At 68.7% G+C, this 50,307-nt stretch carries 40 protein-coding genes, 1 rRNA gene and 2 pseudogenes; 20 read left to right on the top strand and 23 right to left on the bottom strand.

Annotated features, from left to right (window positions below; all coding sequences use genetic code 11):
- Positions 1 to 168 precede the first annotated feature (168 nt).
- A complete protein-coding gene (locus tag FGW31_RS08815) occupies positions 169 to 2,031 on the bottom strand; it encodes an ABC transporter substrate-binding protein (protein ID WP_142192821.1) in 1,863 nt (620 codons plus the stop codon).
- Positions 2,032 to 2,330: 299 nt separating this feature from the next.
- Positions 2,331 to 5,300 (bottom strand): MinD/ParA family ATP-binding protein, encoded by a 2,970-nt coding sequence (locus FGW31_RS08810; RefSeq protein ID WP_259396507.1) that lies wholly within the window; start codon positions 5,298 to 5,300, stop codon positions 2,331 to 2,333.
- Here FGW31_RS08810 and FGW31_RS36200 point away from each other — a divergent pair.
- The gene (locus FGW31_RS36200; protein WP_220510994.1) at positions 5,275 to 5,961 is read left to right on the top strand and encodes a hypothetical protein; all 687 of its coding nucleotides are present in this window, start codon (positions 5,275 to 5,277) and stop codon (positions 5,959 to 5,961) included. The two genes, FGW31_RS08810 and FGW31_RS36200, sit on opposite strands and share 26 nt — an antisense overlap.
- Before the next feature lie 23 nt (positions 5,962 to 5,984).
- Here FGW31_RS36200 and FGW31_RS36195 read toward each other — a convergent pair.
- The 3 genes and pseudogenes from FGW31_RS36195 to eccE form a co-directional block, all read right to left on the bottom strand.
- Positions 5,985 to 6,065 (bottom strand): annotated as a pseudogene (locus FGW31_RS36195) (SCO5717 family growth-regulating ATPase); the annotation flags it as partial.
- Between the two features lie 386 nt (positions 6,066 to 6,451).
- Positions 6,452 to 7,249 (bottom strand): hypothetical protein, encoded by a 798-nt coding sequence (locus tag FGW31_RS08805; protein WP_142192819.1) that lies wholly within the window; start codon positions 7,247 to 7,249, stop codon positions 6,452 to 6,454.
- Positions 7,246 to 8,418 (bottom strand): type VII secretion protein EccE, encoded by a 1,173-nt coding sequence (gene eccE / locus FGW31_RS08800; protein WP_259396497.1) that lies wholly within the window; start codon positions 8,416 to 8,418, stop codon positions 7,246 to 7,248. Before eccE ends, FGW31_RS08805 begins: the two co-directional genes overlap by 4 nt.
- 337 nt (positions 8,419 to 8,755) lie before the next feature.
- Here eccE and eccB point away from each other — a divergent pair, with 337 nt between their 5' ends.
- A complete protein-coding gene (eccB, locus tag FGW31_RS08795) occupies positions 8,756 to 10,282 on the top strand; it encodes a type VII secretion protein EccB (protein ID WP_142192818.1) in 1,527 nt (508 codons plus the stop codon).
- 79 nt (positions 10,283 to 10,361) lie between these two features.
- Positions 10,362 to 11,621 carry a type VII secretion-associated serine protease mycosin gene (gene mycP / locus FGW31_RS08790; protein ID WP_142192817.1) on the top strand — a complete coding sequence of 420 codons (1,260 nt, stop codon included), beginning with the start codon at positions 10,362 to 10,364 and terminating at the stop codon, positions 11,619 to 11,621.
- A gap of 25 nt (positions 11,622 to 11,646) precedes the next feature.
- On the opposite strand, the gene FGW31_RS08785 is transcribed toward mycP (FGW31_RS08790), so the two are convergent.
- Positions 11,647 to 11,955: a DUF397 domain-containing protein gene (locus FGW31_RS08785; RefSeq protein ID WP_142192816.1), complete on the bottom strand. Its 309-nt coding sequence runs from the start codon at positions 11,953 to 11,955 to the stop codon at positions 11,647 to 11,649.
- A 342-nt stretch (positions 11,956 to 12,297) separates the two neighbouring features.
- Here FGW31_RS08785 and FGW31_RS08780 point away from each other — a divergent pair, with 342 nt between their 5' ends.
- From FGW31_RS08780 to FGW31_RS08755, 6 genes are all read left to right on the top strand, one after another.
- On the top strand, positions 12,298 to 12,630 hold the full coding sequence (locus FGW31_RS08780; RefSeq protein ID WP_142192815.1) for a WXG100 family type VII secretion target: 333 nt from the start codon (positions 12,298 to 12,300) through the stop codon (positions 12,628 to 12,630).
- A 38-nt stretch (positions 12,631 to 12,668) separates the two neighbouring features.
- The gene (locus FGW31_RS08775; RefSeq protein ID WP_142192814.1) at positions 12,669 to 12,980 is read left to right on the top strand and encodes a WXG100 family type VII secretion target; all 312 of its coding nucleotides are present in this window, start codon (positions 12,669 to 12,671) and stop codon (positions 12,978 to 12,980) included.
- A gap of 165 nt (positions 12,981 to 13,145) precedes the next feature.
- The gene (locus FGW31_RS08770) at positions 13,146 to 13,655 is read left to right on the top strand and encodes an SseB family protein (RefSeq protein WP_182674861.1); all 510 of its coding nucleotides are present in this window, start codon (positions 13,146 to 13,148) and stop codon (positions 13,653 to 13,655) included.
- On the top strand, positions 13,652 to 14,134 hold the full coding sequence (locus FGW31_RS08765) for a hypothetical protein (RefSeq protein WP_142192812.1): 483 nt from the start codon (positions 13,652 to 13,654) through the stop codon (positions 14,132 to 14,134). The genes FGW31_RS08770 and FGW31_RS08765 overlap by 4 nt, the downstream gene beginning before the upstream one ends.
- Positions 14,135 to 14,157: 23 nt before the next feature.
- Complete coding sequence (locus FGW31_RS08760) at positions 14,158 to 18,621, top strand: polymorphic toxin type 28 domain-containing protein (protein WP_142192811.1); 4,464 nt, start codon at positions 14,158 to 14,160, stop codon at positions 18,619 to 18,621.
- Between the two features lie 19 nt (positions 18,622 to 18,640).
- A complete protein-coding gene (locus tag FGW31_RS08755) occupies positions 18,641 to 19,060 on the top strand; it encodes a contact-dependent growth inhibition system immunity protein (RefSeq protein WP_220510996.1) in 420 nt (139 codons plus the stop codon).
- A 105-nt stretch (positions 19,061 to 19,165) separates the two neighbouring features.
- Here the strand turns inward: FGW31_RS08755 and FGW31_RS08750 are convergent, their stop codons facing one another.
- The 6 genes from FGW31_RS08750 to FGW31_RS35575 all read right to left on the bottom strand — a co-directional run bounded on the left by FGW31_RS08750 (position 19,166) and on the right by FGW31_RS35575 (position 21,817).
- The gene (locus tag FGW31_RS08750) at positions 19,166 to 19,864 is read right to left on the bottom strand and encodes a hypothetical protein (RefSeq protein ID WP_142192810.1); all 699 of its coding nucleotides are present in this window, start codon (positions 19,862 to 19,864) and stop codon (positions 19,166 to 19,168) included.
- Positions 19,855 to 20,184, bottom strand: coding sequence for a hypothetical protein (locus FGW31_RS08745; RefSeq protein WP_142192809.1), 330 nt, complete (start codon positions 20,182 to 20,184; stop codon positions 19,855 to 19,857). Before FGW31_RS08745 ends, FGW31_RS08750 begins: the two co-directional genes overlap by 10 nt.
- 150 nt (positions 20,185 to 20,334) lie before the next feature.
- Complete coding sequence (locus FGW31_RS34955; RefSeq protein WP_161173723.1) at positions 20,335 to 20,685, bottom strand: hypothetical protein; 351 nt, start codon at positions 20,683 to 20,685, stop codon at positions 20,335 to 20,337.
- On the bottom strand, positions 20,600 to 21,079 hold the full coding sequence (locus FGW31_RS35585; RefSeq protein ID WP_233452451.1) for a site-specific integrase: 480 nt from the start codon (positions 21,077 to 21,079) through the stop codon (positions 20,600 to 20,602). Before FGW31_RS35585 ends, FGW31_RS34955 begins: the two co-directional genes overlap by 86 nt.
- Before the next feature lie 51 nt (positions 21,080 to 21,130).
- A complete protein-coding gene (locus FGW31_RS35580) occupies positions 21,131 to 21,415 on the bottom strand; it encodes a hypothetical protein (RefSeq protein WP_233452449.1) in 285 nt (94 codons plus the stop codon).
- Between the two features lie 108 nt (positions 21,416 to 21,523).
- A complete protein-coding gene (locus tag FGW31_RS35575) occupies positions 21,524 to 21,817 on the bottom strand; it encodes a hypothetical protein (protein ID WP_233452448.1) in 294 nt (97 codons plus the stop codon).
- Between the two features lie 164 nt (positions 21,818 to 21,981).
- Between FGW31_RS35575 and FGW31_RS08735 the strand changes: the two are divergent.
- Positions 21,982 to 22,301, top strand: a pseudogene (locus tag FGW31_RS08735) (RHS repeat-associated core domain-containing protein); the annotation flags it as partial.
- 553 nt (positions 22,302 to 22,854) lie between these two features.
- On the opposite strand, the gene FGW31_RS08730 reads toward FGW31_RS08735, so the two are convergent.
- From FGW31_RS08730 to eccCa, 9 genes are all read right to left on the bottom strand, one after another.
- Positions 22,855 to 23,094, bottom strand: coding sequence for a hypothetical protein (locus tag FGW31_RS08730; RefSeq protein WP_142192808.1), 240 nt, complete (start codon positions 23,092 to 23,094; stop codon positions 22,855 to 22,857).
- Positions 23,095 to 23,977: 883 nt separating this feature from the next.
- Positions 23,978 to 24,583: a hypothetical protein gene (locus tag FGW31_RS08725; protein WP_142192807.1), complete on the bottom strand. Its 606-nt coding sequence runs from the start codon at positions 24,581 to 24,583 to the stop codon at positions 23,978 to 23,980.
- A 90-nt stretch (positions 24,584 to 24,673) separates the two neighbouring features.
- Positions 24,674 to 25,351: a hypothetical protein gene (locus FGW31_RS08720; protein WP_142192806.1), complete on the bottom strand. Its 678-nt coding sequence runs from the start codon at positions 25,349 to 25,351 to the stop codon at positions 24,674 to 24,676.
- Positions 25,348 to 27,603, bottom strand: a complete 2,256-nt coding sequence (locus tag FGW31_RS08715; protein ID WP_142192805.1) for a hypothetical protein — start codon at positions 27,601 to 27,603, stop codon at positions 25,348 to 25,350. The genes FGW31_RS08720 and FGW31_RS08715 overlap by 4 nt, the downstream gene beginning before the upstream one ends.
- 9 nt (positions 27,604 to 27,612) lie before the next feature.
- On the bottom strand, positions 27,613 to 28,044 hold the full coding sequence (locus tag FGW31_RS08710) for a hypothetical protein (RefSeq protein ID WP_142192804.1): 432 nt from the start codon (positions 28,042 to 28,044) through the stop codon (positions 27,613 to 27,615).
- Positions 28,045 to 28,096: 52 nt separating this feature from the next.
- Positions 28,097 to 29,491: a type VII secretion-associated serine protease mycosin gene (mycP, locus tag FGW31_RS08705; RefSeq protein WP_142192803.1), complete on the bottom strand. Its 1,395-nt coding sequence runs from the start codon at positions 29,489 to 29,491 to the stop codon at positions 28,097 to 28,099.
- Between the two features lie 33 nt (positions 29,492 to 29,524).
- A complete protein-coding gene (locus tag FGW31_RS08700; protein WP_142192802.1) occupies positions 29,525 to 31,084 on the bottom strand; it encodes a hypothetical protein in 1,560 nt (519 codons plus the stop codon).
- A complete protein-coding gene (locus tag FGW31_RS08695) occupies positions 31,084 to 31,590 on the bottom strand; it encodes a hypothetical protein (RefSeq protein WP_142192801.1) in 507 nt (168 codons plus the stop codon). The genes FGW31_RS08700 and FGW31_RS08695 overlap by 1 nt, the downstream gene beginning before the upstream one ends.
- Positions 31,591 to 31,699: 109 nt before the next feature.
- Complete coding sequence (gene eccCa, locus FGW31_RS08690; protein WP_142192800.1) at positions 31,700 to 35,662, bottom strand: type VII secretion protein EccCa; 3,963 nt, start codon at positions 35,660 to 35,662, stop codon at positions 31,700 to 31,702.
- A 165-nt stretch (positions 35,663 to 35,827) separates the two neighbouring features.
- On the opposite strand from eccCa, the gene eccD reads away from it, so the two are divergent.
- The 6 genes from eccD (at position 35,828) to FGW31_RS08660 (ending at position 43,017) form a co-directional block, all read left to right on the top strand.
- Entirely contained in the window at positions 35,828 to 37,297 is a 1,470-nt protein-coding gene (gene eccD / locus FGW31_RS08685) for a type VII secretion integral membrane protein EccD (RefSeq protein ID WP_182674865.1), read from the top strand.
- Positions 37,298 to 37,507: 210 nt separating this feature from the next.
- Positions 37,508 to 37,795 carry a 30S ribosomal protein S15 gene (gene rpsO, locus FGW31_RS08680; protein ID WP_004924725.1) on the top strand — a complete coding sequence of 96 codons (288 nt, stop codon included), beginning with the start codon at positions 37,508 to 37,510 and terminating at the stop codon, positions 37,793 to 37,795.
- Between the two features lie 387 nt (positions 37,796 to 38,182).
- Positions 38,183 to 40,402, top strand: coding sequence for a polyribonucleotide nucleotidyltransferase (locus FGW31_RS08675; protein WP_142192798.1), 2,220 nt, complete (start codon positions 38,183 to 38,185; stop codon positions 40,400 to 40,402).
- Positions 40,399 to 41,778 (top strand): M16 family metallopeptidase, encoded by a 1,380-nt coding sequence (locus FGW31_RS08670; RefSeq protein WP_142192797.1) that lies wholly within the window; start codon positions 40,399 to 40,401, stop codon positions 41,776 to 41,778. The genes FGW31_RS08675 and FGW31_RS08670 overlap by 4 nt, the downstream gene beginning before the upstream one ends.
- Before the next feature lie 25 nt (positions 41,779 to 41,803).
- Positions 41,804 to 42,556: a 4-hydroxy-tetrahydrodipicolinate reductase gene (gene dapB / locus FGW31_RS08665; RefSeq protein ID WP_142192796.1), complete on the top strand. Its 753-nt coding sequence runs from the start codon at positions 41,804 to 41,806 to the stop codon at positions 42,554 to 42,556.
- 17 nt (positions 42,557 to 42,573) lie between these two features.
- The gene (locus tag FGW31_RS08660; protein ID WP_142192795.1) at positions 42,574 to 43,017 is read left to right on the top strand and encodes a tetratricopeptide repeat protein; all 444 of its coding nucleotides are present in this window, start codon (positions 42,574 to 42,576) and stop codon (positions 43,015 to 43,017) included.
- A gap of 118 nt (positions 43,018 to 43,135) precedes the next feature.
- Here the strand turns inward: FGW31_RS08660 and FGW31_RS08655 are convergent, their stop codons facing one another.
- Together FGW31_RS08655 and FGW31_RS08650 are read right to left on the bottom strand one after the other, a co-directional pair.
- On the bottom strand, positions 43,136 to 43,702 hold the full coding sequence (locus FGW31_RS08655; protein ID WP_142192794.1) for a hypothetical protein: 567 nt from the start codon (positions 43,700 to 43,702) through the stop codon (positions 43,136 to 43,138).
- A 112-nt stretch (positions 43,703 to 43,814) separates the two neighbouring features.
- On the bottom strand, positions 43,815 to 44,054 hold the full coding sequence (locus FGW31_RS08650; RefSeq protein ID WP_142192793.1) for a hypothetical protein: 240 nt from the start codon (positions 44,052 to 44,054) through the stop codon (positions 43,815 to 43,817).
- A gap of 231 nt (positions 44,055 to 44,285) precedes the next feature.
- Here FGW31_RS08650 and thyX point away from each other — a divergent pair, with 231 nt between their 5' ends.
- The 4 genes from thyX to FGW31_RS08625 all read left to right on the top strand — a co-directional run bounded on the left by thyX (position 44,286) and on the right by FGW31_RS08625 (position 50,017).
- On the top strand, positions 44,286 to 45,038 hold the full coding sequence (gene thyX / locus FGW31_RS08645; protein WP_182674866.1) for an FAD-dependent thymidylate synthase: 753 nt from the start codon (positions 44,286 to 44,288) through the stop codon (positions 45,036 to 45,038).
- Positions 45,039 to 45,249: 211 nt separating this feature from the next.
- Entirely contained in the window at positions 45,250 to 46,152 is a 903-nt protein-coding gene (dapA, locus tag FGW31_RS08640) for a 4-hydroxy-tetrahydrodipicolinate synthase (RefSeq protein ID WP_142192792.1), read from the top strand.
- Between the two features lie 150 nt (positions 46,153 to 46,302).
- A complete protein-coding gene (locus tag FGW31_RS08635) occupies positions 46,303 to 47,988 on the top strand; it encodes a ribonuclease J (RefSeq protein WP_142192791.1) in 1,686 nt (561 codons plus the stop codon).
- 503 nt (positions 47,989 to 48,491) lie between these two features.
- Positions 48,492 to 50,017, top strand: a 16S ribosomal RNA gene (locus FGW31_RS08625).
- Positions 50,018 to 50,307 lie beyond the last annotated feature (290 nt).

Genomic DNA, 50,307 nt, shown 5'->3' with positions numbered 1-50,307 from the left:
GGGCCCGGGGCCCTGGGCGGACGGGGATGTCGCGTCAGCGGTCATGAGCACCCGTCCACCCGCCGGACCGCGGCCCCCGGCCGTGTCCGCCGACGCGCAGTCGTCGTGCGCGGCCCTGCAAGCGCCGTCCTGGTGCGCCGCTGACGTGCGGTTGTCGTCCGCGGCGCGTCATTCGCGGTCCTCGGCCGTGGCCCGCCGCCGCAGCGCCGCGAACACGGCCAGCCCCGCCAGCACGACGAATCCCGCGACGATCCCGACGACCACGCCCGTCGACGACGCGCCGCCGCCGGTGTCACCGGAGTCCGCCGGCACCGCCGACCACCAGCTCCAGTAGCCGTCCTGGCCGTAGATGTTGCCCGCCTTCGCCGGCATGGTGGTGATCGACGCGATGTGGTCCGTGCGGTACGCCTCGACGGCGTTCGGATACGCCATGACGTTCATGTACCCGAGGTCGTACAGCCGCGACTGCATCTGCTTGACGATGCCGGCCCGCTTCTGCGGGTCGTACTCGGCGAGCTGGCGCGCGTACAGCTCGTCGTACGTCCGGTCGCAGATGAAGTTGTCGGTCGCGCCGGTGTCCTTCGGGGTCGCGGGGAGCGCGGCGCAGGTGTGGATGGACAGCACGAAGTCGGGGTCCGGGTTGACCGACCAGCCGTCGAAGGCCAGGTCGTACTCGCCGGCGAGCCAGGGATCGGTCACGTTGTCCAGGCAGTTGAGGCGGACGCCGATGCCCAGGTCGCCCCACCACTCCTGGAGGTACTGCCCGATCGCCTTGTCGTTGGGGTCGGTGGCGTGGCAGAGCACCCGGTACTCGATCGGCCTGCCGTCCTTGCCGACGCGTTTGCCGTCGTCGTTCCTCTCGTACCCGGCCCGGTCGAGCAGCCGCGCCGCCTCCGCCGGGTCGTACGCCAGTTCCTGCTCGGGCGACGGCTCCCAGAAGTACGGTGCGAAACGCGGCGGGATGTATCCCGCGCCCTCCACGGCGTGACCCTGGAACACCTTGTCGATGACGGTCCTCCGGTCCACCGCCATGAACAGCGCGTGGCGCACCCGTTGGTCGAGCAGCGAGGGATGCCCGTCACCCACCGTCTCGCCGTTTTTCGCCCGCGCGCCGGGGTTGGTGGCCAGGGCGTAGAAACGGCGGCCCGGCGCGTCGTTGACGCGGATGTTCTCCTCGCCCTTCAGGGACGCCGCCTGGGCGGGCGTCAGGGACGGCGACCCGGCGACGAACGACACCTCGCCCTTGCGCAGCGCCGACACCGCGGCGTCCTGGTCCTTGTAGTAGCGGAAGACCAGTTCGTCGAACTTCGGGGCGCCGCGCCAGAAGTCCTTGTTGGCCCTCAGCCGCACATGGCTGTCGGCCTTGTAGTCGGTGAGGACGAAGGGCCCGTTGCCGACGACGGGGAAGTCCTGGTCGTTGTTGAACTCGGAGAAGTCGTCGACCTTCTCCCACACGTGCTTCGGCACGATCGGCACGTCCAGCGCCGTCATCGTCGCCTGCGGCTTCTTCAGCCTGATGACCAGCTCGGTCGGGCTCGGCGCGGTCACCTTCTCGAAGTTGGCGACGAAGCTGCCGTTGGCGGTGGCCGCACCCGGGTCGGTCATCATCGTGTTGAACGTCCAGGCCGCGTCCTCGGCGGTGGCCCGCTCACCGTCCGACCACGTCGAGTTCGAGCGGATGGTGTACGTCCAGGTCAGCTTGTCCGGCGAGGACTTCCACGCGGTGGCCAGACCCGGGACGACGCGGTTGTCCTCGGGGTCGTAGTTGGTGAGGTACTCGTAGGTGAGCCGGTGCAGACTCGTGCTGAGCAGCCGCACCGCCAGGAACGGGCTGAGCGAGTCGACGCTCTGCGCCACCGCGACGGTCAGCACCTTCCTGCCGTCGTCGGCCGCGTGGGCCTGCTGCGGCGCCGGGTTGAGCGGGGTGGTGAGACCGGCGCCGATGGTGAGCGCGACGGCACCGGCCGCCATGACGAGCCGGGTGCGGCCGAAGGAGCGATGGTGGCCGTCGTACTGATCGTTCGTTTCCATGGTCGCTGACCTCGCGTCGTCGCTCGCACGGGAAGGACGGGTTGATCAGATGAGTGATGAGTGTGTATCAGCGGCAACTGCGGCCGTCAACGGCGCACGCACCCCTTGTGGCCTGCGGAAACAAGGAATTGACGCGGACTTTTCGGCCATTGGTCGAGACCGGTGACGCGCTGCTGGCCAGAAGCCGGCGGCGGATGCCGCGTGCGCGCACACGAAAGCGGCCCCTCGACGAGGGACCGCTCACGGTGGTGGGGAGGGCGACGCGCGGGACGTCGGCCCTCATGAACTCCTCGGAGTCCTCACTGCTGGCCGGGCTGGCCCGGATGCCCCGGGTGCCCGGGATGTCCGGGCTGCGGCTGGCCGGGGTGGCCCTGCTGCGGAGGATAGGGCTGCTGGCCCGGGATCTGCGGGTACGCCTGACCGGGCTGGGCCGGGGGCTGCCCCGGCGGGGCGTAGGGCTGCCCGGGCTGCGGCTGCTGGGGGTTCGCGCCGGGCCGGCCGGGAACGGGCTGGCCCGGGACGTGCTGCCCGGGGAGCGGCTGGCCCGGCATCGGTGGGGCGGCGACCGGCGGCGGGTTGCCGTCCGAGGTCCACAGACCGTGCGACTGCTGGTGCCGGACGAAGTCCTCGGCGACCAGCGCGGCGAGGTTGAAGTACGCCTCGCGCACCTTCGGCCGCATCATGTCGAGGTCGACCTCCGCACCGGCGGCCAGATGCTCGTCGAACGGCACGACGAGCACGCCCCGGCAACGGGTCTCGAAGTGCGCCACGATGTCCTCGACCTTGATCATCTTGCCGGTCTCGCGCACACCGGAGATGACGGTGAGGGACCGCGAGACGAGATCCGCGTACCCGTGCGCCGAGAGCCAGTCCAGCGTCGTACTGGCGCTGCTCGCGCCGTCCACGGACGGCGTGGAGATGATGATCAACTGGTCGGCGAGGTCCAGCACCCCGCGCATCGCGCTGTAGAGCAGACCCGTGCCGGAGTCGGTCAGGATGATCGGGTACTGCTTGCCGAGCACGTCGATCGCGCGCCGGTAGTCCTCGTCGTTGAACGTCGTGGACACCGCCGGGTCGACGTCGTTGGCGATGATCTCCAGACCCGACGGCGCCTGCGAGGTGAACCGCCGGATGTCCATGTACGAGTTGAGGTACGGGATCGCCTGGACGAGGTCGCGGATGGTGGCCCCGGTCTCGCGCCGCACCCGGCGGCCGAGCGTACCGGCGTCGGGGTTGGCGTCGATCGCGAGGATCTTGTCCTGCCGCTCGGTGGCGAGCGTGGAGCCGAGCGCGGTCGTCGTGGTCGTCTTGCCGACACCGCCCTTGAGACTGATGACGGCGATGCGGTAGCAGGACAGCACCGGAGTACGGATCAGCTCCAGCTTCCGCTGCCGCTCGGCCTCCTCCTTCTTCCCGCCCAGCTTGAACCGCGACCCGCCGGCCGCCGGGCGGCTGCTCTTCGCCTTCTGCTTCTTGCTGTTGAGCAGCCGGTCCGACGACAGCTCCACCGCCGCCGTGTAACCGAGGGGCGCGGCACCCGGGTTGGTCGGCTGCCGCTGATCGTGCTGCATGGCCTGCGGCCAGGCGGCGCCGGTACGCGGATCGACGGGCTGCTGCGGCGGCACCTGCCCGGCGTGCGGAGGCTGGGCGGCGTGCGGCGGCTGCCCGGCCTGCGGAGGCTGGGTGGCGTGCGGCGGCTGTCCGTGCTGGGGCTGTGGCGGGATGCCCGGCTGCTGCGGGGGCACGCCGGGCTGCTGCGGGGGGAAGCCGTAGCCGCCGGGCTGGGCCGGGGGAGTCGGTGTGGCGGAGGCGGGCCCGGCGGGCGGGAAGCCGTACCCGGCCGGAGGGGCGGGCGGCTGAGGGGCCGCGGCACCCGGGGCGCCCGGCGGCGGGAAGCCGTATCCGGCCTGCGGGCCGGGGACGGGCGGAGTCTCGGGCTGCGGCGCGGGCGGCTGCTGGGCCGCGGCACCGGCCGCACCCTGCGCTCCGGCCGGCGGGAAGCCGTAACCCGCCGGCGGCGCCGGAGGCTGAGGTGCGACGGCACCCGGGGCGCCCGGCGGCGGGAAGCCGTACCCGGCCGGAGGGGCGGGCGGCTGGGGCGCGGGCTGCGCCTGGGGATCCGGTGTCGCGGGGGCGGGCCCGGCGGGCGGGAAGCCGTAGCCGGCCTGCGGAGCGGACGGCTGTTGGGGCGCGGCACCCGGGGCGCCCGGCGGCGGGAAGCCGTAGCCGGCCTGCGGGCCGGGCGCGGGCGAGGTCTCGGACTGCGGCGCGGGCGGCTGCTGGGCCGCCGGGGCAGGTCCGGCGGGCGGGAAACCGTATCCGGCCTGCGGCTGGGCCGGGGCGGGAGGCGGGTTCCACGCGGCGGGCGCGGGCTGCGGCGCCTGCGGCTGGAACGGCGGCTGCGGGGCGGCCGCGGCCGGCTGCTCCTGCGGCTGCCCGGGCACCGGCGGAGCCTGCGGCGGCTGTACGGGCCACTGGCCGACGGGCGCCGGGGCAGCGGGGTACGCCGGCGGAGCCGGGGGCACCTGCGGCGCCGGGGGAGTCCAGGCGGGCGGGACGGCGTCCTGGGGCCCACTGCCGGCGTCGGCGTCCGTGCCGGCGGATGCCGCGCCGGTGGGCACGGCGTCGGCCACCGGCTCGGCGTCCTCGGGCTCGACGGCCGACGGCGCGTCCTCGGCCGGCACTGCATCCTCGGGCTCGGCCGCCCGCTCCTCGGCACCCGCCGAATCGTCCACGCCGTCGCCGGTCACACCGGCAACCGGCGCCCCGGCACCACCGACACCCGAACCACCGACACCCGCGTTACCGACGCCCCCGACGCCCCCCGTGTCCTCGGCGTCCCCGACTCCCTCGAGGTCCTTCGCGCCCTCGGCGTCGTCGACGTCGTCGGTGTTCCCGGTGAATTCGGTGTCTTCGGTGTCTTCGACACCCTCGGCCTCTTCGGCTTCGCCGAACTCCCGGCCCCGGACGGCCCCGGTGTCCCGGAGTTCCGTGCCGGAAGCGACCGCGTCACCGCCGGTCTCCCCGGCCTCCGCCCCGACCTCGCCCTCGTCCTCGGCACCGGCCGTCTCCTGCACGTCACCGAAGTCCTCCGGCCCGTCCGCGACGTTGTCACGGTCGTCGGTGGCGTCCTCGGCGTCGGCCGTCTCCGGCCGGGGCGCCGCCGGGACAGCCGCCGAGGCATCGGCTTCGGCGTCGCGCTCGGCGATCTCCCGCTTCAGCGCGGCGGCGGAGAACCGCATCGTGGCGCCGCTCTCCACGTCGCCCATGCCGGCCCGCTCCTCGCGAGGCCGCTCTTCCGCCTGCTCACCCGCGGGGGCGGCCGCCGGCGCGGACCACGACGACTGGAAACCACCCACCGGGATGTTCGGCACGGCCGCCGGAGAGGCCGAGGCCGAACCGGTGTCCGTGCGCTTCTCCTCCCCTTCCGGTTCCGGCCGCTGCGGCTCGAACCCGCTCCCCACGGGAAGCCGGGGCACGGCCACCGGCCCGCCGGACGGCGGCGCGGGCGGCGAAGGCGGCGCGGGCGGACTGAACGGAGCACCCGGCGCCGGCGGCGCGGGCGGCGTGTACGGAGCCCCCGACGCGGGCGGCGCGGGCGGAGTGAAAGGAGCACCCGGTGCAGGGGAGGGCGCGGGCGGAGTGAAAGGCGCCCCCGGAGCCGGCGAGGGAATGGCCGACGGCCCGGCCGCCCCCACGGCGTGCGGCGGCGGAGTCAGCCCGGGCAGCGGCGGCACGGGCCCGCCGGGCGACGGAACCGAGGACGGCGAGGACGGCGAGGAGGAAGCGGACCCGGTGGACGACGCAGCAGCGGAACCGGACGCACCGGCGGAGGAACCGGACGCACCGGACGCACCGGAGGAAGAGGACGACGCCCCCGACTCCGAACTCCCTGAAGCGTTCTGCGTGTACCAGGCCGGCGGGGCGTAGTCGATGGTGAACTCGCCCGTCGTCTCGATGGCGGACTCCGCGTCGGGCTGGTCATCGCCGGGTGTCGCCCAGCCCCCGCGCGTCCCGTCCCGGTCGCTGCTCACAGTTCCTCCTGGTGTGGTCGTGCACCCTCATGCCGTGCCGGGGCGACCGTGTCTGTCGTCCGACGTGCTTCGCAGTCCCGAAGCCGTTCGAGGTCGTACGGGTCCTCCGGTGCCACCGGTTTCCCCCGTTCTCCCCCGGGACGCCGCCGCCCGGGTCACGGGTTCCGACGTCACGCCCACTCCCAGCCTAATCACCACACGCCCCACATCGGCAGGCCCGTCCGCCCAACGCCCTCCCACGCGAACCTCCCCAACGGAACACAACCGACGCAGATCCGCCCGGAATTGACACACAAACCGGGCAGGAACGTGGTTATGTGGACACGGGGTGAACATCGGGCGGGCAGCACGGGCCGGCCCGTACACGCCTGCGGCCGACGGCCCGCTCAGTCCATCCGCCGCGGCGTACCCAGCAGCCCGGTCTCCGCGTCCGTGGGCACGGTCGTCACGTACTGCCGGTCCCCGTCGGCGCACCAGAGGGTCACTCCGTCGGCGAGCGTGGGCAGGGACTCCACCTCCGTCCGTGACAGTCCCATGGTGCGTCCCAGCTCCGCGGCCTCGTCGGGAGAGACCCGCTGGATGCCCGCCAGCCGCGCCCGTCGAAGGAGCCCGGGAGCGACCGGACTCAGGTACGGCAGCAGCGTCAGCACCGACTGCCAGGGACCCGACACGACCCGTCCCCGGGGCGGCCGCATGCCGCAGTCCCGCACCACCAGCACCGGTGTACCGGCCGAAGCGCCCTGTGGCGGCACCCGCCCCACGTCGTGCACCGCCAGACCGTTCTGCCCGCCCCCCATGGCGTGCACCATCTGCAACCAGGCCTGCGGGCGCCCCGTTTCCACCGCGACGCGCGCACCCGTCGCAGCCGCCCGCAGCGCGAGCACCTGCGCCGTCCACAGCCCGCCGATCAGCACGATGTCGTACGGTGTGGGCCGGTTGACCCCGAGCACCGCGGGCCGGCCCTCGCCGTCCACACCCGCGATGACCCCGTCGTCACCGATCGGCAGCGCGAGTTCGTCCACCTGGTCCGCAGACAGCACGTGCCGCCCGTGCCGGGGCCCGAGCAGTCCGAAACCGCCGCGCAGCCGGCCGGCCGGGACCCGCCGGTCCGCGGACGGCCCTCCTCCGTCGGCAGGACCCTGCGCCGACGGGCCACCGGCCGGACCTGTCGTGGACGTCGTCACCGCGCACCTCCCAGGGGCAGCGTGGCCAGCATGGCGGGAAGCTGCTCCTTGTCCAGGCGCGCCAGGCCCGCGCCGGCCTGCCGCGCGCCGTCCTCCAACGCCCGCCGTGCCGCCACCAGTTCCTCGTCGCTGCGACCGGTCACCCGCAGATGCCCGCGCAGCGACACCTCCCGGCCCTCGCCGGGGGCGAGCGTGAGACTGAAGGTGGTGGCGAGCGCGGGAACCGCGGTGACCCGCGCGACGAACTGGGGCAGTGACGGCCCGCGGCCCCCGCCCGCCGAGGGCCAGCGGCGAATCCAGTACGTCGTGTGCCTGCGGTTGTCGCAGCGCCAGCTGCGGCCGGACTCCTCGGTCCGTCGCTCGCGCGTCCCGGTCCGCCCGGCCTCCGCCGTCACCAGCGGATTCGCACCCGCCGACGTGGCCAGAGCCGCGATCAGCTCCTCCTCGTCCAGGACATGCGCACGGAAACCGGCACCGGTCAGCCGGCTGGCGAGGTGGTGAGCGGCGCGCGCCACGCACTTGTGCGCCCCGACCAGCCCGCCGCCCCGAGCCGCCACGGCCTCCGGACACAGCTCCGGGTCCAGTTTCAGCGCGATCCAGGTGATGCGCACGGCCGGGGCCTCCACCTGCTCCTGCAGCGGCGCGTAGTTGGCCACCGCCACGGACTGCCGCGGCAGATGCAGGGCCGGAGCCGGCTGCGTGTGCAGCACGATCTGCGCCGACTCCAGCCGTATCCCGTCCACCTCCAGCGCGTCCCGCACCAGACCCAGCGGCAGCGGCTGCCGGCTCCGCTCCGCACGGAGCGCGGTCGCGTCGGCCTCCACGTGCACGACCGCGGTGACGAAGGTGCCGTCCCCGACGATCCCCACGGGCCGGCGGTCACGCGTCCCGTGGGAGTACGTCCGCAGCGCCGGATCGCACTCGAGCACCGGCACCAGACCCGGCTCGGTGTCCGGCGGCACCTCCAGAGCCGCGGCCCGCTTCTGTCGCGCCCGCAACGCCCGTGCGGTGGCGAGCCATTCGGGCAGCGCGCGCCCTCGACGGCGGACCAGGGCCAGCGCCACGAGCACGACGGCGACGACCCCGCCCGGCACCAGGCCGACCGGACCGGCCGCCCAGCCCACCAGCACGGCCGCGACGGCGATCTCCAACAGCACCAGTCGTTGCAACCGGAACGAACCACCGTGTCCCGGACGTACTCCGACCTGGAGCGACCCCGCCACGGGCCGTCCGCCCGCCGGGCCGCGTACAGCCCCTTCCGGCCCGCCCGGCGGCAACCCGCCGGCCCTCGCCGGGCCCCGCGCCCGCGTCCCCGTACCCCTCACGCCATCCCCCGCTCCGGTCACAACTTCCCGAGCAACAACGCCACTACGGCTCGGGAAGAGCCCGCGTACCCTACCTGCATCACGCACGCCGGCGATCACCAGGCATAGTAGGGGGCCGGTCCGACAACGGGCGGCCGGGGACAGGGGACCCGGGGCGGTATCGGGGGAGACGCAGTCACTCATGGCATCACGGCGGGACGAACTCAACGCCTACACGTTCGCGAAGCGGCGCATGCTCGCCGCTTTCCTGCAGCCCTCGCCGTCGGGATCCGAGGAGGGCGCCCCCAGACCGCTGCGGGCCGTCGTGCCGAGCCTGGTGGCGGGAGCGCTGGTGCTGGGCGTCTTCGGCGCCTGGGGCATGTTCAAACCCACCGCGCCGCCCGGCTGGGACGAGCCGGGTGCACGGGTGATCGTCGGCAAGCAGTCGACGACCCGCTACGTCGTCCTCAGGACGGACGGCGTCACGCGTCTGCACCCGGTGCTCAACCTCGCCTCCGCCCGCCTGCTGATGAAGGACGCGAGTTACCAGGTCGTCCAGGTCAGCGACAAGATCCTCGACTCGGGCAAGCTGCAGCGCGGACCGATCCTCGGCATCCCCTACGCACCCGACCGCCTGCCCTCCGCCGACGAGGCCGGCAAGGCCAAGCGCTGGGCCGTGTGCGCGCAGCCCGGCGGCAAGGACGGCAACGGCACCGTGCAGGAGGCGGCGTTCGTCCTCGCCGGCGCCGACGAGAAGAAGACCGACGGATCCGGCCGGCTCTCCGCCGGCGAGGCCCTGTACGTGACGACCCGCACCGGTGAGCGCCATCTCGTCGACGCAGGCGGCACCGCGTACGCCGTCACCGGAGCCGAGTCCGACCCGCTGACCGTCGCCCTCGTCGGCTCCCGCAAACCCCAGCTCGTCACGGAGGAATGGCTCGCCACCCTCCACGAGGGCGCCCCCATCCGCTTCCCGCGCCTGCCCGCCGGAGTCGGCGACCCGGCGGGCGTGCCGGGACAACTCTCCGCGGACGAGAACAGGGTCGGCATGGTCCTCAGGACGGAGACCGGCGAAGGGACCCAGTACTACGTCGTCCTGCCCGGGAAGGTGCAGCCGGTCACCGAGTTCACCGCCTGGCTCCTGATCTCCTCGCCGCAGACCGCCGTACTGAACATGAACGGCAAGGCCCGCACCGTGGGCCTGCAGGACTTCACCGCCGACAGCGAACCCTTCGGCGGCCGGCCCACCGACTGGCCCGACCGGCGGGTCCGCCAGGTCAACTCCCCCGACGGCGGGCGCGACACCGTGTGCAGCGTGCTGCGCGACGTCGGCGAGGACAACTCCACGGTCCTCAGCACCTGGGCCGGAAACGACTACCCGGTGCACACCACGGCCGACGGCACCAGCACCTACGTCACCCCGGGAACGGGCCAGCTCTACACCCAGATCCAGGGCACGGCGTCCGGGGCCGGGTCACTCTTCCTCGTGACGGACACGGGACTGCGGTACGCCGTCCAGGCGAACGGCGACAGCGACAGCGAGACCTCCGACATCGGCGCCGACGGCAGCGACGAACGGCGGGACGGCAGCCCCGAACCCAGCGAGGCCCAGGCCAAGCTCGGCTACCAGAACGTCCGGCCGACGAGGATCCCGCTGGCCTGGTCGGAGTTCCTGGCGAGAGGGCCGCGCCTGGACACCAACAGCGCCCGGCAGCCCCAGGGTTCGTGACCCGGCGGGCCGGATCCGCACAGGCCCCGCCCGCCCGCACGGACCATCGACGACGGACACGAAGGGGAAGACCGCACCGGTGTCGCCGACCAAGGCCGCTCTGCCGGCCGCCGTACTCGCCGTACTCCTGACCGCGCCGGGCGCCCGGCCGTCCGCGCCCGCCCACGACGCACCGGAACGTCCCGCGGAGCGGGTCCGGCTCGACGGCAGCGGCGGCTGCACCTATCCCAGTGAGAAGCAGTTCAAGGCCCGCCCCTGGTCACTGCAGCGCGTCCTGCTCGACGAGCTCTGGCAGGGCACCGACAAGGGCAGGGGCGTGCGCGTGGCGGTCATCGACACGGGCGTCGACGACGTCAACCCCCAGCTCGCCGGGGCCGTCGACAAGGCCGCCGGACTGGACCTGCTCACCGAGGGATCGGGCGGCGACCCCACCAACGACGAGGTGGGCCACGGCACCAAGGTCGCCGGCATCATCGCGGCCCGGCCCCGCGAAGGGACCGGGTTCGTCGGCCTGGCCCCGAACGCCACCGTCATCCCCATCCGCCAGAACGACGCCGACAGCAGCGGCGACTCCGACAGCATGGCCCGCGCCATCGACCACGCCGTCGCCCGGGGCGCCGACGTCATCAACATCTCCCAGGACACCACCAAGCCCCTGTCCGCCAACTCCGCGCTGGCCGAGTCGGTCCGCGAGGCCATCGCGCGGAAAGTCGTCGTGGTCGCCTCCGCGGGCAACGACGGGCTCGACGGCAAGGCCCGCGACACCTACCCGGCGGCCTTCGACGGCGTACTGGCCGTGGCCTCCTCCGACCGGAACAACGAACGCGCCGCCTTCTCCCAGGCCGGGGACTTCGTCGGCGTGGCCGCGCCCGGCGTCGACATCGTCTCCACGGTCCCCGGCGGCGGCCAGTGCACGGACAGCGGCACCAGCTTCTCCGCCCCGTTCGTCGCCGGGGTGGCGGCCCTGCTCAAGGAGAAGCACCCCGACTGGACCACGGCCCAGATCGTCACGCAGATCGAGCAGACGGCGGAACGCTCCGTCAACGGCCACGACGACTTCGTCGGCTGGGGCGTCGTCGACCCGGTCCGCGCCGTCCAGGAGTCCGACCTCGCCGAACCCCCCTCGTCCCCGGTTCCCGACCCGGGCGTGACCCGGGCGCAGGCCCCCGACGTGGCGCCCTTCTCGCTGGCGGAGACCCCGGCGGAACGCGACGAGCGCCTCGCCACCTACGCGCTGGGGATCACCGCGGTCCTGATCACCGTCATCGGCGGTACGGCCGTCGCGCTGCGCGACCTGCGGCGCCGCCGGAACGACGGGGGAGCAGGCCGAGGAGCGTAACGCCCCCTGCCGGCCCGCGCCGGTGTCACTCGGAGCCCGCGCCCCCCGGCGACGGCTCCAGGTCGAACTCCCCGTCCCGCGCCCCCAGGACGAAGGCACGCCATTCGGCCTCCGTGTAGCGCAGCACCGTTCCCGGATCGAGCGACGACCGCATGGCCACGGCACCGCCCGGCAGATAGGCGATCTCCACCCGCTCCTCGTGCGTCTCGGTACCCGGAGCGCACTGCCACTCGACGCCGGAGATGTCCAGGGCGTACAGCTCGTCCCGCTCGCGCTCCTTGCGAGCCTTCAGCTCCTCGCGCGTCTCGGATTCCTGGTCCGGCAGATCAGCCATGGCGGAACGTTGTCCTTTCGTCACGTACGAACGATCCACGGTCACAGTACTGGGCGCCCCCACGCGGAGCGCCGTCCCTGACCGGATCACACGGTTCCGGCGGACACTATCCGCCGCGAACTGGCCTGTCTTCGCTTTGCAGTTGGAACCCCCAGGTCAAGTGACTAAAGTGGCTCCGGGTACCACGAGTGTGGTACGGCACGGGGGCGGCGCGACGCTGCGGCCACGCGTCGCGCGGGGCGCAGCGGATCTTGCCCGCCAGGACAGCCTGGATATCCGTCCACGGCGGCCCGTCACGGTGGTGACCAGCCACCGGTGCATCACGAGGAGGGGCAAGAGACCATGAGCGTCAATTACAGCGACTCGGACCTGACGGACCTCGCTGACAAGATCCGTGACTTCCACACGGACGTGAGCAGCAGGGTGACATCCCTCAACAGCGTCGTCGACATGATCCAGGCGGGCTGGCAGGGCGCCGCGGGCAAGGAGTTCGACACCGTCCAGCGCGGCGTCAACCAGCACCTGAAGAAGCTCCAGGACGACCTCGTGGACCTCGAGGAGGTCATGCGGATGAGCGTCAAGGGCTTCACCTCCCACGAGCAGGAGCGCGTCACGGAGATCCGGCGGGTGGACAACTCCTACCAGGTCACCAGCCGCATCACCGACCTCGCCTGACCCGCACCAGCGTCGCCCGCCACCAGGAGAAGAACACCGTGAGCGTCAACTACGACCGCACCGCAGTCAACTACGACACCGTCACCCAGGCCGCCCAGGACGTCCGCAAGACCGCCAAGGAACTGGCCGAACAGCTCGAGATCCTCATGCGCAAGGTCAAGGCCGTCGCCGAGACCTGGGAGGGCGAGGCGAAGACCGCCTACGCCGAGATCCAGCGCAGCAGCAGCTCCGAGATGGACCAGATGTGCCAGAAGCTGGCCCGCATCGCCCAGCTCCTGGACGAGTCGGTCATCGGCTACCAGGACACCGACCACGGCAACGCGGCACGCTTCCGCATGCTGATGGGCTGACACCCACCGCCGGCAGCTGCAGCGCTCCGGCGAAGGAGGCGGCCCGCACCGGGCCGCCTCCCTCCACGTGCACGCGCCAACCACCGCCGCACCCAGCCTCGTTGCGCATCGCGAAGGACGTGTGTGATCTTTGGGCACATGCGTGCGAACGGGGGGAGCGCCGCCATGACAGCGACCAGCGGTGCCGACACGGTGCCGTCGGAGGACCCACGGCAGCCGGACGACACGGCCGGCCTGGCAGAGGCCGTACGGCGGGCGAAGACCGGTGAGGCGTCACCCCAGGACGTCTTCGACACGTTCCTGCGTGCCCGCGTCTACTGCGAACGTCCCGAGGAGCCCGGCTTCCTGACGGTCGCCGCCTCGGCTCTCCCCGCCGCCGACACATCGAGCGGCTCCCGCATCCTCGACCTGGCGACCGGCCCCGACACGCCCGCCGACGTCACGCCGCCCGCCCGCCTGGTTCCGGTGTTCACCTCGCTGGAACAGTTCCAGCAGTTCACGGGCGGCGGAGCCTGGTTCTCGACGACGGGCGCCGACGTCCTCGACCTGATGCCACCGGGGCTCGACGTATGGCTGGACCCGGCCGCCGAGCACGCGGTACGACTCTCGTCGGCCGCCACGAGGACCGAGCCCGTCCTGCACATCTCGTACCGTCCGCGAGGGAGCGGGGCATGAGCGACGGGCAGAGCTGGCTCATCCCACGCGGTGCGGACGGCGGAGAGTTCAAGTGGGAGGTCAAGTTCCTCCAGTCGATCGCGCGGCCCCTCGAGGAATCCACGGACGCGGCCCGCAAGATCGCCAAAGAAAGAGCGCAAGCCGGGTTCGACCTCGCCTCCCTGGCCGGTGAGGACAAGACCGGGGCGAGCGAAGTGACCGGCGCCGTCAACGACTTTCTCGACAAGTGGTGCCACGGCCTGGGCTGCATCGCCGACGACGCCGACGTGATCGTCTCGGCGCTGAGCGCCACCATCAACGACTTCCTGGTCGCCGAGACCAAGGCCCGGTACAAGGTCATGATGCTCGAGCGGCAGGAACAGTACGAGAAGGACCACCCCGTCTCCACCTTCCTGGAGAAGCACGGCATCACCGAGGAACGCACCGAATTCCGTGGGCGCCTGGAGCCCGTCGACCGCGACGGCCAGGACCAGAAGTAGCGGCAGGAGCAGGGACACCAGGCATGACCGACAAGCGGTTCACCTTCCGCCGCATATGGATCGGCCCGGAAGACACCGTCCAGGACTGGATCCCGGGCAAGCCCTCCGAACTCGACCAGCTGGCCAAGAAACTCGCCGCCGCCGCGGCGAACTTCGGCGAGGGCGCGGAACAACTGCGCAAGCTCAACACCGACCCCTGGCAGGGCGAGGCCGCGGAGGAGTTCCGCAAGACGGTCAAGAAGCTGCCCAAGGAACTCGACGGGGCGATGGACGCCTTCGTCGAAGCCGGCGTCGCGGTACTGGCGTACCGGAACGTCCTCGCCGACGCCCAGCGGCTCACCCAGCAGATCCTCGACCACGACGCCCCCGTGGCCCGCGACCTCTCCCGCCAGTACGCCAAGGCCGTGGACGACTACAACGCCGCGGTCAAGGCCGGCGGGACGACACTGCCCACCCGGCCACCCGAGGCCGACCCGGGCAGGACCGCGATGGCCGAACTGATCGGCGTGATCAACGGCGCGCAGGCGGAGGTCGCGGACGCCGCGAGCGCCGCCAAGCGGACGCTGCACAAGGCCGCCGAGAAAGCACCGAAACGGCCGAGCGGCTGGCAGCGGGTCACCGACGGAGCGAAGGAGGGCTGGAACGACCTCGTCGAATTCGGCCTGGCGGTCAACCCCGGCCGGCTGCTGACGGAACCGAAGGCCTACCTCCACGACGGAGCGATGGTCCTCGACGGCGGCATCGGCGCCGTCAGGGACCCGGTCGGCTTCTCCAAGGACGTCTACCAGGGTGTCTCCCACACCTGGGACCAGTTCGAGAAGGACCCGCTGCGCATGCTCGGCTACATGGCGCCGAGCCTGGCCGGGGGCGCAGGGCTGCGCGGGGCGAGCGGCCTGGCGCGCCGCCTCGACGGTACCAACGGCGTGGGCAAGCCCACCGGCCTGGGCACCGCCGGATCCCACCTCGACGACAGCGAGCCCGGCGCCCACAGCGACAACACCCCGCCCGCGCACCACGACCCCACCGACCCCGTCAACCTGGCCACCGGCAAGATGTACCTGCCGCAGACGGACGTGGCCCTGCCCGGCGCGCTGCCCCTGGTCTTCACCCGGCGCGCCGAATCCGGCTACCGTGCCGGCCGCTGGTTCGGACCGTCCTGGTCGTCCACCGTGGACCAGCGTCTGGAGATCGAACCCGAACGCATCGTCCTCGTCGACGAGGACGGACTGCTCCTCGCCTACCCGCACCCGGAACCCGGCGAGCCCTCCCTCCCGGCAGAGGGCCCCCGCCGCCCCCTGCACACCACCCAGGACGGCTACACGGTCACCGACCCCTTCACGGGCACGGTCCGCCACTTCACCACCCGCGCGGCCGACCACGCCCTGCTGGAGAGCATCGAGGACCGCAACGGCAACCGCATCACCGTCGACTACGACCCCGCCGGCGCCCCCACGGCGATCACCCACAGCTCCGGCCACCACATACGCATCACCACCCGGGACCACCGGATCACCGCCCTGCACCTGACCGGCGCGGCCCCTGACGGAACCGACCAGGAACTGATCCGCTACGGCTACTCGCCGGAGGGCGACCTCACCGACGTCACCAACTCCTCCGGACGCCCCCTGCGCTTCACCTACGACCCGGCCGGCCGCATCACCTCCTGGACCGACACCAACGACCGCGGCTACACGTACGAGTACGACGACCGCGACCGCTGCATCGCCGAAGGCGGCACCGAAGGCCACATGAGCCTGCGCCTCCACTACGGCGAACGCGACCCGGAAACCGGACTGCGCACCACCACGGCCACCACCGCGGCCGGGCACGTCCGCCGCTACCTCGTCAACGAGCGGTGCCAGGTCGTCGCCGAGACCGACCCGCTCGGCGCGGTCACCCACTTCGAACGGGACCGCTGCAACCGCCTGCTCTCCCGCACCGACCCCCTGGGCCACACCACGCGCTTCACCTACGACGAGGCGGGCAACCTCACCTCGGTGATCCGCCCGGACGGCCGCGCGTCACGGGCGGAGTACAACGCCCTCCACCTCCCCGTGACCATCCGGAACACGGACGGCACGACCACCCACCAGACCTACGACGACCGGGGCAACAGAACCACCCTCACCACACCCACGGGCCACACCACCCGCTTCACCCACGACCAGCGCGGTCACCTGACAGCCGTCACCGACCCCCTCGGCCACACCACGACCGTCGCCTGCGACGACGCCGGACTCCCCGTCCGCATCACCGACCCGCTCGGCGCGACGACATGGTACGAACGCGACCCGTTCGGCCGGCCCGTCACGATCACCGACCCCACCGGTGCCGTGACCCGCCTCGAATGGACGGTGGAAGGCCACCTGGCCCGCCGCACCGCCGCCGACGGCACCACCGAGTCGTGGACCTACGACGGCGAGGGCAACTGCACCACCCACACCGACCGACTCGGCGGCACGACCCGCTTCGAGTACACCCACTTCGACCTCCTGACGGCCCGCACGGAACCGGACGGGGTGCGCTACGAGTTCGAGCACGACACCGAACTCAACCTGACGAAGGTCATCAACCCGCAGGGCCTCACGTGGAGCTACACCTACGACCCGGCCGGCCGCCTGACCGCGGAAACCGACTTCGACGACCGCACCCTCACCTACACGTACGACGCGGCGGGCCGCCTCACCTCCCGCGGCAACGCACTCGCACAGACCCAGTCGTACGAACGCAACGCCCTCGGCCAGGTGACCCGAAAGCACACCGCCGACGGCACCACGACGTACACCTACGACGTCACCGACCAACTGGCGGCGGCCACCGGTCCGGACGGCACGACCCTGACGATCCAGCGGGACGCCCACGGCCGCACCCGCTCCGAGACGGTCGACGACCGCACCCTGACCTACGCGTACGACGACCTCGGCCGCCGCACCGGCCGCACCACCCCCACCGGCGCCACCACGACGTGGACCTACGACCCGGCGGGCCGGCGCACCGGCATGACGGCCTCGGGCCGCGCGATCGACTTCACCTACGACCCGGCAGGCCGAGAGCTGACCCGCCGCATAGGCGAAACGGTCACCCTGGAGCACACCTTCGACCCCCTGGGCCGCCTGACAGCCCAGTCGGTGACCGGCACCGACGGCCGCTCCCTCCAACACCGCGCCTACACCTACCGCGCGGACGGAAACCTGATCCGCATCGACGACCAACTCTCCGGCGCCCGCCACTTCGACCTGGACCAGGCGGGCCGCGTGACGGCGGTGCACGCCGCCAACTGGACCGAACGCTACGCCTACGACGAGGCAGGCAACCAGACACAGGCTTCCTGGCCGACATCCCACCCCGGTCAGGAAGCCACCGGCGACCGCGCCTACACCGGCACCCGCATCACCCGCGCCGGACGCGTCCGCTACGAACACGACGCCCTGGGCCGCATCGTCCTGCGCCAGAAGACCCGCCTCTCCCGCAAGCCGGAGACCTGGCACTACGAGTGGGACACGGAAGACCGCCTCACCTCGGTGACCACCCCCGACGGCACCCGCTGGCGCTACACCTACGACCCACTGGGCCGGCGCACGGCCAAACTCCGCCTGGCGGAAGACGGCGAGACGATCACCGAGGCGGTGCTGTTCACCTGGGACGGCACCACCCTCTGCGAACAGACGACGACCTCCCCGTCCCTGCCCCACCCGGTCACCCTGACCTGGGACCACCGGGGCCTGCACCCCATAGCCCAGACAGAACGCCTCATAGCCGCCGACGCCCCCCAGCAGGAGATCGACTCCCGCTTCTTCGCCATCGTCACGGACCTGGTCGGCACCCCCACCGAACTCATCGACGACCAGGGCAACACCGCCTGGCGCACCCGCAGCACCCTGTGGGGAACAACAACCTGGCCGGCCGACAGCACGACCTACACCCCTCTCCGCTTCCCCGGCCAGTACTACGACCCCGAAACAGGCCTCCACTACAACTACTTCCGCCACTACGACCCGGAAACGGCGCGGTACCTGACGCCGGACCCGCTTGGTTTGCAGCCGGCTCCAAACCCGACGACGTACGTTTACAATCCTCTGACGTGGAGCGACCCTCTGGGGCTGGCTCCAGTGCGAGGCTGCCGTGAGCTAGGGCTGAATCCGGCTGCTCAGCGCGCTATCGAGAAATTTGAGAACATAAAGGCCGACCCTCTCGGCGATGTCAACTCGCAGCCCAATCACAATCACTATGACGCGGCCAGAAGAGAGGCGAACGGCGAAGTCGTAGCTCGCAAGGCAGACGGGACTCCGTTCGATCACATCGCCGAACTAAAGCAAGCAAGAAGTGCGCTGGACAAGGTGCGCAGAGTTCTGGAGCGAGAGCTTGACAACCTCGCTGAAGGTGTAACGGAGAGAGGCCTGGAAGTGCTCATCACAAAGCGTAAGGAGGTAATCGACGAACTGGATCGGCTCCATGGCTTCCTACATTCAATAGGACATCGTAAGTGATGATAGTTGCGGAGGGTTCGTGCTGGCTGAGTCGGTGGACAAGGAAAAATCGCTCGAGGAGCTCGAGGGTGTCACTTGGCCGGATCCGCCAAGTGACAGCACCATGCTGGTGCGCAGCGTTCATGAGTTGAGGAAGAAACCAGTCAAAGACCTGACGGTCGACAACCTACGTCGTCTCGTAGGGCAGGACGTGGGTCTGCGCTGGCTCCTACCCGTAGCTCTGGACTTCCTACGCGAAACGGCAAAGGAGGAAGGGGAGACCGGCTGGTACGACGACGACCTGCTCTCGGCCGTCCTCACTAGGAAAGAATCGACGTGGAGATCCTTTCCGAAACTCGCCCGTCACCTTGACGGAACAGTAAGGCTGCTCAGCGATCTATCGCCGTACCTTCAACGCGACGTCCGACATTTCAGGGATGCACTGGCGGATATCTTGTAGTGGCCAGTTACATCATTCCGCCCGCCTCAAGATGCTCAGGCTTCTTGCCTCGGTCAAGGTGTCGATCAATGCGCCAACGACAGGACTGTCGATACCTGAAGGCGCTTAATGTGTGCCTCGGTCGGCTATCGAGAGGGGCACTTTCGGGGCGTTCTGGCACTGGAAGCCTCGGGTCACCGCTCGGGCGGACTGCAGCAAGTACTTTAGGCGGGCGTCAACGGCTTCTTTCTCGGTGAGGGAGTCTGTCATTACGCCTTCGAGGGGTACTTCATCCCTCTGCGCCGTCGACGCGCCCTCGACCTGGCATCTGACGTAAACGTAGTACTTCGACTTCTCCTTCGAGTCCTTTCCGTGAACCAGTTTGACGTCTGTGTTGATGGGCGTCACGGTCCGGGCCGGTGTGGAAGGTGAATCTTGGTCAAAGGGATGGTCGAACGGTACGACGGATGCGCCGTAGCGAATCGACAGGCTTTCTCCGGACGGTGATCCAGTCTTCACTACTTGACACAGTTCGGAGTTGCTGAAGGTCGGTACCTCCTCGGTGGAGGGTTTCCACGACCGCGCCTGCTTGTGGAACAGGGACTTGGCGCTCTCCAAGGTATCGGAGTCGGGTGATACACCCGTTTCCCCAACAGTGTTGTTCTTCACCCACTCGACACCGGCTTCACCGAGCAACTTCTCACACGTCGATTCTGTGGCAGTCTCTTGCTTGCTGTCGTTATCGGTGCTGCAAGCCCCCGCGCCGAGCAAAACAACAAGAGAAAGGAAGGATGCGGCAGTTTTACGCATGTTCATCAGCCCCATACATCGTCTGTGTCCGTATATTCGCCGCCGTCGCTGTATGTTCCTCTGGCCCTACTGACCAGGTCTCGTACCTCAGTCGGGGACATGTTGTGTTCGGCGGCGTAATTCAGGACAGGGGTCATGGCGTTGCGCTGTCCGTCCTGCCGTGCTTTCTGAACTCCTTCGAGAGCGTCCTGGTTGTTCTTGTACTCGTTCTCATCGAGCCAATCGATCGTTTGTGTCACCGTATAGGTCTCTGCGGCGCCACCGACCGTCTCGAAAGCCAACGGGACAGCAATGGCAGCTGCCGCTGTCGTAGGGATGATGACTTGCGAAGCCACACCGACGATCAGCCCGACCGTGGCGCCGGCTGCAAACTTACGCCACTCTCCTTGTTTTTCGAGTTCTTTATTCCGTTTCTTCGCCTCGTTGGCGAAGCCTGTTCAACCATGACCAGAAGCATCTCCGAGATTTCGGTGAAACCAACTCGGTCAGTCGGCGCCTGGCGGTCCCGTGCGCGCGGTGCGGCAAGCTCGCGAAGGCACCGGCCTACGGGCCACCGCCACGACGCCTTGGACGCCGGCCTTCACAGCATCACTATGCATGGCCTTCTCGATCAGGCGATCACCCCAGTTGGCCATCGAGTAGTTCAGGCTGTCGATGTGGCCTGCCGCGATGTTGGTCGACGAGTACCGCAACCACCTGCTGGAGGCTTCGTTGAAGCGCCGACTCGGCGACGACTGGGACCTGACGTGATCAAGAAGATGGGCTACGAGTGGCGGCCCCCGCTCGGCGAGCAGCGGCACCAGGTCCGAGGTGTGGAACATCTCCCGCTCGGCCATGATCTGCCGCAGATTGTGAACGCGTACAGCTCAGCCGACGCCATCGACAAGCAACCAGGGCCCCGGGCGCCGGATCGTGGTCCGGCGCTCCGTCAGCGGAAGCGGTTCCTCCTCGCCGCCCGCGGTCGTGAGAGTGACCGACCTGCTCCTGCACGAACCGCGCGGGGTAGCCGAACTCCGTCAGATGCGTGATGTAGCTGTGGCGCAGACAGTGCAGATCGAGGGCTCCATCCAGGCCGGCCGCGTCCCGAGCTACGGTGAAGGCTTCGTCGATCGAGCGCGGCGACATCCGCCCGGCCCGCTCGGTCACCCACAATGCCGGATGCCGGCCCGGCGCCAGCTGGGGACGCACCTCATGCACCCACTCGCCCAGGACGTCGACCACCCAGTCCATCTCCGGCACCAGCAGCACGGTCCGCCGCTTCGGCGGCGCCCCATTGGACGACTACCCGTGCCGCACCGCCAGCGAGCCGAACTGTCCACACTGCGGGCTCTTCCGATGCCGTTGTAAGTCGACCAGGTCGACCATGGAGGACTCGGTGCGCCGGGTTCCGTAGGCGTAGATCGTCTTCACCACCGCGGCATCACGCAGCGCGGTCAGTGTCCCCTTTCGCCCGTGTCCGCGGATCTGGGCAGGCCGGGCATCGGCCGCGTCGAACAGGGCCTGGACCTCGTCGTAGGTCAGCGGCCGACGCCGCGGGTCACCCTCGTACTCCAGTGTGTGCACCACCAAGGGCCTCGTGAAAGACGACCTGAGGTCCCTGCCCGAACCGCCCCCGGCAGGTGTCCACCCATCCGTACCGGCGGTCCAGCAGGTACTCCACGAACAAGGTGATCGTCACCTCGTACGTCCGCGCCGTGACATACGGATCGGATTGGCGCCGCTACGCAGGTGCGTGATGAACGCTTCGCCGTCCGCTGGAGTCCATTGCCACGGGTACAGCCCCGTGAACACCTCGAACCGGTTGATCAGACGCAGCCGCGGTTCGATCGTCGAAGCCTTCAGGAACCGGGCTTGTTGCTGCCGGGCCCAGCCCTCCTTCATCGCCGTGAATACCGCTGCTTCCGGGGCCAGGTGTACGACGTTCGGAGCGAGGAGGAGACGCGCCGAACCGGGTGCCTCAGTGACCATGGCGACTGTTGCATCAAACGCATCAATGTTGCGTCTATCGCTACCGTTCTGGTCACGGCTCCGCTGTGACGCCGACATGGCAAGGGAGTTGGGGGAATGATCAGCGGAAACGGCGATTCCGGCGAACCGCAGGATGTTGCATCAACTGCAATTCATCGCGTTTCCGCTTCTTCGCCATCGTCACGGACCTGGTCGGCACCCCCACCGAACTCATCGACGACCAGGGCAACACCGCCTGGCGCACCCGCAGCACCCTGTGGGAGCAACAACCTGGCCGGCCGACAGCACGACCTACACCCCTCTCCGCTTTCCCGGCCAGTACTACGACCCCGAAACGGGCCTCCACTACAACTACTTCCGCCACTACGACCCGGAAACGGCGCGGTAACTGACGCCGGATCCACTGGGCCTGGCACCCGCACCGAATCCGACTACGTATGTCGTCAACCCGCAAACTTGGGGTGATCCGCTGGGGTTGGCGCCAGACTACTCGGAGGATTCGAAACGGCAGCCAACGGGCGGAGACGTTCCAGGGGACCCTCGCGGCTACACGAAACCCGACATTGGGCGGTATGACTCCTCCTGGTCAACATATGGCAGAGCTATCGCGGCAGCGCGTGACCGTGTCGGGGATCTTGCGCCGGACTCAATGAAAATGTTCGACTACAATCCACGACTCGGAGAGGGGACGGGCACTCTCATCGGTGAACAAACCGCCGACAAACCGCGAGGCTGGCGAATAGATGGTGCGGATGGCCATGTAAATTACTGGGACTGGCGTACAGGAAAGAAGGGCAAGGGAGGGACGTACGGTCACGACTGGTTCCCTGAAAATCCAGAAACACCGGGCTCACGGTACATAGGCTGGGCCCCTTGGCAGGACAATAACGGCAACATAATCGAGGGGAATTAGGATGCCGTCGGGCCTCGAAAACACATTGACCTCAATCGGTTCCTGCGGAAGTCGCACAGCGTTTACCGATTTCTTGACGGCTGTTGGTGGCTCGCTTGCAGGCCTTGAGCGTGAAATGCGGTCCTCAGGAAGATGCGTGGACGTCTCCGACTTGCATGTCGATGAGCTTCGCGATCGCATGGGAACGATAAGCCCTGATGTTGGTCAGGAAGTATTGGCGGTTTGGCCGTTCGACCATGTTGCTGCCACTGTGAGATACCGCGACTTGCTGGAACGAATCGATGACCTGTGGTATCCAGGCACGGATGATCTTGTGATCATTGACGATGGTCAAGATGCACGACGCGCCATTCTCCTGGATCACGAGGAGAGATTGTTTGCGGCGCTCTTAATCCTCGATCTCCCATCGTAGATGGAGAGCCTGGTGAAGTGCCCGAGTGGTGACGGGAATGGCGGCGGAGTAGACGTACCGTAGGGAGGCAAAACTCGCCTAGCAGTCAACGGAAACCACACCCCAGACGTCAGACACAACACGTCACCGGCCTCGCGGCACCTTCCCGGAAAGAGTCGTCACGACTTTTGGACTTGCTTCAATTGCGTGCTCGGTTGGCTATCGAGGGGGGTACTTGACGTCTGTGTTGATGGGCGTCACGGTCCGGGCATGTGTGGAAGGGCATATCCGGATCAAAGGGATGGTCGAACGGTACGACGGATGCGCCGTAGCGAATCGACAGGCTTTCTCCGGACGGTGCTCCAGTCTTCACTACCTGGCACAGTTCGGAGTTGCTGAAGGTCGGTACCTCCTCGGTGGAGGGTTTCGATGACCGTGCCTGCTTGTGGAACAAGGACTTGGCGCTCTCCAAGGCATCGGAGTCGGGTGAAACACCCGTTTCCCCAACAGTGTTTTTCCTCACCCACTCGACTCCGGCTTCACCGAGCAACTTCTCACACGTCGACTCTCTGACAGTCTCTTGCTTGCCGTCGTTATCGGTGCTGCAAGCCCCTGCACCGAACAAAACAATAAGAGGAAGGAAGGATGGATACCGCAGTCTTACGCATGTTCACCAGCCCTGCATGTGTTCTGTGTCCGTATGCTCTCCGCCATTGTTGTACGTCCTCTGGCCCTACTGACCAGGTCTCGTACTTCAGTGGCGTTGCGCTGTCCATCCTTACCGTCGAACGTTGCTCGGGAAGTGACTGAAATAGCCGACGGAGAGCAGTTCAGGTTCCGCGACATGTAATGCATGTTATTTCGCCAGGCGAGGTGGTTCTGACGGCGCGACGAAGTCCTCCCGACATCCAGTCTGCAATTGGGCTTCGAAGAACATGCGACTGGCCAAGTGGGCGAGGTCCTGTTGCTGCTTGTCGGTCTTTTCCTCAGCTGCCGATCCACCGGCGCGAACGAGTATGGACAGGTACGGGCTGTTCATACCGGACGTATGGCTCGACCCTGCAGACTGCGGCTTGCACTCGACATATACAGCTGCCTGTCGACCCCAAACCACCGCTTCGGTGCCCACATCGAAGTGGGAGGCATCAGCATTATCGACCGTCTTCAACTGTGATCGCCATTCATCGATGGATCCGTCCTTCAATTCGGCAGTCATCGTGACGGATGCGTCATCGGTGGAGTTCACGCAGGTGAGCAGCAGCGAACTGTCGGTTGCTTCTCGGGACCAGTCCGATGTGAAGGAGGAATCCGGTGAAATGAGCCGTTCCAGAGGCTCGACGTTCGCTGAGAAGATGCCTTCGTTGCACGTCTCCGAAGCCCTCAATTCTCGCGTGTCGTCTTTGAACGCAGTGGCCCACACGCCCCATCCGACACCCATGACAACCAATGCGCCGGCTGACATGATGACCAGCCGTCGAGGCCCACCCGTTCTCGTCACCCGATTCTCCCGTTTGCCCGATTTCGCGTCACGCCTTGTGGCTATTCGGGTGCCTCATTTGGCTATTGAGGTGGGCACTTTCGGGGTGTTCTGGCACTGGAACACGCGGACCACCGCTCGGGCCGAGTGCAGCAAGTGCTTCAGGTGGGCGTCAGCACTTTCTTTCTCGGTGAGGGAGTCTGTCATGGAGCCTTCGAGCGGTACCTCATCCTTCTGTGCCGGCAACGCGCCCTCGACCTGGCATCTGACGTAAACGTAGTACTTCGACTTGCCCTTTGAGTCCTTCCCGTGAACCAGTTTGACGTCTGTGTTGACGGGCGTCACGGTCCGGGCAGGTGCGGAAGGCATATCTTGGTCAAAGGGATGGTCGAACGGTACAACGGACGCGCCATATCGAATCGACAGGCTCGCCCCGGAGGATGATTGAGTCTTCACTACACGGCACAGTTCCGAATTGCTGAAGTTCGGCAACTCCTCGGTTGAGGATGCCCACGACCGCGCCTGCTTGTGGAACAAGGACCTGGCGTTTTCCAACGTATCGGAGTCGGCTGACACACCCGTCTCTCCGGCAGTGTTGTTCTTCACCCACTCGACACCGGATTTACCGAGCAACTTCTCACACGTCGATTCTCTTGCTGTCTCTTGCTTGCCGCCGTTATCGGTGCTGCAAGCCCCTGCGCCGAACAAGACAACAAGAGAAAGGAAGGATGCGGCAGTTTTACGCATGTTCACCAGCCTCGCACATCGTCCGTGTCCGTATACTGCCCGCCATCGTTGTACGTTCCTCTGGCCCTGCTGACGATGTCTCGCACTTCATTCGGGGACAATTTGTGTTCGGCGGCATAATTCAGGAGAGGGGTCATGGCGTTGCGCTGTCCGTCCTGCCGCGCCTTCTGAATACCCTCAAGAGCTTCTTGGTCGTTCTTGTACTCGTTCTCGTCGAGCCAGTCGATCGTTTGTGTCGCCATGTAGGTCTCGGCGGCGCCACCGGCCGTCTCGAACGCCAACGGGACAGCAATCGCAGCCGCCGCTGTCGTAGGGATAATGACCTGTGAGGCCACACCGACGATCAGCCCGACCGTGGCGCCGGCTGCAAACTTACGCCACTCTCCTTGTTTTTCGAGTTCTTTATTCCGTTCCTTCGCCTCGTTGGCGAATTCCTCTCCGATGCTCTCGGACCTCGCCTGATCGAGAAGGCCGTGCATCGTGATGCTGTGAAGGCCCGCGTCCAAAGCGTCATTACGATGGTCTCCATGTGCGGCCATCAGACTGGATCCATACGCCTGCTGAGCCACCGAGATGGTGTCGTAGGATTCCTTGTCGGATGCCAAGGCCCTCAGGAAATTGACGGAACCGGATTCACCAAAGTCTCGGAGATGCCTTTGGTCATGATTGAACAAGCCGTCCCTGTCGGCGAGTCCCCCGCTGTCACCCCAGTTGGCCATCGAGTAGTTCAGGCTGTCGATGTGACCTGCCGCGATATTGGCCAGGCTCTCTCGGATCCCCGGTTGCTTGTCGATGGCGTCGGCTGAGCTGTAAGCGTTCACGATCTTTTCGGCCAGAGCCGTACGTTCCTCCCGCGCCTCAATCTGCTCTTCGGTCTTCAGCGCGGGGATGCTGGGGCTCTCGTCGTCGTAGGCGTACCCGAGGGTGGCCGATTCGAGTGCGTGGCCCAGGTTGTCGGACCCCCACGGCTTCCCGTCGCCGTCCACCGGCCAATCCCGTGCGTCCTTGCCCTGGCCGACGAAGTAGTCCCAGTTGCTGAGCTTTTCGCCGTCCAGCTTCGTCGAGCGGTCAAAGAACTCCAGTGACGCCTTCGGATTGTGGCCGAGCGCCTCCATGAAGCCGGCCATCGGATCCGAGCCCGGGTCCTTGCCGTCCCAGTTCAGCTTGGGTGCCATCGCCAGCCCGGAGCCCCAGGCTTGCCCCGGTGAAATCCTTCCGTCCCCTGTCATGCGTCGCTCCGCGACGACGACAGCGTCACCGAAGTCCCGGAGGAACTTCGTTTCGTACGTGCCGTCGCGCATGAGGTTGCTCATCACCTGGAAGCCGTACGCCGATGTCCCCCGGGTCTGGATGACGTCGTCACCGGCCTTGACCATCTCCGACTTCCAACGCGTCATCTCCGCGCTGTCGGAGTGCGTCGCGGCGGCCAGTGTGAGGCTCCAGTTCTTCTGAAGCTCCTTGAGGTCCTTGGCGTGGTCCACTCCCAGCCTCGAACCCTCACTCGGGTCGCCCAAATCGGCCCAGTACTCGAGGTTGCCCTTGACTCCCACCTCAAGAGCGAAGCGTTCGGCGAAGTACTGGTCGCCCCTGTTGTCCTTGAAGTACTTGTTCAGGCGGGCGATCTCCTCGGGCGAGGCGTCGTCGCCCTTGGCGACGAGCCGGGCAGCCGCCCTGGCGTCCTGGGCATCCTGCGCCCGGCCCGCCTGTTTCAGCGAGTCATAGTCCGTGCCGGAGAAGTTGTGCTGATCCTTGCCCACCAAGGCGCGCAGAGCACGAGCAGCGATCTCGTCCGCCCCATTGGCTCTGTCCAGGGCTGCCTTGATGTCGCTCCGCGCCTTCTCGAAGTCCCCTTCAGAGGGTTCCGGTCCGGAGAAGTCCTTGCTGCGGCGTTCCGGATGGACCAGATAGCCGACGGTTCCGTCGGTGGAGATGTGCAGGCCCTTGCCGTGCGCGGCATCGACGACGTCCTGCAGAGCCTTTTTCGCTGCCTTGAACTCACCCAGTGCGTCGCGGAGGACGTTCCGGATGCTCTGCGCCTCCTTCGCGGCGTCTCCGAACTCCTTGGCGGTCTTCTTCACGAAAGGCAGTGTGATTCCGGCGTTCTCGCCCGCCCAGTCGGCCTTGCCGGCCCTCCGTAACAGGCCCTTGGCGGCCTGCTCCTCCAGCTTTTCCAGCTTCCTGACCGTCTCGGTCCAGTCGTCGACGGCGTCCTTGAGGCTGCCCAGGCGCGCATTGATTAGCTTCTCGAAGTCGAGCACGGCGCCGCCCTACTTGAAGTGCTTGGTGATCTGCTCGACGGACAGGTTGGTCACCAGGAGCTCCTCGTGCTTGGCGTGCGTCACGACGGTGTCCTCCAGGTGGTTGTGGATGTGGGCGCAGGCACTGAGGAGTGCCTCCGCTTGTGACCGCCAGGTGGCCCATGCGGCCCACATGGCCGCGCCGGTCCGGAAACCGTCCGCGTCCAGGCTGTTCGCAGCCGTGTCGGTGTTGGCCCCGGCATGGAACGCGCCTGCCTCCAGGCCGTGATACAGCTCCTGAGCCTCGTTCCCGACGGCCTTCAGGTCCGGAGACGTCACGGCGTAGTCACTACCGCCGGCTCCGCCACCCCCGGAAGCGGCGAGCTGGTTCAGTTGCATGGTGCTCTGCTGCCGCGCCAGAGCCTCGCTGCGGGCCTGGCCCCACATCTCGTCGAATGACACGTCGGTTCCTTCGCGCTGTCGCGGACGACTGGTCTTGCTGTGCGCGCGGCTGTCAGGGACGTCGGCCCTGATCCTGGCCGCTCCCGGGTGGCGGGGGCATGACGTGCCCCGGCGGTGGCCCGTAGGCCGGGGGCTGCTGAGGCGGGTGCCCGTAGGGGGAGTACGGCGGCGGGAGGGGCGGGGCCGCCGGCACCGGTGCCGAGCGTCGGCAGCGGGCGCGGAGCAAGGGTACGGCGACGGCGGCGGCGAGAACTGCCGCGGCGGCCACGCCCAGAGCGACCCACAACGGCTCGAGGCCACCGCTGTCCGTCGCGGCGGCGGACGCAGGCTTCGGGGCGGTGCCACGCTCCGCGTCCGCGGACGGTGCGCCCTCGGGGGACGGCGACGGTGACGCCGCTGCCGCCAGATCCGGCAGGGGGTACTCGTCCGCGGGGCCCGGGTCTCCTGGGTTCTTCAGCGCGATGCGCGGACGGACAATGCCGTAGCCGACGAAGTCGGTTCGTTCTGCACCGCTCTTGGCCTTCCCGGCGGTGTTCAGCATGACCCGGAGTACCTGGTGGTTGGTCCAGTCTGGATGTCGGGCCCAGATGAGTGCGGCCGAGGCCGAGGCCAGCGCTGTCGAGGCACTGGTGCCGCTTCCTGTGCAGACTTGAGTACCTTCGAGGCAGGCGTTGATGATGTCTTCACCGGGGGCAGTGATGTCAACCTGCGGACCGCTCTGAGATGTCTCCAGGACCTGGCCGTTCTTGTCTGCCGCCCCGACTCCTACCACGCCCGGCGTGGAAGCTGGGTACTCCGCAAAATTCGACTTGTTGCCGCTGTTGCCGACGGCAGCGAAGATCAGCTTCCCCTTCGCGATGGCGTAGCGGACCGCCGAGGCGAGTTCCGGTGTGCCGACGTTCTTTCTGCCTGGTGCATTGGAACTGCCCATGGAGATGTTGATGATCTGGGCGTCGGTGTCCGCCGCATAGCGAATCGCCCTCGTCAGAACGCGCGAGTACTCGGCCTTGTTGTCGACTTGGCCGTAGTTCTCCGTGGCGTAACGCATGCGGATGGGGAGGATCTTGGCGGCTGGAGCAAGGCCGTAGGAGCCGTGCTGGGGGCCTCGTGCGCCTGTGGCTGCGATCAGCGCCGCCATGGACGTTCCGTGCCCGTCGATGTCGGTGTGCTCGTCACCACGCTGTTCGGAATAGTCCTTACCGTCGCGAACGCGGCCCTTCAGGTCGGCAAGGGAGTCGTCGACGCCCGAGTCGATGACTGCGACGGTGACGCCCTCTCCCTTGCTGATCTTCCACATCTCCTCGGCGTGCATGGCGCCGAGGTGCCATTGCATGTCACGTACCGACTCGGCGTGGGCGGGTGTCGCGGCAACGCCGACGAGCAGCAGGCCGAGAGCAGCCGATGCCACGGAGAGAGGCCGACACGTTCGCTTGTCCCTGCTGCGCATGCGCCTTCCTGAGTGCTGACGAGGTCCGGGGTGTCAGTCGACGACCGGGGGAACCGCACGAGGGTTTCTGCGGGCCCAGGTCTCTTCCTCTTCCGCTAGATAGTCCGGTCGCTGACTCGGCTCCTGCCGGTTGTCCCTGCGCGGAACCTGCTGATGGGGTACGTGGGTCCCGCCGCCGGTACGACCGGCCACTGCGCCATGCGCCGGGTCGCCGACACCGGGCGGGCGTACCAGACCGGCGCCGCCAGGCGTGAATGGCCGCGACCCGGTGCGACCCGGCTGTGCCGGCCGGTTGCCGAACACACCGCCTGTTTCCGATGCGAGGCGTCGCGTTGTGCCCGTACTGCTCTGCCCGGAGGGTGAGCCTGCGGCCGCCGGAGCACCCGGCGGGAGAACACGCCCCATCGGCCCGTGTCCCAGCGGTGTACGTCGTTCTCCGCCGATCACCGTTCCCTGAGGAATACCGGTTGACAGCCTGCCCCCACCGGGCGACACCGGACGACCCCCGATGATCCCGGTCTCACCAGGCGCACGAAAGCGGCCTCCGCCTGGAGTTCCCTGGCCCGGCATCAGAGACGGCCGAGTAGGCGACGGCAAATGCTGAGGGTCGAGTGGGCCTTGGGGATTCAACCGGCCCAGCGGACCGGCAGGGACGACATTCGGTTGCGGGGGGTGCACGGCGTCGGGACGCGAACCGGTGCCGGTCGGCGGCGTCGGCGCATTGGCGGAAGAGGGGGATCGAGTGTCCGCGATACCAGTCACGTTGTCGATCTCCATCGCGGCAGGGCGTGGCTGCTCCTTGCCAGGTGTCTGAAGGCCCTCGGAGGGGGTGATGGATGAACCCGTCGGTACCGAGGCGGGCGCGCCGGCACGCTCCTCGAACCCGCCGGTCGCGGAGGAAAACGTGGTCGCCGCCGAGGAAGCTCCGGGCAAAGGAACAGCGTGCTGGTCCGACTGCCGCCACTCCCTCTCGTCAAGGTGATCGGCCGGCGGCGCAAAAGTGGGCGGTGGCACGCTGTTCACCTGATACGCCGAGTACTCGTACGTCTGCGCCAGCTTCCGCAGCTGCTGCACGGCCTCCGCGCGCGCTGCCTCCATCCGCTGCTGCGCCGCCGCAGCGTCGGACTGGGCCGTCTGCGCCAGCTTGCGGGCATCGGGGTCGTTACGGGCATCGGGGGCCTGTGCCGCTGCCAGCGACTTCCGCGCGTTGGCGAGTTCCGCCTCGGCGCGAGTCGTTTCGGACGTGTCGGGCAACGCGGCCTTGGCCTCGGCGACCGCCTGCGCCACCGTCGCCATCCAGCGCGACGCCACCTCTGCGTACTCGCCCAGACGCAGCGTCGCCGCCGCGCTTTGCCCACCCCAGTCACGGAAGGCGTCGCCGCCCTCGCCCTGCCACTCCAGCCCTTTGACGTACGTCATGAGGTCGTCGCCGATCTTGGTGATCGTCGAGGAAGCCTTCGAGAGTTTGGCCGCGAGGTGGGACGCCCCCTCAGGGCTCGCCGAGTCGAGAAGCGCCGCCAGTTGCTCGTGGGTCATGGACTCGAAGTCCGTACGGGCCGGCTTCGGCGTTCCGCGGCGCGTCTGCTCTCCCATCAGTAGGTCGCCCCCTTGTCGGATGTGGATCCGGGTGTGTCGGCGTTCTGGTTCGGCCGCTCCACATACGGATCCCGCTCCGCGACGTAATACTTCTCCGCCTCCGCGTTGACCGCCTTCATCCGCGCCTTGATGTCGGCGTCGAGGTTCTCGTAACCCACGCGGGACGCCTGTACCGCCAGGCCCATGCCCTCGATCTGGGCGCCGAGCGCCTTGGAGAGGTTCTCCAACTCGTCGTGCACGATGGCGTACGAGTCGTAGAGGAACTGTGCTTCCTTGAAGTCCGCGGAGCCCAACTGGGCGCGGGACAGGCGGTCCTGGCCGACCCTGTTCGGCGCTGCCTCGGACTCGTCCAGTTCGCGCAGCAGTTCGTCCACGCGCTTCTTGAAGCTCTTCATGGCGCCGTGCTGGACGTCCAGCGCCATCTGTGGGTTCACCCCGGACAGCGTGTCGAACGCCTTCCCCGTGTCCGGCGCACTCCCGGTACCGCCCCCGTTCGAACTCACCGCGGCCGCCTCCCCGTTCTCCCCATCTCCCCGCTGTCTCCCCGTACTTCCCCGTTGCACCGTCTCCGGCCCGCGTCGCGGGACGCCGGTCGGAGCTCAGTCGATCACCCTAATGCCGTTGCGGAAGCAGGCCCACCTGAATCAGCGGCGTTCCGCGCTTGCGCGAGACGAACACGCCACGTCCCGGCGGCATGGGCCGGGCGCGCACATTGCCGAGGATGTCGCCCTCGCTCGGGTCCCCCGAAAGGACCACGCCCTGGGCGCCCAGTTCCTTCAGGCGCTGCATGAACGACTCGAACATGGCGCGGGACGCGCCGGCGGAGCTGCGCGCGATGACGAACTTGACGCCCACGTCGCGCGCGAAGGGCAGGTGCTCCACCAGCTGGGACAGCGGGTTGCCGGAGTTGGTCGCGACCAGTTCGTGGTCGTCGACGATGATGAACAGCTGAGGGCCGCTCCACCAGCTGCGGTCCCGCAGCTGCTGCGGGGGGATGTCCGGCTTGGGCGCCCGCTTCTCCATGAACTGGCGTACGGCGTCCATGTGCACCTGCATGGCCGACGCCATGGGGGCGTACTCCAGCAGGTGGGTCTCCGGCACCGCCTCCAGCATGGTGCGCCGGTAGTCGCCCACCACGATCCGTGCCTCGGCGGGGGTGTAGCGCTCCGCGATCTGCTTGGCGATCAGACGCAGCAGATTGGTCTTGCCGGACTCGCTCTCCCCGAAGACGAGGAAGAAGGGGTCGGTGTCGAAGTCGATGAACACCGGCTCCAGGTTGGCCTCGTCGATGCCGATCGCGATGCCGTGCTGCGGGAACTCGAAGCCCTTGGGCAACTGGTCGGCGGGCAGCTTGCGGGGGAGGAGACGCACCGTGGGAGCCGGTGGACCCTGCCAGCTGTCCTTGACCGCCCGGACCAGCTGGGCCGTGGCGTCGGCCAGGTCGTCCGGGGTGGGGGACGAGTCGATCCGCGGCAGCGCCGTCATGAAGTGCAATTTGGCGGGAACCTGACCACGGCCCGGCACGCCCGTCGGCACGTTCAGGGCCACCTTGCGGTCGAACTCGGAGTCCATGGCGTCGCCGAGGCGCAGCTCCAGCCGGCCGAGGATCTGGTCCTTGAGCACCGCGCGCACCTCCATGTAGCGCGAGGCGGAAAGGACCACGTGGACGCCGTATCCCAGGCCCCGGGCGGCGATGTCGTTGACCACGCCCTCGAGGCCCTCGTAGTCGTTGCGGAAGCCGCCCCAGCCGTCGATGACGAGGAAGACGTCCCCCCACGGCTCGCCGGGCAGATCGCCCGCCGCGCGACGCCGGCGGTAGGTGGCGACGGAGTCGATGCCGTTGACGCGGAAGAAGTGCTCGCGGCGGTTGAGGATGCCGGCGACCTCGGCCACCGTGCGCCGCACCCGCTCCGGGTCGAGACGCGACGCAACACCGCCCACGTGCGGCAGGTCGGCGACCGCGGCGAGACCGCCGCCGCCGAAGTCGAGGCCGTAGAACTGCACTTCGTGCGGTGTGTGGGCCAGCGCGAACGCGGCGATCAGGGTGCGCAGCAGGGTCGACTTGCCCGACTGGGGGCCGCCGACCACCATCATGTGGCCCGCCGCTCCGGAGAAGTCCTGGTAGAGGATCTCCCGCTTCTGCTCGAACGGCTTGTCGATCAGGCCGAGCGGAATCGCCAGGCCGCCCGGCCGGCCGTACTCCGCCGGGTGCAGGCCGCGCTCGGCGGACACGGTCAGGGCGGGCAGCAGCTCGTTCAGCGCCGGTGCCCGGTCCAGCGGCGGCAGCCACACCTGGTGTGCGGGCGCGCCCTGACCCTCCAGCCGCTGCACGACGACGTCCAGCACGGTGTCCGCCAGGGCGTCGTCCTCCTCCCGCCGGCCGGGGGCGGGCGCCCGGTCCGGGTCCGGGGCCGCGTACACCACCGGTACGGGCGTGGCGGTGAACAGCGCGGGCCGCCGTTCCACGGGCAGCGCGCTGCGGCCGGGCTCGGGGCCGCCAGAGCGGTACGGGCCGGACACGTACGCGGCCTTGAACCGCACCATCTCGTCCGTGCCGAACTTCAGGTACCCCGAACCGGGGACGGACGGCAGGTGGTACGCGTCCGGCACGCCGAGCGCCGCGCGCGACTCGGCCGCCGAGAAGGTCCGCAGACCGATGCGGTACGACAGATAGGTGTCCAGACCGCGCAGCCGGCCCTCCTCGAGGCGCTGCGAGGCGAGCAGCAGATGCACACCCAGCGACCGGCCAATGCGCCCGATCTGGATGAACATGTCGATGAAGTCGGGCTTGGCGGTGAGGAGTTCGCTGAACTCGTCGATCACCAGGACGAGGGAGGCCAGCGGCTCCAGCGGCGCTCCGGCGGCACGCGCCTTCTCGTAGTCGTGGATGTTGGCGTAGTTGCCCGCGGCGCGCAGCAACTCCTGGCGGCGCTGCAGTTCGCCGCGGATCGCGTCACCCATGCGGTCGACCAGGGTGAGGTCGTCGGCGAGGTTGGTGATCACGGCGGCGACGTGCGGCAGCCGGGACATGCCGGCGAACGTCGCGCCGCCCTTGAAGTCCGCCAGGACGAAGTTCAGCGTCTCGGAGGAATGGGTGACGGCCAGACCCAGCACCAGGGTGCGCAGCAGCTCGGACTTGCCGGAGCCGGTGGCGCCCACGCACAGGCCGTGCGGGCCCATGCCGTCCTGCGCGGCCTCCTTGAGGTCCAGCATCACGGGCCGGCCGTCCTCGCCGACCCCGATCGGCACCCGGAGGCGCTCCGGTGTCGACCGCGGCCTCCAGGTCCGTCCGACGTCCACCGTCGCCGCGTCCCCGAGGCCGAGCAGTTCGGTGAAGTCCAGGTTGGCGAGGAGGGGTTCGTCGTCGTCCCCGCCGCCGAGGCGCAGCGGTGCGAGCTGCCGCGCCAGCGCTTCGGCGGCGGGCAGCGACAGCCCGTCGGGCTCACCCTCGTAGGCGACCCCGGCACCGGAGTCGAGCCACAGCCGCTGAGGGCGCACGACGATCGAGAGGTCCCCGCGGGGCTGGTCCAGCTCGCCGGACACGACCTCGACGACCGTCACCCCCTGCAGGCCCTCCGCGGCCGCGAAGACGCTGGTCGGGGGCACCATGCCGCCGTCGAGGACGATCAGGACGTGCGGTTGGTCCAGGAGCGGCTGCCCGTCCCGGCTGAAGCGCGGACGGCCCTCCAGCCGGTCCGCCAGCAGCTGTTCCAGCTCACCGAGGTCGTCCCCGAAGAGGCGGCGCGTGCCCGCACCGTCGAGGGAACCCGGCAGCTGGCAGTGCGGCAGCCACTTCGTCCAGTCCCAGCGGCCCACGGCGCCCGGCGCCGTCACCACGGCGAGCACCAGGTCCTCGGGGGAGTGCAACGTGGCAGCCTGGGCGACCAGTGCACGGGCGGCGGCCTGCGCGCTGTCCGGGTCGCCGGAGACCGTCAGGTGGTAGAAGGCGCGCAGCGACACGGCGACCGGCAGGCCCTCCAGCTGGGCGTGCACGGCCAGGAAGCGCTGCATGGCGCCCGCGCACAAAGGCTCGAGCTCGTCGACCGGAGCGGTGTGCGGGGCGACCAGCGGCGTGGCCAGCTGCTGCGGGCCCAGGCCGACCCGCACCTGCCCGAAGTCGGCGTCGGCGACGCGGCGTTCCCACACCCGGCTGCCCTCGGCGACCACCGCCCACAGCTGGTCCGGCGCGGGGTGCAGGTACAACTGCGCGTCGCGCTGACGGCGTGCCGTCGTGCGGATCCTGCGCCGGGTCTGCGCGAGATACCGCAGGTAGTCCCGGCGCACATCGGCCATTTGCCCCTGCGTACCCCGGCGATGCCGGACGATCTGGGCGACGACCATCGCGGCCGTAGACACCAGCATGACCACGCCCATGATCCGCATGAACGGATGGGCGTTGGGGGAGGCGAAGTAGAAGACCACCGACGAGCCCATGCCGAGTGTCGGCAGCACCTGCATCAGCATGCCCTCCTGCTGCCCGCGGGGCAGTTCCGGAGGTGGCTCCAATTGCAGTTCGTCCGACGGTACTTCGGGTGGCAGGGTGCGTGGTGGGCGCTTGATGACGAGCTGGCTCACCGAGGCCTCAATCCCCCTGTGCGGGCGATCGGTTGGCACACCGCACCCCCGTGGTGACGGTCGTCCCCCGCACTGTGGTGATCCTACGTGCCGTCACCGACAGTGCGTGTCGGTAGGGTTGCGCTCCGGCAGCGTGCGCATCCGCGAAGCAGGGGGGCAGTGAAGGTGAGTACGACCACGGCGACGGGGTTCTGTCGAGTGACGGTGGTCGCGCCCGACAGTCGTATCGACGTGGCGCTCCCGGTGGACATCCCCGTGGCCGACGTCTACCCGGAGATCCTGCGTCTGACGGGCCAGACCCAGCCGGTCGGCACGCCGACGGGCTACCACCTGGTGCGGCGTGACGGCAGGGTCCTGGACGGCGCCCGCACGCTCGCCGACGAGCGGGTCCTGGACGGCGAGGTGCTGAGCCTGCGGCCGTTCGCCCAGTCCCTGCCGCCCGCCGTCCACGACGACGTACCGGACGCGGTCGCCTCCGCGGTCGTGCGCGACCGGCACCTGTGGAGCGACGACCTGCTGCGTGTCGCGGGACTCACCGGCGGCGCCCTGCTCCTCCTGCTGCTCGCGTTCGCCCTGTGGTCCGCCGACCCCGTGCGGCACGACATGCACGCCCTGCCCGGCGTCGTCGCCGGAGGTCTCGGCGTCCTGGTGACCGCGTTCGCCGGTGTCCGCGCACGTGTGTACGGCGACCGGGCCGCGTCCGTCGCCCTGGGCCTCGGCGCCCTGCCCCTGATCCTCGTCGCCGGGTCCGGGATCGTCGCCGCCCCTGCCGGACACGGGCCGGGCCGGCTGCAGTTCATGCTGGGCTGTGCCGCCGTACTGGTGGCCTCGGTGACCCTGCTCGCCCTCGCCCCCGGGTCGGACGCTCCGTTCGTCGCCGCCGCGTTCGTCGCGGCCGTGGGCACCCTGGCCGGGTTCGTCACCGTCGTCGGCGAGGCCTCCGCGAGCGCCGCCGCCGCCGTGTGCGCGCCCTGCGCGATCGGGCTGGTCGCCTTCCTGCCCGGGCTGTCCGCGCGTTTCGCGCGGCTGCCCATCGGCTACGCGGCCCCGCGTTCCGCCCTCCAGGACGACTTCGACGCGGACCCCTCCCGCACACCGGACGCCGAAGCCCTCGACGCGGAACGCATCGCCGCACAGGCGCGACGCGGCCACGAACTGCTGCTGGGACTGGTGGGCGGCACGTCGGCCGTCGTCGTCGTGTCCGCCGCGGTGCTGGGCTTCTCGGACAACGTCTGGGGCCAGTCGCTGGCGCTCGCCACCGGGCTGTCGATGCTGATCCGCGCCCGCCTGTTCCGCTACACCTCCCAGGTGACCTGTGCCCTCGTCGCCGGCATCGGCGCCGTCGCCTTCCTGCTGCTGGGACTGGTGCTGAACCCGCCGGCCGAGGCCGTGACCGAGTTCGTCCTGCACGACGACAGGGCAGCGCTGAACCTGCGTACGATCTGGCTGTCGGCGGCCGTCGCGGCCGGGGCCGCGCTGATCACCGCCATCGGCCTCGTCGTCCCCCGCAAGGGACTCACTCCCTTCTGGGGCCGCTTCCTCGACCTCACCGAGTCGGCCGTCCTGCTCACCCTGGTGCCGCTGTGCCTGGCTGCGCTGGGCGTCCTCAGCACCGTCCGCTCCCTGACCGGCTGAGGCGGGCGGCGCCCGGCAGGGCGGGGTCCGGTCCGAGGCGGGTCGACGCCCTGGTACCCTGACTGACGGCCGTTTGTGTACGCACCCCCGGAGCGATTCCCCGCCCTGGAGGCCGCGCCCAGCGGATCCCCGCCTTCCGAGTCATGGAAGATCCCCCGAGACGTAGACCGGGGGCACTCGGTGGCCATTCACAGACTATGAGGAGTACGCGTGTCGCTCGACGCCGCAGTGAAGAAGCAGATCATCTCCGAGTTCGGTACCAAGGAGGGTGACACCGGCTCCCCCGAGGTCCAGGTCGCTCTGCTGTCCCGTCGGATCTCCGACCTGACGGAGCACCTGAAGACCCACAAGCACGACCACCACTCCCGCCGTGGTCTGCTGATCCTCGTCGGTCAGCGCCGCCGGCTGCTGCAGTACCTCGCCAAGAAGGACATCCAGCGCTTCCGTGCGCTGGTGGACCGCCTCGGCATCCGCCGTGGTGCGGCGGGCGCCAAGTAAGACGCCGTGGAGGGAGCGGTTCCCGGAACGAGGGGACCGCTCCCTTTGCTGTACGTGCGGAGTGTCACTGCACCTTTGTAGTGTGGTAGCACAACGCCATAGGTACGACTCAGTGTGATGACCCGTGCCGCATCGGGTAGGCGACCAGGGACATCACCGGAACGACGTCACCGGACGTCACGCAGGAAACGACGTCACCGGACGTCGCGACGCACGAGGAGAAGCGCACCTCGCCGCCGCCGGTCCTCGGTAGTGGCCCCCGGGAGAGTGAACCCCGGGTGCTTCGATCGAAGACCGGCCCGCACCAGTGGAGCGCTTCTCCGACACCGTCCCCCCGCCACACGGGCGAGGCGGGACAAAAGACGACAAGTAACGGAGAAAACGCTGGTGGAGAACGAGACCCACTACGCCGAGGCCGTCATCGACAACGGCTCCTTCGGCACCCGCACCATCCGCTTCGAGACGGGCCGCCTGGCCAAGCAGGCCGCCGGCTCCGCCGTGGCGTACCTGGACGACGACACCATGGTGCTGTCGGCCACCACCGCATCCAAGAACCCCAAGGACCAGCTCGACTTCTTCCCCCTCACGGTGGACGTCGAGGAGCGGATGTACGCGGCCGGCAAGATCCCCGGCTCCTTCTTCCGCCGTGAGGGCCGGCCGTCCGAGGACGCGATCCTCACCTGCCGCCTCATCGACCGCCCGCTGCGCCCGTCCTTCAAGAAGGGCCTGCGCAACGAGATCCAGGTCGTCGCCACGATCATGGCGCTCAACCCCGACCACCTGTACGACGTCGTGGCGATCAACGCCGCCTCCGCGTCCACGCAGCTGGCCGGCCTGCCCTTCTCCGGCCCGATCGGCGGCGTCCGCGTCGCGCTGATCCGCGGCCAGTGGGTCGCCTTCCCGACGCACACCGAGCTCGAGGACGCCGTCTTCGACATGGTCGTCGCGGGCCGCACCCTCGAGGACGGCGACGTCGCGATCATGATGGTCGAGGCGGAGGCCACCGAGAAGACCATCAAGCTGGTCGAGGGCGGCGCCGAGGCGCCGACCGAGGAGGTCGTCGCCGCCGGTCTCGAGGCCGCGAAGCCCTTCATCAAGGTCCTGTGCAAGGCCCAGGCCGACCTCGCCGCGAAGGCCGCCAAGCCGACCGGCGAGTTCCCGATCTTCCTGGACTACCAGGACGACGTCCTCGAGGCCCTCACCGCCGCCGTCAAGCCGGAGCTCGCCTCCGCGCTGACCATCGCCGGCAAGCAGGAGCGCGAGGCCGAGCTGGACCGCGTCAAGGCGCTCGCCGCCGAGAAGCTCCTGCCGGAGTTCGAGGGCCGCGAGAAGGAGATCTCCGCCGCGTACCGTTCGCTGACCAAGACCCTGGTCCGTGAGCGCGTCATCAAGGAGAAGAAGCGCATCGACGGCCGCGGTGTCACCGACATCCGCACCCTGGCCGCCGAGGTCGAGGCGATCCCGCGCGTGCACGGCTCCGCCGTGTTCGAGCGTGGCGAGACGCAGATCCTGGGCGTCACCACCCTCAACATGCTCCGCATGGAGCAGCAGCTGGACACCCTCTCCCCGGTGACCCGCAAGCGCTACATGCACAACTACAACTTCCCGCCGTACTCCACCGGCGAGACCGGCCGCGTCGGCTCCCCGAAGCGCCGCGAGATCGGTCACGGCGCCCTCGCCGAGCGCGCCCTCATCCCGGTCCTGCCGACGCGCGAGGAGTTCCCCTACGCGATCCGCCAGGTCTCCGAGGCGCTGAGCTCCAACGGCTCGACGTCCATGGGCTCGGTCTGCGCCTCCACCATGTCGCTGCTGAACGCCGGTGTGCCGCTGAAGGCCCCGGTCGCCGGTATCGCCATGGGCCTGATCTCCCAGGAGATCGAGGGCGAGACGCACTACGTCACCCTCACCGACATCCTCGGTGCGGAGGACGCCTTCGGCGACATGGACTTCAAGGTCGCCGGCACCAAGGAGTTCGTGACCGCCCTCCAGCTCGACACCAAGCTGGACGGCATCCCGGCCTCCGTCCTGGCCGCCGCCCTCAAGCAGGCCCGTGACGCCCGCCTCCACATCCTCGACGTGATGATGGAAGCGATCGACACGCCGGACGAGATGTCCCCGAACGCGCCGCGGATCATCACCGTGAAGATCCCGGTCGACAAGATCGGCGAGGTCATCGGCCCCAAGGGCAAGATGATCAACCAGATCCAGGAGGACACCGGCGCCGAGATCACCATCGAGGACGACGGCACCATCTACATCGGTGCCGCCGACGGCCCGTCCGCCGAGGCCGCCCGCACCACGATCAACGGCATCGCCAACCCGACGATGCCCGAGGTCGGCGAGCGCTACCTGGGCACGGTCGTGAAGACGACGACGTTCGGCGCCTTCGTCTCCCTCCTCCCCGGCAAGGACGGTCTGCTGCACATCTCGCAGATCCGCAAGCTGGCCGGCGGCAAGCGCGTGGAGAACGTCGAGGACGTGCTCGGTGTGGGCCAGAAGGTCCAGGTCGAGATCGCCGAGATCGACTCCCGCGGCAAGCTCTCCCTCATCCCCGTGATCGAGGGCGAGGAAGGCGACGACGAGAAGAAGGACGACGCCGACAAGTGACGTCCCGTGGCTCCAAGGCGACGGCCCGCACCTCTTCGGAGGCGCGGGCCGTCGCCCGTACCCAAACCCTCATCAAGGGCGAGAACGGCATCGGTACGGTCCGCAAGACCCCCCTCCCCGGCGGCCTGCGCATCGTCACCGAGACCCTGCCCTCGGTCCGCTCGGCGACCTTCGGCATCTGGGCGCACGTCGGCTCCCGCGACGAGACCCCGGCCCTGAACGGCGCCACGCACTACCTCGAGCACCTGCTGTTCAAGGGCACCGCCCGCCGTTCCGCCCTCGACATCTCCTCCGCCCTCGACGCCGTCGGCGGCGAGATGAACGCGTTCACGGCCAAGGAGTACACGTGCTACTACGCGCGCGTGCTCGACACCGACCTGCCGCTCGCCATCGACGTGGTGTGCGACATGCTCACCGGCTCCGTGATCCGCGAGGAGGACGTCGACGTCGAGCGCGGCGCCATCCTCGAAGAGATCGCGATGACCGAGGACGACCCGGGCGACTGCGTGCACGACCTGTTCGCGCACACCATGTTCGGCGACAACCCCCTCGGCCGCCCCGTCCTCGGCACCGTCGACACGGTCAACGCCCTGACCGCCGACCGCATCCGCCGCTTCTACAAGAAGCACTACGACCCCACCCACCTGGTGGTCGCCTGCGCCGGCAACATCGACCACAACAAGGTCGTACGCCAGGTCCGTGCCGCCTTCGAGAAGGCCGGGGCGTTCAAGAACCCCGAAGCGGAGCCCCTCGGCCCGCGCACCGGCCACCGCGCCCTGCGCACCGCCGGCCGGGTCGAGCTGCTGGGCCGCAAGACGGAGCAGGCGCACATCGTCCTCGGCATGCCGGGCCTGGCCCGCACCGACGAGCGGCGCTGGGCGCTCGGCGTGCTCAACACCGCCCTCGGCGGCGGCATGTCCTCCCGCCTCTTCCAGGAGGTCCGGGAGAAGCGCGGACTGGCCTACAGCGTGTACTCGTACACCTCCGGCTTCGCCGACTGCGGCCTGTTCGGCGTGTACGCCGGCTGCCGGCCCTCCCAGGTGCACGACGTGCTGAAGATCTGCCGCGACGAACTCGACCGGGTCGCCGAGCACGGACTGCCCGACGAGGAGATCGAGCGTGCTGTCGGCCAGCTGAGGGGCTCCACCGTCCTCGGTCTGGAGGACACCGGCGCGCTGATGAACCGTATCGGCAAGAGCGAGCTGTGCTGGGGCGAGCAGATGTCCGTCGACGACATGCTGGCCCGGATAGCCTCGGTCACCCCGGACGACGTCCGCTCGGTCGCCCGCGACGTGCTGGGACGGCGGCCCTCCCTGTCGGTCATCGGCCCCCTCAAGGACAAGCAGGCGTCCCGGCTGCACGACGCCGTCGCCTGACCCACCCCGGTAAGGAAACAAGGACATGAGCAAGCTGCGCGTGGCGGTCCTCGGCGCCAAGGGTCGGATCGGTTCCGAAGCGGTACGGGCGATCGAGGCCGCCGACGACATGGAGCTGGTGGCCGCCCTCGGCCGGGGCGACAAGCTGGAGACCCTCGCCGAGACCGGCGCCCAGGTCGCCGTCGAGCTGACCCCCCCCGCCTCGGTCATGGGCAACCTCGACTTCTGCGTGCGTCACGGCATCCACGCCGTCGTCGGTACGACGGGCTGGACCGACGACCGCCTCGCGCAGCTGAAGGGCTGGCTCGACCAGTCCCCGGAAACGGGCGTGCTCATCGCGCCGAACTTCTCCATCGGCGCCGTGCTCACCATGAAGTTCGCGCAGATCGCCGCCCCGTACTTCGAGTCCGTCGAGGTCGTCGAGCTGCACCACCCGAACAAGGTCGACGCGCCCAGCGGCACCGCCACCCGCACCGCCCAGCTGATCGCCGAGGCCCGCCGCCGGGCCGGCTCCGCCCCGGCCCCGGACGCCACCACCACCGCCCTGGACGGCGCCCGCGGCGCGGACGTCGACGGCGTCCCGGTGCACGCGGTCCGGCTGCGGGGCCTGCTCGCCCACCAGGAGGTCCTGCTCGGCGCGGAGGGCGAGACCCTCACCGTCCGGCACGACTCCCTGCACCACAGCAGCTTCATGCCGGGCATCCTGCTCGGCGCCCGCCGCGTGGTGACCACTCCGGGCCTCACCTTCGGCCTGGAACACTTCCTCGACCTGAACTGAGACCGAGCCGAACACCCATGCGCGCGAAGATCTCCTACGCCGTCACGGCCGCCGTCCTGGTCGTCTACTTCGTCCTGGTCGGCAGCCGTGGCGTGCTGCTCATCGAGACCGGCACACCCCTCACCGTCACCTTCGGTGTCGCGGTGCTGATCCTTCCGGTCATCGGCGTGTGGTTCCTGTGGAAGAACACCGAGTTCGTCCGGAACGCCAACCGGCTCGCCGCCCAGCTCGACGCCGAGGGCGGACTGCCCGTCGACGAGCTGAAGCGCCTGCCCAGCGGGCGCATCGACCGCGACTCGGCCGACGAGGTCTTCGCCCGGCGCAAGGCCGAGACGGAGGACGCCCCCGACGACTGGCGCACCTGGTTCCGGCTCGCCGTGGCCTACCACGACGCCCGTGACACCCCGCGCGCCCGCAAGGCGATGCAGCGGGCGATCAGCCTGCACAAGACGTCCGCCTGAGCGGCCCGGCTCCGACGGAGGCCCGGCCCTTACGAGCCCGCCATCTGTGAGGCCTGGCCTCTACGAGGCCCGGCCTGGGCAGCCCGGGCCTAGCACCAGCCCTTGGACCACCCGGTCCCTACGCGGCCCCGCCGCGCCCGTACTCGGCGGCCCACACCTCCACGGAGTCGGCCGCCCGGTCGAAGGCCAACTGGTCCCGGCCCAGGAAGTCCGCGTTGTGCGAGGTCAGCAGCGGCGGCCGGGTCTCCGCGCCGCGCCCGCGCCGGGCGAGGACCAGCGCCTGGCCCTGCACCGTCCGCGGCAGGCCCAGCCAGCGCACCGGCTGCTGCACCGTGCGCACGGCACCCACCTGCGCCCAGGGCGTCGTACGCGTGGTGAAGAAGGCCACCTGACGCAGTCCCCGCGCGCTCACCCACACGCCCATGCGGAGCAGCCGCAGCGCAGTGGCGACCACGGCCAGCGCGATGCCGAACACCGTCCCGGCCGACGCGAGCGTCGCCGTCGCCGCGATGATCACCGCGGCGAACAGGACGAACGAGGCGAGCAGCAGCAGGAGCGCCGCCGTGCCCACGCGCCACGGACCGGGACGGTACGGCCGCCGCCAGCGGTCCCGGTCGTCGTGCGGCAGGGCGACATCGTCCACCGTGTCGAATGCGCGGTCGGCCGTCAGGAAGGGCAGGGGCACGGCGGGTCCTCACTCGGTCCATGCATGGTCAGTGCCCGGTGAGGCTATCGATCTGTGTGCCCGGTCACCACCTTCGGGGTCCGGATGGCGGCCCCGCCGCGGGACCCGGCGGTCAGCGGCCGTCGGTCGCCTGGGACTGCTGCGTCTGCGTGCCCGCGGGGTCGGTGGAAAGCGCAGGTATGCCCACGATCAGGGAGCCCACCAGCCCGGCGGCGAGGGTGAGTCCCAGCAGCCAGCGCCCGGCCAGCTGACCGGCGGAGGCCCGCTCACGGGGAGGCGGTGCGACATTGCTGCGGAACCTGTCGGCCTCGGCGACGAAGGCGAACGGCACGGGTTCACGCCGGCGGAGCATCGGAGGTGCGTCTCCTTTCGGAAGAAGGGCGGGGATCGTCCGGAGCCCTCGGGGGCGCTCGGCCCCCGAGGATTCGAAGATCGAACGAATCACTGTCACCAGGACAGACGAACGGACACCGGAAAAGGTGCCCACATCCGCACATCCCGTCCCGGCAGGGCACCTCCCGCCCCGCCGGAGCCGCCCCGTAAAGTGGGCGCGACCCTGCTCTCCGCGACGGGAAGGACCCAGTTGACCTCCGCCGACGATCCCAAACCGGCACCCCGCACCGATGTCACCTTGCGGAGTGACGTCACCGTCGAGCTGGTGAAGTCCAGCGCCTCGGACTCGGACGTCCTCTTCGCCGCCCGCGTCTCGACCCTGGGCGAGCAGTCCCTCGGGGAACTGCAGAAGGACCCGGAGCGCTCCAAGGGCCTGATCAACTACCTGATGCGGGATCGGCACGGCAGCCCCTTCGAGCACAACTCGATGACGTTCCTGATCAGCGCACCGATCTTCGTCTTCCGCGAGTTCATGCGCCACCGCGTGGGCTGGTCGTACAACGAGGAGTCGGGCCGCTACCGCGAGCTGGAGCCCGTCTTCTACGTGCCCGACGCCGCGCGCAAGCTGGTCCAGGAGGGACGCCCGGGCAAGTACGTCTTCGTCGAGGGCACACCCGCGCAGCACGCGACCGTCCAGAGCGTGCTGGGCGAGACGTACCACCAGGCCTACGAGGCCTACCAGAAGCTGCTGGCCGAGGGCGTCGCCCGCGAGGTCGCCCGCGCGGCGCTCCCCGTCGGCCTGTACTCCTCGATGTACGCCACCTGCAACGCGCGGTCGCTGATGCACTTCCTCGGCCTGCGCACGCAGCACGAGCAGGCGAAGGTCCCGTCCTTCCCGCAGCGCGAGATCGAGATGGTCGGCGAGAAGATGGAGGCCGAGTGGGCCCGGCTCATGCCGCTGACCTACGCCGCCTTCAACGCCAACGGGCGCGTGGCCCCGTAGCCGTCCGCGTCGGCGTCCGCAGGCACAGATGTACGGATCAGCCGAGCGAAGTGTCCGTATTGCGGCATTTCGCGAAGTTCATCTAGCCTGATCAAACGGGCCCGGTACTGCCTGAACCCCCGAGCAGGCAGTACCGGGCTCCCCCTGTGCCCCGTCTTGTCGCCTCCCCCGAGGGAAGACCCCGGCCTGAGCAACGAGTAGCGTGTAACCCATGGCTCCGACCTCCACTCCGCAGACCCCCTTCGGGCGGGTCCTCACCGCCATGGTCACGCCCTTCACGGCGGACGGCGCACTCGACCTCGACGGCGCACAGCGGCTCGCCACCCACCTGGTGGACGCAGGCAACGACGGCCTGATCGTCAACGGCACCACCGGCGAGTCCCCGACCACCAGCGACGCGGAGAAAGCGGATCTCGTACGGGCGATCGTGGAGGCTGTCGGCGACCGTGCCCATGTCGTGGCCGGAGTCGGCACCAACGACACCCGTCACAGCATCGAACTGGCCCACGCCGCGGAGCACGCCGGCGCGCACGGCCTGCTCGTCGTCACCCCGTACTACAACAAGCCCCCACAGGAGGGCCTGTACCGGCACTTCACGGCCGTCGCCGACGCCACCGCACTGCCGGTCATGCTGTACGACATCCCCGGCCGCAGTGGCGTCCCGATCAGCACGGAGACGCTGGTCCGCCTCGCCGAGCACCCGCGCATCGTCGCCAACAAGGACGCCAAGGGCGACCTCGGCCGAGCGGGCTGGGCCATCGCCCGCTCCGGCCTCGCCTGGTACTCCGGCGACGACATGCTCAACCTGCCCCTGCTCTCGATCGGAGCGGTCGGTTTCGTCTCGGTCGTCGGCCACCTCGTCACGCCGGAGCTGCGCTCACTGGTCGAGGCGTACGTCTCCGGAGACGTGCAGAAGGCCACCGAGATCCACCAGAGGCTGCTGCCCGTCTACACCGGCGTGTTCCGCACCCAGGGCGTGATGACCACCAAGGCGGCGCTCGCGCTGAAGGGACTGCCCGCCGGGCCCCTGCGCGCCCCCATGGTCGAGTGCACGCCCGAAGAGATCGAGCAGCTCAAGATCGATCTTGCTGCCGGCGGGGTACAGCTTCAGTAACAGACTTCGCGCGACCGCTCGCGCAGACGGACTCCACAACTGAATACGCGGGCCACCGGTGCCCGCACCCCTTACGACAACTGCTTCTGCACGAACGTCATGCGCGCCACGTGCCCACCGGTACGTGGCGCGTGTGGTGAGGAGAGTCTTTTGAGTCATCCGCATCCTGAACTCGGCCCGCCCCCGCCGCTGCCGGAAGGCGGCCTGCGCGTCACCCCGCTCGGCGGACTCGGCGAGATCGGCCGCAACATGACGGTCTTCGAGTACGGCGGCCGCCTGCTGATCGTCGACTGCGGAGTGCTCTTCCCCGAGGAGGAGCAGCCCGGAATCGACCTGATCCTGCCGGACTTCTCGTCCATCCGGGACCGTCTCGACGACATCGAGGGCATCGTCCTCACCCACGGCCACGAGGACCACATCGGCGGCGTCCCGTTCCTCCTGCGGGAGAAGCCGGACATCCCGCTGATCGGCTCCAAGCTGACCCTCGCCCTGATCGAGGCGAAGCTCCAGGAGCACCGCATCCGGCCCTACACCCTCGAGGTCGCGGAGGGCCACCGCGAGCGCATCGGCCCCTTCGACTGCGAGTTCGTCGCGGTCAACCACTCGATTCCCGACGCGCTGGCCGTGGCCATCCGCACGCCCGCCGGCATGGTCGTCCACACCGGCGACTTCAAGATGGACCAGCTTCCGCTGGACAACCGCCTCACGGATCTACACGCGTTCGCCAGGCTCAGCGAGGAGGGCATCGACCTGCTCCTCAGCGACTCCACGAACGCCGAGGTCCCGGGTTTCACCCCGCACGAGCGCGATATCTCGGGCGTCCTGCGCCAGGTGTTCGCCGGTGCCCGCAAGCGCATCATCGTGGCCAGTTTCGCCAGCCACGTCCACCGCATCCAGCAGATCCTGGACGCGGCGCACGAGTACGGCCGCAGGGTCGCCTTCGTCGGCCGCTCCATGGTCCGCAACATGGGCATCGCCCGCGACCTCGGCTATCTGAAGGTCCCGGCGGGCCTGGTGGTGGACGTCAAGGCGCTGGACGACCTGCCGGACAGCGAAGTCGTCCTGGTCTGCACGGGCTCGCAGGGCGAACCGATGGCGGCCCTGTCCCGGATGGCCAACCGCGACCACCAGATCCGCATCGTCGATGGCGACACGGTGATCCTGGCGTCGTCGCTCATCCCGGGCAACGAGAACGCGGTCTACCGCGTGATCAACGGCCTGACCCGCTGGGGCGCGAACGTCGTCCACAAGGGCAACGCCAAGGTCCACGTCTCGGGCCATGCCTCGGCCGGCGAACTGCTGTACTTCTACAACATCTGCCGTCCGAAGAACCTGATGCCGGTCCACGGCGAGTGGCGCCATCTGCGGGCCAATGCCGAACTGGGCGCGATGACCGGCGTCCCGCACGACCGCATCGTCATCGCCGAGGACGGTGTGGCCGTCGACCTCGTCGAGGGCAAGGCCAAGATCTCCGGCAAGGTCCAGGCGGGATACGTCTACGTCGACGGCCTCTCCGTCGGCGATGTCGGCGAGCCGGCCCTGAAGGACCGCAAGATCCTCGGCGACGAGGGCATCATTTCGGTGTTCGTGGTCATCGACGCCTCGACCGGCAAGATCACGGGCGGACCGCACGTCCAGGCCCGCGGTTCCGGCATCGAGGACTCCGCCTTCGGCGAGGTGATCCCGAAGATCACGGAGGTCCTCGAGCGTTCGGCCCAGGACGGCGTGGTCGAACCCCACCAGATGCAGCAGCTCGTCCGCCGCACGCTGGGCAAGTGGGTCTCCGACACCTACCGGCGCCGGCCGATGATCCTGCCCGTGGTGGTGGAGGTCTGACGGTCCGTCGGACACCACGCGCGAGCGAACGGTGAGCGGGGCGCCTCGATTTGCATCGAGGCGCCCCGCTCCAGTACGTTTACAACTCCTCCCGAACGGACACCCGGTCACCTCGTGCGCCGGAAGCAGTGCCCGGAAGGGGTGAGGAAAACCGACTCAGAATCTCTGATAAAGTCGGATCCGCCGGAAAGGAAAACGCGAAAGCGTCGACCTGGAAAGCACCGAGGAAATCGGATCGGAAAGATCTGATAGAGTCGGAAACACCGAAGGGAAGCGCCCGGAGGAAAGCCCGAGAGGGTGAGTACGAAGGAAGCGTCCGTTCCTTGAGAACTCAACAGCGTGCCAAAAGTCAACGCCAGATATGTTGATACCCCGTCCGTCGGAATCATTTCGGCGGTCGAGGTTCCTTTGAAAAAACACAGCGAGGACGCTGTGAACCGTGAGGACTATTCCTCCATGCGGTTCCGCTCTCGTGATGTGTTCGCCCCGAGTACGGGGAAGCATTCACGGAGAGCTTGATCCTGGCTCAGGACGAACGCTGGCGGCGTGCTTAGCACATGCAAGTCGAACGATGACCCACTTCGGTGGGGATTAGTGGCGAACGGGTGAGTAACACGTGGGCAATCTGCCCTGCACTCTGGGACAAGCCCTGGAAACGGGGTCTAATACCGGATACGCCGCGCTCAGGCATCTGATGCGCGTGGAAAGCTCCGGCGGTGCAGGATGAGCCCGCGGCCTATCAGCTTGTTGGTGAGGTAACGGCTCACCAAGGCGACGACGGGTAGCCGGCCTGAGAGGGCGACCGGCCACACTGGGACTGAGACACGGCCCAGACTCCTACGGGAGGCAGCAGTGGGGAATATTGCACAATGGGCGAAAGCCTGATGCAGCGACGCCGCGTGAGGGATGACGGCCTTCGGGTTGTAAACCTCTTTCAGCAGGGAAGAAGCGAAAGTGACGGTACCTGCAGAAGAAGCGCCGGCTAACTACGTGCCAGCAGCCGCGGTAATACGTAGGGCGCGAGCGTTGTCCGGAATTATTGGGCGTAAAGAGCTCGTAGGCGGCTTGTCGCGTCGGTTGTGAAAGCCCGGGGCTTAACCCCGGGTCTGCAGTCGATACGGGCAGGCTAGAGTTCGGTAGGGGAGATCGGAATTCCTGGTGTAGCGGTGAAATGCGCAGATATCAGGAGGAACACCGGTGGCGAAGGCGGATCTCTGGGCCGATACTGACGCTGAGGAGCGAAAGCGTGGGGAGCGAACAGGATTAGATACCCTGGTAGTCCACGCCGTAAACGGTGGGCACTAGGTGTGGGCAACATTCCACGTTGTCCGTGCCGCAGCTAACGCATTAAGTGCCCCGCCTGGGGAGTACGGCCGCAAGGCTAAAACTCAAAGGAATTGACGGGGGCCCGCACAAGCGGCGGAGCATGTGGCTTAATTCGACGCAACGCGAAGAACCTTACCAAGGCTTGACATACACCGGAAAACTCTGGAGACAGGGTCCCCCTTGTGGTCGGTGTACAGGTGGTGCATGGCTGTCGTCAGCTCGTGTCGTGAGATGTTGGGTTAAGTCCCGCAACGAGCGCAACCCTTGTCCCGTGTTGCCAGCAGGCCCTTGTGGTGCTGGGGACTCACGGGAGACCGCCGGGGTCAACTCGGAGGAAGGTGGGGACGACGTCAAGTCATCATGCCCCTTATGTCTTGGGCTGCACACGTGCTACAATGGCCGGTACAATGAGCTGCGATACCGCGAGGTGGAGCGAATCTCAAAAAGCCGGTCTCAGTTCGGATTGGGGTCTGCAACTCGACCCCATGAAGTCGGAGTCGCTAGTAATCGCAGATCAGCATTGCTGCGGTGAATACGTTCCCGGGCCTTGTACACACCGCCCGTCACGTCACGAAAGTCGGTAACACCCGAAGCCGGTGGCCCAACCCCTTGTGGGAGGGAGCTGTCGAAGGTGGGACTGGCGATTGGGACGAAGTCGTAACAAGGTAGCCGTACCGGAAGGTGCGGCTGGATCACCTCCTTTCTAAGGAGCACTTCTTACCAACCTCTGGTTGGTCAGAGGCCAGTACATCAGCGAACGTCTGATGCTGGTTGCTCATGGGTGGAACGTTGACTACTCGGCATCGTCAGCCAACTCGGGCTGCTAGTACTGCTCTTCGGAGCGTGGAACGCAGACCACGAGGGGCGGGGGTGTCGGGCACGCTGTTGGGTGTCTGAAGGTACGGCCGCAAGGTCGGGTGCCTTCGATGCCGGCCCCAGTGCACTCGAGCTGTTTGCTCGGGGTGATGGGTGGTTGGTCGTTGTTTGAGAACT

It is taken from the genome of Streptomyces calvus (assembly GCF_006782915.1).
GTDB lineage: Bacteria > Actinomycetota > Actinomycetes > Streptomycetales > Streptomycetaceae > Streptomyces > Streptomyces calvus.
Note: the sequence above shows the minus strand (reverse complement) of the source record. Positions and strands in the feature narration are given on the sequence as shown.

Bases quoted from the DNA above. Each gene is read 5' to 3' on its own strand.
- FGW31_RS08815 (WP_142192821.1), bottom strand. From the start codon at position 2,031: ATGGAAACGAACGATCAGTACGACGGCCACCATCGCTCCTTCGGCCGC.
- FGW31_RS08810 (WP_259396507.1), bottom strand. From the start codon at position 5,300: ATGGGCGACGTGGAGAGCGGCGCCACGATGCGGTTCTCCGCCGCCGCG.
- eccB (WP_142192818.1), top strand. From the start codon at position 8,756: ATGGCATCACGGCGGGACGAACTCAACGCCTACACGTTCGCGAAGCGG.
- FGW31_RS08785 (WP_142192816.1), bottom strand. From the start codon at position 11,955: ATGGCTGATCTGCCGGACCAGGAATCCGAGACGCGCGAGGAGCTGAAG.
- FGW31_RS08780 (WP_142192815.1), top strand. From the start codon at position 12,298: ATGAGCGTCAATTACAGCGACTCGGACCTGACGGACCTCGCTGACAAG.
- FGW31_RS08770 (WP_182674861.1), top strand. From the start codon at position 13,146: ATGACAGCGACCAGCGGTGCCGACACGGTGCCGTCGGAGGACCCACGG.
- FGW31_RS08765 (WP_142192812.1), top strand. From the start codon at position 13,652: ATGAGCGACGGGCAGAGCTGGCTCATCCCACGCGGTGCGGACGGCGGA.
- FGW31_RS08760 (WP_142192811.1), top strand. From the start codon at position 14,158: ATGACCGACAAGCGGTTCACCTTCCGCCGCATATGGATCGGCCCGGAA.
- FGW31_RS08750 (WP_142192810.1), bottom strand. From the start codon at position 19,864: ATGGGGCTGATGAACATGCGTAAAACTGCCGCATCCTTCCTTTCTCTT.
- FGW31_RS34955 (WP_161173723.1), bottom strand. From the start codon at position 20,685: ATGGCCGAGCGGGAGATGTTCCACACCTCGGACCTGGTGCCGCTGCTC.
- FGW31_RS35585 (WP_233452451.1), bottom strand. From the start codon at position 21,079: ATGGACTGGGTGGTCGACGTCCTGGGCGAGTGGGTGCATGAGGTGCGT.
- FGW31_RS35575 (WP_233452448.1), bottom strand. From the start codon at position 21,817: ATGGTCACTGAGGCACCCGGTTCGGCGCGTCTCCTCCTCGCTCCGAAC.
- FGW31_RS08725 (WP_142192807.1), bottom strand. From the start codon at position 24,583: ATGTCAGCCGGCGCATTGGTTGTCATGGGTGTCGGATGGGGCGTGTGG.
- mycP (WP_142192803.1), bottom strand. From the start codon at position 29,491: ATGCGCAGCAGGGACAAGCGAACGTGTCGGCCTCTCTCCGTGGCATCG.
- FGW31_RS08700 (WP_142192802.1), bottom strand. From the start codon at position 31,084: ATGGGAGAGCAGACGCGCCGCGGAACGCCGAAGCCGGCCCGTACGGAC.
- dapB (WP_142192796.1), top strand. From the start codon at position 41,804: ATGAGCAAGCTGCGCGTGGCGGTCCTCGGCGCCAAGGGTCGGATCGGT.
- FGW31_RS08660 (WP_142192795.1), top strand. From the start codon at position 42,574: ATGCGCGCGAAGATCTCCTACGCCGTCACGGCCGCCGTCCTGGTCGTC.
- FGW31_RS08650 (WP_142192793.1), bottom strand. From the start codon at position 44,054: ATGCTCCGCCGGCGTGAACCCGTGCCGTTCGCCTTCGTCGCCGAGGCC.
- dapA (WP_142192792.1), top strand. From the start codon at position 45,250: ATGGCTCCGACCTCCACTCCGCAGACCCCCTTCGGGCGGGTCCTCACC.